We start from the raw sequence: 57,671 nt of genomic DNA, 5'->3' as shown, positions 1-57,671 counted from the left end.
GCAATAGCAGCTAGAATTGCTGTAAAAAATACAGTGGCGCCTATACCTGCGTATTTGTTTTTCTCTCCGCGAGAACAGGTGTCTAGCACATCTCTGTCTGCTCCAGAACAGAGAATGAAAAATTGCTGTATCATAAAAGTATGTTTTGTATTCGCTAGTAACGAACTGGTTGATTGATGATGCTGTGCCTATAAGAACGCAAAAATGTATAGAATGTTACATTTTTTTAGAAGAAGTGTGATGTATTGTTTGAATTATGGTATATATGCTTTTACGTAAATGAAGTTTATATCTAGCTTAATCGAAGTACAAAAGTATATAAAATACGATTGCTTATAGACCATGCGTATAAGTTGTATCTTTATCGGGTTAAATTTAATTGTTTTGAAACGTTCCATTCATTGGTATTTATGTTTTTTCCTAATTTTTCTAGGAGGGGTTGTTGTATATCTATTACATCAAAGTAATTTAGAAAAAGTCGAGATTTCTAATAGACAACAATTAGAGTACATACACAATCGTGCGGTAAATCAATTTTCCAGTAGTGTACATAATCTGGCAGGACTTGTAGCTGGAATGAAGTCATATATAAATATGTCTGAAGAGATGCCAAGTCAAGATCAGTTTCAGAAGTTTGTACAAAGTCAATTAAATGATATAGATAGTAAAGATTCTATAGCCGTTTCTGTAATAGATACATCACATATATTCAGACAGGCATTTACGCGATATGAAAATGATCCTGCTCAACTCATAGGTCGTTCTGTAAGAGATTTTCGAAGTGAAGAAAAAATAAAAGCATTAGATGATCTGATGAAAACAGATGATCTTAAGATGTTTCCTCCTATTAATCTAAGAGAAGGTTGGTTAGGAATACCTATAGATTTTAGAATAAAGCGCAATGGTATTGTAGAAGGGTATGGGGCTCCTATTTTGAATTTTGCAACCATTATGTCTAGTGTTTATGACGATGAGGTAACGAAAGGTTTTGCATTTAAGTTTTCTACAGAACGTGGAAATGAGTTTGATCGTACACGTTCTTATAATGGAACAGAAGTGCATACTAAAGAGGTAGATAAAGAGTTCTATAAAAATTTCACTATCCCAGAAGATGCTTTTATCTCTACAACAAAACAATATTTTGGTTTTGAGATAACCATAGCAACGGCTTATAAAGAAGTGCCAAATCAAGGAAAGCGTTTTAGAAATATTTTACTCTTGTATTATGGACTTTTAATTTTAGTGCTATTGATTATTACGTGGCAATTGGATAGATATCGAAAATTAAACAATAGGTTGGAAATTGCTAATACAGAGATTGCAAGTCAAAATGAAGAATTACAACATTTAAATCAAACAAAGAATAGGTTTTTTACTATGATAAGTCATGATGTAAAACAGCCTTTACAATCTATAGAAGGGTTATTGGGTTTATTACAGGATGAAAAAACAGACGACTCTTCTATAAATTCTCTTTTTAAAGAAGTTAGAAAGTCTACAAGAAATACAGTGGATTTATTGAATAATTTGTTGCGTTGGGCACTCTCACAAACAGGAGAGCTTGCTTATGAACCTATTCACTTTAATATTGCAGTAACTATTCGCAAAACAATTGCATTATTAGATCAACAGGCACTTGCAAAAAAGATTACGATTGTTCAAAATTTAGATGATACTATTCATTTTTATGGAGATGTAGATATGATCCGAACGGTTGTACGTAATTTAACTTCTAATGCTATAAAGTATACAGATATACGTGGAGAGATTGTTATTAACTCATACCTTGATGATGATAAAATCCATATTTCTATCAAAGATAATGGGATTGGAATGAAGCCAGAACTAGCTTCTTCGTTATTCCAATTAGGAGAGATGGTAAGTAGGGAAGGAACTAGTGGAGAAACAGGTACAGGTCTTGGTTTAATACTCTGTAAAGAGTTTATAGAAAAGCATCATGGGGATATACAAATATCTAGCATGCCAGATGAAGGCACTACATTTACTATTATATTACCTGTGAGTACATAATTTTACACTTTCACGTAAGTACAATTTATATTGCGTTTAATCAAAGTGCGAAAGCGTATAAAGAAACCATTACTCTAATTTTCTAGTGAAATTTTTAGTTTTTACCTCCATCCTAAAAGAAGAACTAACAATTTCGTCGATATTCCCTTTAGGGTTTGAGTAAAATCGATGAAATTACTCAAAATGTACAACAGGTTGTATTTATGATTTTATAACTGTTAGATAAGTTTCCCAAGGACCTACATCATTTTTTAAATCTTTTGCCATTACTCTCGTGATCTGATTGATATGACTAAGATCATGAATCGTCCAAGCTGCCAGTAGGTTTTTTAACGTGACGGTTCCTAATTCAGGATGTCTTCCCTTTTTAGTAAGGCCTTCTTGGGTGAGCGCAAGGCTTTTTAAGATGTCGATGTTTTCAGCTCTTAATACCATAAATTCCTCTAACAACATTTCTAAGGTTTTTCCTTTGCTATTTTCAAATTGAGCAAAACGATCAAAGGGTTCAAATGCATCTGTATATGTGCTATCTAAAATTTGCTTTGTACGCGGAATCCAATCTGTTTTCTCTCCATGAATGAGGTGCCCAATAATATCATATGGACTCCAAGTGTTTTCTCCTTCATGTTGATGCATCCAGTCAGGATCTAAATTTTCTAAAAATGTTTTTAGAATACTAGGAGTACGTTCTAAAATGGGAATAATTTTTTCTAATTGAAATGCCATGGTTATTTAGTTTAAGCCTACTTTCCCTTTTACAGATTCGAAGAGTTTTTGAGAGTCAAAACCAATACCGTCTTTAAAAACAGTTTCTAGTTTTCTGATGTTTTTAATGGTTGTTCTAAGGTCTCCATCTATGAGTAATACATCTGCCTTTTTACCTACAGCAATACTTCCTACTTCTTTGTCTTCTTCTAAAAATGTAGCACCATCAAGTGTGCATATTTTGATAGCATCTACCAATGTAAATCCAGCCTCTACGAGAATCTCTACCGTACGCTGATTGGCATAACCTGCAACGGTACGCCCAGCTCCTGTAGGGTCTGTTCCTGCAACAAGAAACCCACCTTTATCGTAGAATTTTTTGATCCAAGCTAAATTTTTATGATACAGTTTTGCAGAAATATCATCCCTGCCTTGCGCTCTGTCATACCCTGATTGTAAGCGTTCTTGTATTTGTGGTATTAATGCTTCTAAACCACCTCCGGGCACTACTTCGTGATTGGTGTAGGGCTCAAAAACATTAGGTGTTGTTGTGATTACTGTTTTGTTTTTAATCAATAAATCAATGAGTTTTTCGATGTTTTCTCCATCTTCTGGCTCGCGTATCAAAGCACTTCTAGATCCAAAAGGGTCACATTTGTTTTCTTCTTTTCCATCTAGAAAATCACTAGAAGCCATAAAACCATGTTCCAGATTATCAATACCTATTTCTGAAGCTTCTTCATAAGTAATAGAACATAAATGTCCCGTGACTTTAAGGCCACGTTTATGTGCTTCGGCGACACAAATTCTAAGATCTTCTTTTGTAATATTATTATAAACTTTGAAAGAGGTAACCCCTTTATCTGCCCAATAATTTACAATTTTAGAAACCTCTTCAGTATTTCCTATAAAACCTAATTCAGGAACACGTGGGCCTTCACGTTCTATAAAAGGTCCTGTAATATGCATTTTAGGGCCTGTCATTTTTCCTTCCTCAATCCATTTTTTGACATTTAAATCAGTTTGTGGTTGGATGCTTCCGCCTGTTCGCATAGAAGTGACACCTCCAGCTAAATAGAGCCTAGGAAATGTGAAAGTCATTTGCCCTACACTAAACCACTCTTCAAAAGGCTTGGTATAAAACATATGCTCGTGTAACATTACAAGCCCTGGAATTACTGTTTTTCCTGTGCCATCAATCTGTTTAAGGTCACTAGGAAGTGTCATAGAAGTCGTATCTCCTAACGCTTCAATACGTTGATCTTTTATGACAATGGTTTGATTTTCTTTAATGGCATTTCCTGTGCCGTCAATTACGGTGACATTAGTGATCGCAAAATGAGTGTCATCTACCGTAATAAAACGTTGTACGGTAGCAGAAAACTGTTGTGCGTGTATATTTAAAGTGCTCAGGAATATGAAGAAATAGATATAGTTTAGTTTCATATTTATAGTTTAGTTAGACGTGTTGATATATAATTCACTCGTAGGCGTTTGATTTCCATCGATGCTATATCCTGTTAGTAAAAAATCCATATCGCCATCGTTATCTATATCACAACCTGTTAAGGAGTGACTTTCTAGACCTGGTAATATGTTTTTAGTATGTAATGTAAAGGTTCCATGACTATCATTAAGATACAAATCTGTTGCTTTTACGTTTTCATCAGTATCGCCAAATCTCCTTTCACCACTTATCATAAGATCGAGATCTTGATCTTTGTCAATATCAAAGAGAACAATACGCCCTTCATTATAAGCAACAACATCTGTGTTTTTTAGAGTGAAATTTCCTTTTCCGTCACTAGTGTATATTTTTAACCTATTAGAATAAGGTACACCGTCTCCAAAAACATAACCTGTCATTAAGATGTCAGGATTCCCATCGTTATTTATATCTGCTTGATAGATATCTCCTTGTGCTAAAGGAATTATTTTATGGCTAACTTCCGTATAGGATTTTGTATTATTTTGATATACTGAGACGGATACTTTATATTCATTGGGATCTTGACCTTGTAGGATGATGTCTTTATCTTGATCATTATCAATGTCAAAAACGGCTATAGAACATTGTTCTAATTCTTTGAAAGGCATGTTCTCAATAGGTGAAAATATTCCTTTAGAATCATTAAGGTAAATTTTTGATATGCCATCCCCAAATAGTAATAAATCTTTACTAAAATCATTATTAATATCTATAAATTTCACTTTCCCCCATAAAATGCCAGGGAATTTTTGAGTTGTATCTTCTTTAAAAATACCATCAGTGTTTTTGTATATTTTTGTAATTATTTCAGTGTCTACGCCTAATTTATAATTTCCTTTGGCAGAACCTGCAATAACAATATCTAAGTCATTGTCATTATCGATATCAGCTATATCTACAGCACCATATTCTACACCTCTAAATTTATTTTGATGATCTTCTTTAAAATTCCCTTTTCCATCGTTTAAATATATTTTTGTCGTTACTTCAAAATCTTCTAGTAGGTTTGTCCATCCAGTAATTAATAAATCTAGATCACAATCATTGTCCACATCAAAAAACACATTTGCAGAATCACCCACAGGAATAATTTCGGTTAATTTTTCTGTAAATGAAAAGGGTCGATTATTAAGATTCTCTTGTGAAAAAGAAGTTAAAGGAATCAACAATAGGATATTATAAATGATATATTTCATAAGGGTAATTGGATGATGTTTTTTAAAGAAAATGAATTTTACATGTCATATATAACTAAGCCACCAAATTCCTTTGTGTGTTGCTTTGTATTTCATAAACCATTTACAAATGGGATACAATACTATGATTATAGTGATCCACACAAGATACACAATCCCTAGGGAGTATCCATATCCAGAAAGTGCTCCAGAACTCATGGTTTCATTGTTTAGAATCATAATTCGCCAGTCTTTACCTGTTATGAGAAGACCTACTACCGCACCTACGTGTACAACAAAAACATGTATGACATAAAAGAAGAAAGGGACTCTTCCAAAGACTATTAAGAAGTTAGTCACGCTATTTTTGATGTTTTCTATTATATATAGAAATAGTAATGAAGGACCCAATGTGACTAGTAAAAATAATAGAGATGGTGGATATTTTGAGAGGATAAAATAAGAGATTATCGTCTTTGAAAATGATTCCTGTTCAGACCATAACATACTATCCCCGTAAAGATTGAAAGTTCGTAAAATAAAAAAGAGTGTAATAGATGAAATACCTAAAATAAGCAACCATTTTTTTCTGGTATCTATAGAAGTACCCTTCTTGTAGAAATATCCAAAAGAATACCCTAAAATAATGACACCTATCCATGGAAGAACAGGATATGAAAAACATAATAAGCGTGCTTCCCCTATAGAAACACAACTCAATTCATGAAGTATTTTCCATATGATAGATAGCAGGCTTTCTCCTGGAATATGAATACTATCTAGCATATTATGACCTAGTACAATCAGAAAACCAAGTGTAAGTAGTATTTTTTTAGGAAGATGAATGAGTAGTCCTAAAATAATCATACAGAAACCAATCGCCCAAATGACTTGAAGATTAATCATCCCATAGCTAATGTCAAACCACCATAAGAAGTTATTGATTATAATCTCAACTATAATAAGCCAAATACCTCGAGTAATTAGAAATTTTGAAAGTGCTTTTGTGCCGTTCTTTTGCCCATATAAGTATGCCGAAGTCCCAGCTAGAAATACAAACACTGGTGCGCAGTAATGCGTTATAAAACGGGTAAAATATAATACAAGATGTGTTGATTCTAAATTTTCAGGGTAGTTTCCAGCAAATGCATTGATATGAAAATAATCACGTACATGATCTAGTACCATAATAATCATCACTAAACCTCTCAAAATATCTATAGATTCGATGCGTTTTGAAGATACTTGGGTCATGAATGGTTTATTTAATTATAAAAAGATATGTATTATATAGTCACTTATTTTTTTACAAAACGCAAGTTCTGAACGCGTCCAGCAGAGGTCCTAAATGCTTGTTGGTCTTCTGTGAAATCAAATATTATAAATCCAAATACACTAAATACGTTTTTTTTGATTGGTACTACTGAGGAAAAGTTTTCTCCATTTACATATAAAGTTAATTGGTTATTTTCATTTTTGAAGGTGTAGGTAACATCAAGTTCTTTACTGTAATAATCACCTTCATAGCGTTGTATTTGTTCTGAAGTAAGTTGTGTTATAGGTGTATACTTTTGATAATTAAAAATGCCCTGTCCTGGAATCTCTAATGTAAAACCTGAAGGCGTATTTGGATTATCTATGGTGAGTTTTATAGGAATATTAGGACCTATCCATCTAAACGTATTTTTTGAGATAGGTTCCATTTTTGTGATTCTTCCATTTCCACGATCATAACTCAATGTATCATTAAGTAAGGTAAGCTTTCTGCTTGTTTTTGAGTCCGCGTTCCAATAAGATCCTTCTAGTTTTTTAAGATCGGTTGTTGGGATTTTTATAGGTTTTGCTTTCGCGAAAGCAGAAGTAAGCGTAGCAGTATCTATACGTTCATTACTGGCGGATGTTTCAATAGGATCTAAAAATAGGTCTGTTACTTTAGAAGCAAGATCATTAGGGTTTGCATCACCTCGATTTGCAAGGACAACAACAGTAAAATGTTTATCAGGAAATTGAAATTTCTGTGCACGGAACCCTACAAAGGCTCCGCCATGACTTATGATTTTATGACCATCATATATACCTACCTCAAGACCTGACGCATACTCATTAGTTGTTCCGTCATTGAGTATTGTTGTGGTTGTCATTGTTTTCCAGAAATCTTGAGTAAGAACGGTAGATCTGTAATATGCATCATCCCATTTCTTTAAATCTTCTATAGTTGTAAAGATTCCTCCATCACCTATCATATTAAGTGTGGTCATACTAATTTGGAAATCCCCGTCTTGTGTAGGAGAATATCCTGAAGCACGGTTTTTTACAATAGCCGTATAATCATTATGAAAATGGGTGTTATTCATTCCTAAAGGTTTGAAGATCTCTTTCTGAGCATAATCTGCCATAGATGTTCCTGTCACTTTCTGAACAATTTGTCCAAGTAACCAGTATCCAGAATTACTATATAAATGCTCATCACCAGGTTTAAAATTAAGCTCTTCTTGATGTATAAGCCATTTCATAACATCTTGATCTGTATAAAAATCTTCGTCACCTAAACCACTCAAAGATGCAAGTGTCAAATAATCACGTATACCACTAGTGTGATTAAGGAGGTGTCTTACCGTAATTGTTTTTGCATAGTTAGGAAATGCAGGAAAGAAGGTGTCTAATGTTGTGTCTAAAGACAGTTTTTGTTGTTGAGCAAGTAACACAATACAGGCTGCTGTAAATTGTTTTGAGGTAGAGGCAATCCTAAATACAGAGGTTGATGAGATAGGAATGTCATATTCTAAATTTGCATATCCATATCCTTTTGCATAGATGATCTCTCCATCTTTAAAGATACCTAGCGCTGCTCCAGGATGATCAGGCTTATCAGTGTCTGCAAATATAGCATCCACTTGTGCAGCAAGTTCTGGAGTGATTTTATTGTGTGTAGGAAATGTTTTTATTTGTCCTGAGACCGCTTTCGCGAAAGCGAATACAAAAAAAACAGAAAGAAAGATGGACTTGATTTTCATGATGAATAATTTGATGTTTTAGATGATAGCTATTAAGCTCAATAAGATGATTAGTCTTAGTGATAGAGCCATTCTATGTAAATATATAAAAACGTAAGTGAATGCATTCTTGTAAGTTAATATTAATAGGTTATAAAAAAAGCACGACCTATTTGATAGGTCATGCTTAATTTGATAAATTGATTTTATCTAAAAGGGTTAAGCTTTAGATATTTTAGTTTGGTATTTGTCTTCTTTGTTTATTGTTGTGATTACTTGTAATGAACGATTTTTTCTAACAAGTTTAAGTGCTTCTTGATAGGTGATTTTTTCATTTTCGAAGTAAAATTGTGATTGATGTCTATTGGATACTTTAATATGATCAACTATGTTTACACTTGTTGGTCTAGGAGTAGGTTCAAAGAGATCTGTTGTGTACAAGAAAACAAGAGGCTTGTCAAATGTTTTAGAAGGCTTTGTTCTTTGCTTGATAGAAGGATTCGTATTTATAAGTTTTTGTGCTTCAGCAACAGAAATGTGTTTGTGATTGTAATAGTAACGAGCATTTGCAATAACATTATTTTGAGATGCATCTATTATAGAAGTGTCAAAAGAATTTTTGTCATCTAAAGAAAGACCTTTTACTCCTACTAATGGTTGTCTCTTTTCTTTTTGATGTTGCGAAGATATTATTGGATAAGGCTCGGCAATAGCACGCTGTTCTTGAGTCATATTAACATATACGTAATATAGTTTCCGAACTTCGTTTTTTTTTATTTTAGTAGTAGGGTTTTCTCGATACTTTTTTGCAAGTTCATTATATGCTTGAATATCCTTTTGAGTCATAGTTGTATATGCCATGTCTTTAGGGATATTGTTTACATACATAACAGGTGGATTTGCTTTCTTATCTATACGAATGCGAGAAGGTTGCGTTGTTACAGATGTATAAAAATCGACAACTTCTTTTTTGGAGGCTGTTTTGCCGTTGAGGATAAAAATACCTCCTTTATTTAAATGTGCAGTTGTTTGTTCTTGAACAGTTTGCATTCCTAATATTTTCTGTGTGGAAACAAGTTGATTTCCCTTATTAGGAGTAGGTGCTCCCTCTTTTTTTGTTTTAACTGGAGCTGGAGCTGGGACTGGAGCCGGTGGCGGTGGCGGCGGAAGCGCAGGATACGGTTCAGCATTTTTCTTTTGTGTTTTTGTCATTCTGCTATAAATCTCATACATAAAAGCCACTTCAGAATTTAGTATTTCCCCTTCAGGGTTTTTGCCATACTTCTTTGCAAGTTTATTGTAAACACTAATGTCTTTTTTAGTGACGGGTTTTTTGCTTTGCTCCTGAGTTTCTACTACGATAGGTTTTGCAGAAATATAGGTTTTAGGAGCATTTGTGTAAGGATGTCTTGTTTGTACGTTGAGGTTTTTATTTTCTTTTACAAGACGTATTGCTTTCTCAAAAGTAACTTGCTTGTCTTCATAATAAAATACCCCTCCTATATCATTCATGCCTTTAAGATGATCTTCTACACTTGGCGGTGGAGGCGGTGGTGGTAATTGTACTTTTGGAGCTCCTGGTGCTAGTGGTGGTGGCGGAGGTGGTGGTACTAAATCCATGCCTCCATTTGCTTTTGAAAAATTGGTTTTTAAGAATTCTTCATTTAGTTTTTTAACAAAACCCTTCTCTGGATTTTTAACGAGTGTAGAAGGGAATGCTTCTGTATAGTCTGTTGCTGACCAATCTCTAGTAATGGCATCAATATCTCTACGTAGTGTTGCTACCGATGAAGGCTTTCCATTTACACGAACGGTGTTCTTTTTTATTTCAATAACCAGCCCTTTTTCTCCATTTCTTTCGGCGCCTTCTACAAATTCTTTAGCGTAGTTTTGCTTTGTTTGGTTATACATAGCTTCAAATGCCTCTTTTTCAATATGCTGTTTTTGTGAGGTTTGTTGTTGATTTACAGGTTTTAAAACCACACCCTCTGTTGTATTTAAATTTACACTATATGCAGAAGGAAATCCTACACCACGTTTTTCTTGCCAATATGGATTGGTCCATAAAACGACTATCATCTTATTTCCTTGAAGAGGTTTTTCTTTGAAGTACATAAGGTCATTAGGATGATACTCAAGAATTTTATTATTATTCAACACTTTATTGTCAAGTAATAGGGTATATAAATCTGTATTTTGCCATTTTACCAAATGTTCATAGGTAGGATGTGTAGGCTCTAAAGATGCTTTTGAAGTACTATTAGGAACAATAAGTCCTCCAGGAATTTGAATCTGGTGTACACCATAAGTTAAAAGTTTGTTTCTAAGTTTTTTAATTTGATCTACATTAACTTTTTCAGGAGCTGTAATAGTTACTGTTACTTGATTTTGGCGTTCTTCTTTGGTAAGGTTTGTATTAAACGTATGTAATACTTCAGAAAAATTTTCTTCTGTGGCAGCTATTCCATTGATAAGATATGTGCCATCTTCTACTATTTCTAATGTGATATTTTTAGCATTGTAACTATTTTTTTCTTCTTGATTTTTTTCCAAAAACTTTTTTAGATATTCTTTATGCCCTTCTGGATATCCTCCCTTTTCTCTCCAATAGGTGTTTGTCATTAGATTTACTTGTATATCATACTCTCCATAGTTTATAGCATTTTTCTCTAGAGTGCTTTCTGTAAAATATGGTATATCATTTGGTTGATATGCAGTTAACACTTCATTGCTAACTTTTACTCCGTTTATCCATATGCCATATTGATTTGTGTCTAACCATCTTTTAAGATCTTGCTTTGTTGGATGTTTTTCTTTTAAAGAGTTTTCAAGGGTAGTGTTTGGAAAAATGTTACCCATATACACTTGTACTTCTTTAACACCGTATTCATAAAGAACTTTATGTAGTAAGTCTACTTGATCTTGTTGCTCTGGTTTTGGTTCTGAAATTGTTGCATTAATAAGCTGTTGTCTTTCTTCTTTTGTATTATTTGTATTAAAGCTTTCCAGTACTGTCATTAACGTAGCATTTGTTGCTGGAATGTCATTGATTGTATAATTATCATTATCTATAATTTTAATACTTAGATAATTTACATCCTCATTTGTTGTATGAGTTTTATACACAGAATGGTTTTCAATACGTTTAAGTTCAATACCATCTTGCATCGTAAGTTTACCGTTATCAAATGTAAATGTATACCAATCATACCCCATTGTAAACGTCATTCCGTTATCAATAAGTTTTGGGTAATAACGTGTGCTTTTGTTTGTAGTTGTATTAATAACATCACAGGTTGGACCTCCATTTTTGGTGATAAAATGATACTTAGTTTCACCATCTGGTGTTGACCAAATACCATCAATACGATAACTTACGGTGTCTTCTGGCGGTGTAAAATAAGTGCTGTCACCTAACTTTAAAAATCCATTATCTGCTATAGATAACTCCCATAATTCGCTATCAGGTAAATTGCCAGATGGTAAAAAATAATTTCCATCTTTAACTGTGATAGGGGCTTTTACAACTTTCTGATCCCACCAAAGTGTTCCATCCTCTTCATAGATAAATACGTCTTGATTTTCATTAGCATGGTCTATCCAATGTCCTTCAATAGCAAGATCGTTATTTGGTTGTGCAATAATTCCTTGATTAAAGACCAGTACACAGCCTGCAATAATGGGAATGAGTAGTAGCGCACTTATTGCGAGTCGCTTTCGATTAAATGATTGTGATAACATAAGAATTCGTTTTTTTGTTGATGAATAATTAAATGGACTCTCAAGGGTAGTGTGATGAGCACTACTGGCATAGTTTAAGAGTATATGTTGGTATTGATAAATGTCGTGTTCTTCTTGAATTGCCCCTTGGTCTGCTAGGAATTCATGATTTAGTGTAATGGATTTTTTAGTCATCCAAAACAACGGATTAAACCAAAATACCACTTGTAAAAATTCTATAAATAAGATATCTAAAGAATGCTTTTGACGTACATGTGTAGCTTCATGCGCAATTACTTCTGTTGGTATTTCTTTATTCTCATACCGCTTTCGCGAAAGAAAAATATATTTCAAAAAAGAGTGTGGAACAATAGACTGCTGTAAGAGTGCTAACGTAAACTCTCTATGATTATGGGTTTCTGCATTTGTTATTTTTCGCTTTAAGCGAATTAAATTTAAGAGAAAACGCCCTCCAAAAATGAGTGTTCCTAATCCATATATGGCCCATAGTATATAAGGAAGATAACTTGTTTTTTCTTCTACAGGTAAAGATTGTGCAGGTAAAGCGGTTTGATCCCAAGCTTGAGCAAATTCACCTATCCAAATCTCTTGCGGTGCCTCTGTAGTAGTATATGTAAATTTTATTAATGGTATCGTTAATGAAAAAATAAGACTGGCTAGTAAATAATACCGTTTAAAATGATGGAGCGCTTTTGCTTCTAATACGATTTTATAAAACCCAAATAAAACCGCAAGACACAAGGTGCTTTTTATAAGATATGTCAGAATCATTGCTTTTTCTTTTTAAGTTGATGGTCTATAATACCTCTTAACTCTTCCAATTCTTGCTCACTTAGATCAGTTTCTTGTGTAAAGAAAGAAGCAAATTGAGAAGCAGAGTCATTAAAGAAATTTTTAATAAGTCCGTTTACGTGTTTAGAAAAGTAGTCTGTCTTCTTTACCAATGGAAAATATTCCCTAGAACGTCCATACTGTTTGTAGTCTACAAAATTCTTATCCTGCATTCTTTTTAGTAAGGTAGCTATAGTCGTGGTAGCAGGCTTTGGATCAGGGTATGCATCTATGAGGTCTTTCATAAATGCACGTTCTTGTTTCCAAAGGAGTTGCATGAGTTGTTCTTCTGAAGCAGATAATGCCATTTCTTTCTACATTTTTAGAATTAACTCTACAAATGTAGAATAAATTTTTAATTCTACATTTGTAGAGCAATAATTTAACAAAAAATAGCGTGTTTTTTGTTGTAAAGTTTTGAGATAAAAAAAATTAATTAAAAAAAGAATTATGAAATTAAGTAAATTGAAAAAGTATCAGTTAGAGTATAGTAATACTGTTTTCGGGGGGAGTACTATTGATAGAATAGCAGAATCAAATCAGGTAAATGCACCATTCACTTTTGGAGGATTATTATATCCGAATGTTAAAAATATTTCTAATGAATTTTATGTAGGTGATGGTGAATTTAATCAAAATGGATTAGGAGGATAATTAGTAAAAGTAAGAAAAGGTCTTCTAATTAGAAGACCTTTAAAATAAGTACTAATAGAGTGAAAATTAAGTACGTCTTGCACATACACCACCATTAATATCTTAAATAGCAACTGATTACCCATAAAGTTTCATTATACACACGAGTGTATTGGTTATAATGAAGTTTTTGATAAAATGGGGTAATGTTTAAATACGTATGGCAATGCATTATCATTTACATTTTGATATGTAAACGGTATTAATTGTTCATTAAGTGCGTACCATGAACTACTGCAGCTCCTGCTCGTAATACAGCTGCTACAAAAGTAACTTCAGAAAGTTCTTCTTGTGTTGCTCCAGCATCGATTGCGTGTTTTTTGTGAATTTCCAAACAGTATGGACATTGTGTGGTGAGTGCAACAGCAATGGCTATTAACTCCTTATATTTTTTTGGAATAGCGCCATCAGCAAGTGCAGCTTGATCTAATTGTTGAAAAGCTTTCATAGCTTGTTCGGCATTTTTTCCTAATGTACCTAACTTCTTTAGGTGATTCATATCATACATAAAAATCTATTTTTAAATTAAAGTATGGGCAATACTGAAAATCTGTATTGCCCTTAATAGAGTGAAAATTAATTACGTCCTGCGCGTACACCACCATCAATGTCCCAAATAGCACCCGTTACCCAAGAAGCTTTGTCAGAAAGTAGGAATGTAATACTATCGGCTACGTCTTGAGGCGTACCATTACGTCCTATAGGATGGAAACCGTGAAAACCTTCTAATGCTTTTTCTGCTTCTTCTTTTCCTCCAAAAACACCATGATATACTGGAGTAGATACAACAGCTGGAGATACTGCATTTACTCTAATATTATCATCAGCAAGTTCCATGGCTAAGTGTTGTGTTAGTGAGTGTAATCCTGCTTTTTGCATAGAATATGCTGAAGAAGGTGTTGCTTTTACAGCTTGCTTTGCCCACATAGATCCTACATTTACAATAGCACCTCCTTGTGTATCTTTCATTTTTTTAGCAGCAGCTTGTGTGATAAAAAAGAAACCTCTATTTAAGTCTTGGTATGAATCATAATCTTCTTGTGTATGATCTAAAAACGCTTTTGGTCCAAAAATACCTGATGCATTTACTAGATAGTCTAGGTTATCCCAATTTGAAAGTTCATTGGTAAAGTTTTGTACTGCAGCAGTATCTGTAATATCTAATTGATGCTTTACAAGATTAGGCGCATCTGCTACTTTGCTAGGTGTGCGACCTGCAATATGTACTGTTACACCTTCATTTAGTAAATTTTCTACTGTTGCGAGACCGATACCACTGGTACCTCCGATGACTAATGCTGTTTTGTTGTTTTCCATTGTTTATTTATTTTAAAGTTTAAATTATAGACAGACAAGTCTGTCTTTTTATTGATAAATTTTTTTTATGCTATTAGTTTTTCACAAAGCCCACGAGCTGTTTCAATAGGCCATATTTCTTGATGCAAATGACTTTCTGAAAGCCCTCCTTCATAAAGCACATATATTTGCTTTGCATATACTTTTTGATCTGCTTCTGTAAGTTCAGGAATGCCAGCTAAGAGTCCTTCTATATAGTTGATAAGTGTTTCTTTTCCATTCTGAATTACAACTCGGATTTCTTTATTTTCTTTAGGAATTTCAGAAATTGTATTTAAACACCAACATCCATTAAAATCATTTTGATTATAAAATGCTGCTAGAAAATCAAATAAAGCAACAAGCTGATTTTTTCCAGGTGTATAGGTTGCAATAAATGGTTTTAACTGCTCAAAGAATAATTGATCTTTGTATTGTAGATAGGCAATACAAATCTCTTCTTTAGATCTAAAGTGATTATAAAGCGTGGCTTTAGCAATACCTGCTTCTTTGATAATTTCATTGATACCTGTCAGATTATAACCCTTCTCGTAAAATAAGCGAGAAGCTGTTTCTATAATAGTTTGTCTGACAAGATTATGTTTCATCTATTTTAATTTGATACTGCAAATATATACTAATTTTTTAAAAACAGACAAGTCTGTTCACTTTTAATAGTCAGTTCCTTTTTTTAATCCTTACAAAATGGATGATTTTATTTCATACTGTGTAGCAAGTTCTTTCATTTTTTTTGCAAAAGCAGCTTTGTAATAAGCGGGCATTTCCGAGCCATATTGAAAATATTTCTGATATTTTGGTGAAAGTTCTGGGTAATGTTTTTGTATAGCTTGAAGCATTAATGTTTTGCTAGCTGCTTTTCCTTCTCCAAATACGGTAAGTGTAGCAGGTAACATATAATGTGCATTAGCTTCTTTAAAAGTAGAAAATAATAGATCAAGATGCGCGGTAGTATCTGAGATAAAAGGTAGTAGTGGCATCAAACTTACTCCAGATAAAAAGCCTTCTTGTATTGTGTTTTTTAAACTTTGTAATCGTAGGGATGGTGGTGTAGCACCTGGCTCAAAAATACGAGCTACTTGATCATCCAATGTAGAAAAAGAATAGGATATAATGGTACCACGGCCTAAATCATTTTTTAAATCATTTGGAAGTATTGCATTTTTATCAATGTGATGTAATAAGTCATAATCTCTAGCTATCATATCCGATTTTGTAATCACATGAACAGGGAATTTATACTTTGCAATGATTTCTAAAGCTTGTCTAGTGAGTTCGTATTTTTTTTCGATTTGTAAATAAGGATCTGTGGCAGAAGACAGCACAATGATTCCGTATTGTTCTTTTTTTGCTCTATTAAAAAGTTGTCTATCTAAGACCTCAATCGCATTTGTTTTTATAGAGAGGCTTGTCTCTAAATTGGTTCCGTATTTACTTCCTCGGATATAACAATACAAACAATTAAAAGAACAACTGCTATATAAATTTACGGTGTAATCATCCAGAAACCACGTGTCACGACGTTTAGTCTTATTAAGTACTGATTTGATTTCAATTTCCCTTGGCATACTGATGTCTTTCTAATCCAATAGCTACTTTTTTCCGAAACCAGTTGGCTACGTTTTGAGTATTGTTGAGTTCGCTTTCGCGAAAGCGTATAAAGAAAAATATTATTTTTTAATCATAAAATAAAAATCTCTTTCTAATTCATACTTCATACGCTTTACAGATCGTCGCATTATAAAATAAGGGATTCCTAACATAAATAGTCCATGTAGTAGTAAAAATGGAATAGCAATCATAGATGCTTCAAAGCTATCCTGTAATGCCATAACAATAAAGAAAATATAGAATAGTGGTACCATTATGAAAAAGGGAGCCATTTGATTTGAAAAACCATTGATTTCTACATTAATTTTTAAAGTGTCGCCTTGTTGACTAAAACGTCCTTCTGCTTTAGCAAAATTCATATTGTAATCAAAAAACTTTCGTTTTTTCTTTAATTTAAAACCATAAGAATTGATATGACCTTTATACTCAGCTTTACTTGAAGAAAAAACATCTCCCATATCAGAAAAATAGCCTAAATCACTTTGATCAATATTGGAATTTACGATAGAAATGAAATTATACTTTTCTGTAAGAAGTTCAATAGTAGTTGTTTTAAGAAGGTTGAGTCTGGTCAATAGTTTATTCATATAAAAGTTTTGTGTTTTAAAATATCTGTATACTAATGATCAGGAATGTTACAGGCTTTAATTTTTGAACACACTACAATTTATCTATTATAGGGGACTTCATTAACCCAATGAAAACCGCGATTTATCAATTCAAATTCACTTAAATCTTTTGCTTTTAAATGAATTTTTAAAGAATCTCCGTAAAGCTTTCCACTTAAATGTAATTCATCGTTAATATGCGTATAGTTGAAATTGTCACTTAATTCCCGTTCTCTTTCATATAAGGAAAGCTTGTCTTTTATGATGTCTACGTCAAGTGCTATGTATTTTTTTTGATCATCCATAAATTGTATCGTAGCACGTCCTTTACGATCGATAATTAGATATCTCCAGCGAGTAGGGTCTGTTGTTAAAGGAAGCATAGTATCCTTGTTTTTTATAAAAGTAGTTGTCTCCCAAATACCATATAGAACAGGTTTTTCTCTTTTATCTCCATAAGTGCGTTCTCCTTGATATCCTCGCCATGACAAACTACCAATTAAGAATAACGCTAAAATGATCTTACTCCAAAAGATGATTTTTCTATAATGAGAGTCATCAGAAACCTCATAATAATTGATAGCTTGGACTGTTTCATTTTTGATAAATACTTGTTTAAATCGTTTCCAATCTGCCGCAAAAATCACAAATGCCATTGCCATCAGATGTGCAGAAAATAACTTCACAGGAATATCATAAAACAGATTCATCATAAGTACTTGTAACATCACTCCTGTCGTAACGATAGCTCCTAGTGTAATTGTTTTGCGAGAGATTAATAAGAGGCCTCCTAATACTTCCATACCTCCTACAAACATATTGAACCCTTCACTATGTCCCATGTAGGTCCATGCTAGTCCCATGGGAGACATCTCTCCAATAGGTTGTAATAAACGGGTTAAAGAAGGTCCTGGGAATTGCCCCTTAAATACTTTTACAAACCCATAGATAAAGAGTTGTAAAACTAAGTACATGCGTAGTATAACTATAAACCAATAAAAGAGCTGGTTATAGGAAGCTCGTTTACGATCAAAAAGAGACCATAATAATACACCCATAATAGTGAGGCTACCTTGCACAAACCAACTGATATATGCCATGGTTGTATCTCCGCTCCCTGTAGAGAAATATTCTAGACGACCTTCGGTATGTAAGATGTTTTTCCCAACCCATACAAAAAGAGATTCAAAAAAAAGCGCTCCAGAGTAGGCAAAAGTGATGTAACTTAAGAAATAAAAGCAAACAAATCTGAATACAAGTTTACTGATAGGAGACCAATACCCTCTTGACTCATGTGATAGTATCATAAAGATGCAATTAGTTAGCATCTAAAATAGGGAAAGTCCTTTAGGTTTACAGCAACCTAAAGGACTTTCCCTATTATATAAAGTGATTTTTATGCGTTTTTTAATGCTGTAAAATACTCATAAAAGTAAGGTATGGTTTCAATACCTTTTAAATAATTCCAAATACCAAAGTGCTCATTGGGAGAGTGTATCGCATCACTATCTAAACCGAATCCCATTAAAATCGTTTTGCTTTTTAATTCTTTTTCAAAAAGAGCAACAATAGGAATACTTCCGCCACTACGTTGTGGGATAGGGGTTTTTCCAAATGTTTTTTCATACGCTTTTTCGGCGGCTTGATATCCTATACTGTCAATAGGTGTGACATAGCCTTGACCTCCATGATGTGGGGTTACTTTTACAGTAACGCCTTCGGGAGCAATGCTTTCAAAATGCGTTTTAAATAACTCAGTAATTTCTTCCCAATCTTGATGAGGTACTAATCGCATTGATATTTTTGCATAAGCTTTACTTGCAATGACTGTTTTTGCACCCTCACCTGTATAGCCTCCCCAAATCCCATTTACATCTAGAGTAGGGCGTATCGAGTTACGTTCATTGGTAGTATATCCTTTTTCTCCATACACCGCATTAATGTCTAGTGCTTTTTTATAGTTATCTAAGCTAAAAGGAGCTTCCCCCATTTTTGCACGCTCTGCTGCAGTAAGCTCTTCTACTTTATCATAAAAACCTTTTACGGTGATATGATTGTTTTCATCATGAAGAGATGCAATCATTTTAGCGAGTATATTAATTGGATTGGCAACAGCACCTCCGTATAATCCACTATGTAAATCACGATTTGGACCAGTTACTTCTACTTCTACATAACTTAGGCCACGAAGTCCTGTGGTGATACTAGGAATATCATTGGCGATCATTCCTGTATCAGAAATGAGGATCACATCATTGGCTAGTTTTTCTTGATTACGTTCTACATACCAAGCAAGATTGACACTTCCTACTTCTTCTTCGCCTTCAATCATAAATTTGACATTGCACGGTAGTTTATCATTGGCAGTCATGTATTCCATGGCTTTGACATGCATATACATTTGCCCTTTATCATCACAAGCCCCGCGAGCAAAAATAGCGCCGTCAGGATGTTTATCTGTCGTTTTTACAACTGGCTCAAAAGGCGGAGCATCCCAAAGATCTAATGGATCAGGTGGTTGTACATCATAATGCCCATATACCAATACTGTTGGAAGGTTAGGATCTATGATTTTATCTGCATATACAATAGGGTATCCTGGTGTTTCACATATTTCTACGGTATCACATCCAGCGGCTTTTAAACTATCGGCTACCGCAGTGGCGGTTTGTGTGGTCGCTTTCGCGAAAGCGGAATCAGCACTAATACTAGGGATTTTTAGGAGTTCGATAAGCTCGTCGATAAAGCGCTGTTTGTGTTCTTGGATATAAGATGTTATAGATTCCATGTAGATTATTAATTTTTGTTTAAAAGTACTAAAATTGAACTACATTTAGGGTATTAAATGAATCACTTATGAGCCTTACTAGTGCACGTTTTCCGTTTAATTTTACTGAGGATAAACTTCTTAAAGATTATAAAACATGTGAAGCTTTTGCCTTTTCCGAACATTATAATGCTGCCGATTATGATGGTAGCTGGAAAATAATTGCACTTCGATCTATGGATGGTGCTACAGATAATATAAGAGCATTCTCACTGACTGGGGAGTTTTTTGATACGCCTTTGCTAGAGAAGTGTACTTATTTTAAAGAAATTATAGACACGTTTGAATGTGATAAAGAAGCCATACGTTTACTGAATCTAAGACCTGGAAGTCGTATCCATGAGCATACAGATCTTGATCTAGGATATGAAGATGGATTGTTTAGGGTACACGTGCCTATTATGACTAATAAAGATGTTCGGTTTTATATTAATAAGGAATTAGTGACTATGGAGGTAGGGAGTTGTTGGTATGGGAATTTTAATTTACCGCATGCTGTTGAGAATAATGGAACTTCAGATAGAATTCATTTAGTCATGGATTGTAAACGAAACGCATGGAGTGATGCCTTATTTTCAACATTAGGGTATGATTTTGAGCAAGAAAATAAACAAGCATCCTATTCTGAAGAGGAGAAACAACGCATTATAGAAGAGCTACAACGACAAGGAACAGCAATTTCTCAGGAGTTAATTCAAAACATATTAAATTCTTGATTAAAATTTGCTAAAAAATTATTTTGCAATTAAAAACTATTCTTATATTTGCACCCCGTTACAAAGAGATGCGTAACGATGTATTGAAATGCGGGCGTGGTGGAATTGGTAGACACGCTAGACTTAGGATCTAGTGCCTCACGGTGTGCGAGTTCGAGTCTCGCCGCCCGTACAACGAAAACCTCATCAGAAATGATGAGGTTTTTTTGTTTGCTCGATTTGTCTAGTCCTAAATAATCCATACAGATTATTTAGGACTAGACAATTTTTATAATTTACTTCATCTTCTTCAAGCGCAAAGTGACCCGGATTATAAATATGATAATCTATTTTTTTCACATCTTTCTTATAAGCAGTACACTTTCTGAGAAAGTGAGCTGTTTTTGTACGATATTATTTCTGAAAAGGCAACCCTAAAGGACAATCTATAAAATATTGCCAAGAGCCATCTACTCTCTGTTTTAAAACTTCTGTAGATGAGCCATCTCCTAGTTTATTTCCTTGTCCATCTATAATACTCCAATTTGCTTGTAGTACAGCAATATCACCATTAATCAATTCTCCAGTAACCTTACTTAAGAGTTTGGCGTTTACATCTATAAATGGCTGGAAACTTTGTCTTATTGTTTCTAAACCAGATTTAGTGGGTTCTGTTGGTGGAAAAGACATTACATAATTTGGATGGAAAAAATCCAATATGTTATCTATATCGCCTTCAGTAATACATTCGCTAATCTTATTTGCGACATCTCTTGGTCGCATTGCTTTTTTTAGTGTCATAATACTTGTATTAGATTGTTACGTCTGGTGGTCGATTGTCCATGTCAAATATTAATTTCCATTGTCCAACTTTATTTTTTCTAAAAATAACAATAACACGTCCAGATTCTTCTATGTTACTGCCGTCTTCGGGATTGGTTCCCATTAATCTAAACTGGCCTGCTATATATCCTAGACCTTCCACAGCAATGGCTTGTTCTTCTTTAAAGAATACCTTCGGTTTAATGGCGAAACTGTTGAGGAAACCCTCTTTGATAACGGGTATTCCTATTTCAATGGGTTTGTTACTATTTGCATAAACAACTTCTGGATCATAGATATTCATTAAGGCTTCTATATCATTATTGTTAAATGCCTCGAGCCATTGATCCAAAGCGTTTTGTACTTCTTTTACTAAATTGTTATTCATTATTTATAATAAATTTTTTCCTTTCTAATAGGAATATGTTTTTATACTAAGTTTATAACGTAATCTTACCGTAGATTTGATTTAGAAGTTGTTGATTAATAATCAAATCTATTTTTCTTTATGAAATATATTCTATGTTATGACAAACTCCAATTTATAGAATGAGCCCAATCGTTAAGCGATTGTGGCTGAATCTCTAAAAGCTGATTAGTTTTGTCAAAATCTTTATCAACAAATTCGTTGTGGTTTTGTTCTACGAACCTATAAAGATTAGAGATTTCTTTAGCAGCCAGTTGTCCGAAGCCTGGAGTCAATTGCTGTTCAAATTCATCTACAGGAACAAGTGCAAAGTTTAAATCTAGCCCTATTTCAGCAGCTATAGCAGCTGTAATTTCATTTCCAGATAAAAGATTTCCTCCTATAGGGAGTGTCTGTCCTGCCAATTCTGGTTTTGAGATTGCTTTAACTACATATTTTGCTAAATCTGAATGACTAATCCATGGTAGTTTTTTATTCGGTGCAATCGGATAGGCTATGATTTTATGCTCTAAAATAACAGGTATAGACCATGGAGCTGCAATATTATCAATATAAATATTTGGAGCTAATGTGATAACTTTTAAACCAGATGTATCCAATAATTTTTTAATAGCAACTTTCATATCTAATGCTAAAAAACCAGTCTCTTCTTTAGATAGATGAAAAGTAGTATTAAAAATTATTAATTCTACGTTTTCTTGTTTTGCTGCGGCTATAAAGTTTTTTGTATACGATTGTGCGAGTCCCATATCAAAAATAAGAGGAAAAGAGTAAACTGCAGCTTGAGCTCCTTTCATAGCTTTTGCTAAAGACTCTTGATGTTCTAATCCTCCTTTTATAACTTCAATTCCTTTCATTGCTGGTATTCCAATGTTCGGATCTCTTTTTAATGTTGTTACTTGATGATTTTCTTTTAATAAAGCTGCTGCGATATTACCGCCTTGAAACCCTGTGGCTCCTGTTACAAATACTTTCATTTTAATAATTTTTAATTGTTAAATATGATTTATTTTGAAGTGAATTTTTTTATTAGTTGTGCGACTTCTGAACTGTATTCTTCTAGCATAAAGTGACCTCCGTCAAAAAAATGTAATTCAACATCATTTAAATCTTTTGCATATGCTTCTCCTCCCGGTTTGCTGAAAAATTTGTCATTAGTCCCCCAAACTACAAGGGTAGGAGGTTGATGTGTTCTTAGATAATTTTGCCACTCTTTATATTTTTCAAAGTTGGTTCCATAATTATCGAAGAGTGTTAGAAATAATTCTTTTACACCAGGTCGTTGTAAAAAAGCATAATCTAAATAGTATGAAGAAGGATCAATTAAACTAACATCTTTAGCTCCTGTTATATATTGTTCTTTAAGCCCTTCTAAACTCACCAAATGCTTTTTGTAGGCATTCATTTTTTCTACATCATTATTTTGAATATACCCACCAATTTCCATAGCCCATTCTCCAAAACCTTCTGCATAAACATTTGCATTTTGAATGATCAATCCTTTGATTAATTCAGGTCGTTTTGTGGCGATACGAAATCCTATTGGACCACCATAATCTTGTACGAATAGATAAAAATTGGTAAGCTTGAGTTTGTCGATGAATTGATTCATCGTATCACTAATAGAATCAAAAGAATATTCGTATTCAGAAATAGAGGGTCTAGAACTAAATCCAAATCCAGGATAGTCTGGGGCAATCACATGGTATTTATCCTTTAATAAATTCATTAATTCCTTATACATATGTGATGATGTAGGGTTTCCATGTAAAAACAAAATGGTCTCTTTATTTTGTATACCTGCTTCTCTATAGAAGATAGAGAGTCCGTCAATTTCAATAGTTTTATTCATGTTTATAATTTTACTGTTATTTTTTTTGTTACAGTTTTAGATAAAAAAAACTAAAACTGATTTTTAAAGGCTTCTAGTGTTTGTAATTTTAAAATATCTACAATAGCTTTATCTATATCATCAAACATTGATAATAATTTTTCATTAATTTGCCCCCCTATTTTGCAATGTACATCTGGTACGTTATTAGAAAGGTTTAGTACATGACTACTTCCTTTTATTGCTTCAAAAATATCTGCTAACAAAATATTTTCAGCAGATTTCCCTAATTTCACACCTCCATTTTTTCCTTCTTTGCTCTCAATTAGATTGCCGTTTTTGAGAGCTTTTAATTCTTTTCGTACTAATACAGGATTTATATTAAGACTCTCTGCAATTCTAGCTGACGAATGCCATTCCCCTGGATAATAAGCTAGGAGTGTCATTATATGAAGAGATATAGAAAATTTACTTTTGACCATGTATTTTAATGTAATTTTTTTTATTACAGTATAAATATATGCAATTTAATTTATTTGTAACAAAAATTTTATAGATTTTTTTATTGGAATATATAAATGATATTTAAAAAGGATCACTTTTTTTGATTAAATGATTTAAAAGTTGCTGAAAAAAGTAATCCCTTTTTAAAGTATCTATAATGAGTGAGATAGATCTAAATAGTTTGCATAAAAGAGCGAATCTTAGCAATAATAGCATCTCCTTCTTCTTCTAATACAAAGTGCCCCGTATCATAGATATTATAATCTATGTTTTTGACATCCCTTTTAAAAGCTTCAGCACCAATTTCTGGAAAAAATAAATCATTCTTACCCCAGACAATTAACATAGGTGGCTGGTTATCTCTTAAGTATTGCTGCCATTTCGGGTATAATTTTATGTTATTCTGATAATCATCAAATAGATCAATGTTTACTTTATGAGCATTAGGTCTTGAAAGACGTAAATAGTCCAAATGCCAAGTATCTGGATTTACAGCTTCAGGATTACGTGTGCCATGTGTATATTGCCACTTTAACCCTTCTAAAGAAAAAGCAGGTAATAATGCCTTTTCGGTTTCGGCATTTCTGTTTTTCCATAACGCTTGAATACCTGCCCAAGCAGGACCTAATCCTTCTTCATATGCATTTCCATTTTGATTAATGATGGCGGTTACTCGTTCTGGATGTGCTGTTGCAATTCTAAATCCTACAGGAGCTCCATAATCTTGTATCATCAGTGCATAGGAATTAAGACCTAATTTTTCTAATAAACCATCTATAGAGGTAGCCAGATTATCAAATGTATAGGTATATACATCTTGAGAAGGAAAATCACTATTCCCAAACCCTGGATAATCAGGAGCAATCAAATGGTATTCATCAGAAAGTTGATCTAAAATTTTACGATATTGATGTGATGAAGAAGGAAAACCGTGCAATAATACAATCGTTGGATCTTTCGGATTTCCAGCTTCTCTGTAAGCTATGTTTACGCCATTTACTTCTAAAGAGCGATACATGATTGGATACTTTGAGATTGTATCTTCAGTTAATGAATGGCTAGTATCTTTTACAGTATAAGAAGAAAATGTAAAGAAAGTGATAATAGCTAAAAAGGTAATGAGCGAAATTTTAATAATTGGTTTCATTGATGTTGTTTTTAATTAATATTTTACCGATCGTTCGGTAAATAAGTCGAAACACTTTTCACTCCTTACACTATAGAATTATATTTTTTTAAAAATGATGGATTTGTACTGTATACGCTTTTGCGAAAGCGTATACTAAAAATGTAATATTTTACTATAAAATGCTATGTAATATCTAGATCTGAACCTCCTCGTAATACACTTTCTATAAGCTCCCATGACTTATCGGTCCATGACCAAACGATAGAGCCGTGCCATCCATGATGTTTTAATGTATTGACAAGATTTTCTGAAGGAATTTCAAAAATGGGGTCGGGATAATATTCGGCAATAATGGCTCTTTTGTCTAATTTTTTAGCATCATAACGAGTATGAAAAGGAGATCCTTCTTTTTTTGCCCATGTATAATAATGAATATTATAAAAGTCTAAGTAGCCTGTAATTTCTCCACCAATATCTTCTAATGCCTGATCTGAATATCGGTTTTGAAATCCATGCTTAGGATCATCTACACTAGACAAAAACCCTAATGCACCGCTAGTAATTTTAACGTCTGGTTGTGCGTTACGTATATAAGCAGCAGTTCTATTAATAAAACGTTGTATATCCTCCATGGTCACACGTTCTGCAAAACCTTCCCAATGGCTTGCATATTCATTGGTCATACCTTCAGGCTCATTAAAAATTTCCCATGCAAAAAGCCCAGGATGTGCGCCTATATAATTCACAAGCGGGAGTAATGCATTTTCAATATAAGAGGTATAATGAGCGACTTCAGTGAGTAATTTTTTATTAGCCTGCGCATCTACGCCTTCTTTTGTTTTGAGCATATCAAATGACCATAAGCAGATTTGGATTTTCAGGCCTTTAGAAGCTGCTATGTCTAATAGTTGCATCACATCTTGATGAAAAAAATCAGGATTTGGTAGTGCTTTTTTAGTGTCATCAAACTTTGGATTTGTAGATCCGTCGGTATGATACCACCATCGTATTACATTCCCTCCATTGGCAACTGTGAGTTCCATGATTTCATCTAGTGTATCCCAGTCAGGATGGTATTCTTCTTGTGTGATTGGATGAATGCCAATATCTTTTCCAAAGTCCATCCAAGCAATATTAATTCCGTGTACAAAATCAATATCATGTGGTGGTTGTAGATGTTTTGGATACTTCATAATCATTTATTTTAAACTATTCTATTATACGCTTTCGCGAAAGCGTATACAGCAACATAAGCACTAGAATAAGCTTTTAGGAGTTAAGATACTTTGCTAATAAACTATGAAAATGGTGAACGCCTTTTTCACGTGTAGGAGAGAACCTTCCTGCTTTATAGAACCTAGATTGTAGTCCTTTATGAACGCCTTCTACCACAAACTCATCCTCGCGTTCTACTTTGTCTAGTAAAGCACCGGCACCCGTATGTAGTTTTGTCTCGTCATATACATATGTGATAAAGGACACTTTTGTTTTATTGAGGCTAAAAGGTTTTACGATATTAACGGATAATCCCCAAGGGTAAAAGTTAAACATCATATTAGGGAATATCCAATAATAATAAGCGGCTACATGTTTTCCTTGATCGAGATGGCCTTCTGGGAATTCAAAAACTTCATCACCTCCATCGGAATATCCAATTTGTAGGTTTACATGCTCATAAATCTCTGTTTTATACTGCCCATAATCCAAAGTGTCATTTAAATCTGCATGTACAAACGGAATATGAAATCCTTCCAGATAATTATCACAATACAATGCCCAATGACAATTAATGATATAATCTTTGTTAAGCCTTGCGTCCAGTTTGAATTCGTTAAGAGGTAAAAAACCAACGCGTTCTTTCATCACATTGATCACCTCAGAAAAATCAAATACAGGGTTGAGTCCAACAAATAAATGAGAACCCCATTCCCGTAATTCAAATTTATGCAAGCTGTCACAGGGTCTTGGAAAATCTTTTGCGTCTTCAAATTCAGGCATCGATTTAAAAGTGCCTTGCAAATCAAAACGCCTTCCGTGATACATACAGGTGAAATTCTTTATTTTTCCGGGATGATGCACCACAATATTTCCACGATGTGTACATACATTACTGAGACACGTAATCTTATTTTCTTTATCTCTTACCACCATCATAGGCTCTGTGAGATAGTTGTCTAACAAGACAAAGGGAAATACACTTTCTGTTAATGGAATGCAGGAGTTTGCATCACCAATCCATTGCCATGTCGTTTCAAAAACGCGTTCTTTTATCGCATCAAAAACATCTTGACTACGATAAAAAGAGGCAGGTAAGGTTTCGGCTTGTGTAATATCTGGATGAATGTAGAATGGTTCCATATCCCTAAATTTAAGAACTTTTTTTGGTTAGATATAGATAAAACGGAATTCCAAGGACTAATAAGGCAAATCCCCACAGTACAGTTTCGGCGCCACAACCTATAATCACCCAGATACAAAATAGCATACTTACGCCTGATAAGATCGTCTTGCTTAGTGGGATTTTCTTTTCTTTTCTATAGATCAATATCAATAAACTTATAGCCGATAATACATAAGGTGTTAATACAGATAATGTGGAAAGCTTCATCATAAATGTAAAAGCATCTACAAGACTTTTTGTATAATTTAACCCCATTAATAGGGATGCTAGAATACTTGAGATAATAATACCCGTAATAGGTGATGTATGATGATTTGTTTTACCAAATATTTTAGGAAAAAGCTGATCCTGAGCCGCAGCCATTGGAATTTGCCCTTGTATTAAAATCCACCCATTTAATGCTCCTAATGTCGCTATAACAGCACCAGCAGCTACAATATACTTAGCAGATTCTCCCCAAAATAGAGCCGCCGCATCTGCAAATGGGGCATTGGAAGTAACAAGTACATCTGGCGGAACAATTCCCATAATAGCTATAGAGCTAAGAATGTATACGATGATGGTAATGAAGGTGCCAAAAACAGTTGCTTTTTTTATAGTACTTGCTGCATTTTTAATAGAGGAACTAGGAATTGTTGCAGTTTCCATTCCTAAAAAAGCAAAAAGCGTAAGTGTAGTCGTAGCTGTAATTGCAGAAAGACTAGAAGTTCCACTAAGATTAAATGGCGTAAAATGATCCATTTTTATATAAGCAATCCCAATAAAACCTATGAGCATAATAGGAACTACTTTAAGAATGGTGGTGATTAATTGTACAAAGGCAACTGTTTTTATAGGTTTAGAATTCACCCATGTAAATAACCAAATAAACCCTAATCCTGTGAACACTGAGAGTAGTTGATTATGACCGAGAATGGGAAAGAATACTTCGAGATATCCAACCAGCGCTACTGCAATGGCTGCATTTGTGCACCAGATCGAAATCCAATAGCCCCAAGCAACTAAATAAGCTGGAAATCTACCTAATCCTAATCGCGTATATGCATAAGGACCTCCTGTGGTATCGGGAGCTAGTTTGCCTAAATACCCAAAAATTAACGCCAATAGAATAGCTCCTATAGAAGCACAAATCCATCCGATAATGCTAATAGCACCATAAGCTGCTAATGAAGCTGGTAATAAGAACACACCAGATCCAATCATGTTTCCTACCACAAGAGAGGTGCTAGACCAAAACCCGATTTTATTTGTACGCAATATCGTTTAATTTTCTACTGTTCTGTAATGTACGTATAAACTATTAAAGTTGGTTACAATAGAAAAAGACTGTCTAAAAGATAGGGTAAACGTCATGCTGAATTTATTTCAACATCTCATCGCACTTAGTTGTTACGCTATGGAGAAACTGAAACACGTTCAGTTTGACGAAAACTATATCTTTTAGACAGTCTCTTTGTCTTATGGTTTTAAAATCTCTTTATACGCTCCTGCCTGCCGGCAGGCAGGTTCACGAAAGCATATACAGAAACATCATATTATAATTCTAAAATCTGACGTATCATTTGATTTGTGAATCCCCACTCATTATCATACCACGTCATCACTTTTAATAAGTCACCATCTACCACACGTGTCATACTTAAATCTACCGTAGATGCATATGGGCTCTTTACAATATCTGAAGAAACAATAGGCTCATGTGTAGTGGCTAATACATTTGTATAACGTGCCGTTTGTGCTTCTTCCTCGAGTATTGCATTTACTTCTTCTACTGTTACTGGTTTTTCTGTGACAAATGTCATATCAGAAATAGAGCCAACAGGAATTGGAACTCGTAAAGCTACTCCATCAAATTTTCCTTTGTATTGCGGTAATGCTTTGGTGGTTGCAATAGCTGCACCCGTTGAGGTAGGGACAATATTTGCCGCACCTGCACGTCCCATACGGTAGTTCTTTTGAGAAACAGAGTCTACCATGTTTTGCGAAGCCGTATAGGCGTGTACAGTAGTCATAATAGCTTTCTTTATTCCAATACGTCTTCCTAGTACTTCTACTACAGGACTTATGTTATTGGTAGTACAACTCGCACAGGAGAAGATAGAAGTTTTTCCCTCTTCAGAATTTACACCGTGTACAACTGTAGGCGTATCTTCACTTTTAGTAGGCGCCGAAATAACAACTGTTTTTGCACCTGCCGTAATGTGTTTTGCAGCATCTTCGCTATTGGTGAAAAAACCTGTGCTTTCTATCACAATCTCGATATTATCTTCTTTCCAAGGAAGTTCTTCTGGATTACGATTTGAATAATAGTTGATTTTCTTGCCATCTATAATTAGGTGATTCTCATCATGAGTAACTTCTTTTTCATAAATACCGTATACAGAATCATATTTAAGTAAGTATGCAATGTTATCTACTGGTACAAGATCATTTACAGCAACTACCTCGAGTTCTGGAGTGTCTAAGATTACTTTGAGAGCAGCACGTCCTATACGTCCCATTCCGTTGATTGCTATTCTTTTCATTTGTTTATGATTTTAATTGGGTTGAGTTGGATTTATAATTTTCGGTCTTCTTCTTTAATGGCTTCATCATTAATACTAGCATATCGTTTTTTCATGAATCCATTTTCATCAAACTCCCAGTTTTCATTTCCATATGCTCTATACCATTGTCCTTCTGGAGTATGGTATTCATATTCAAAACGAACAGCAATACGATTATCACCGTGCGCCCAGTATTCTTTTTTAAGTTTATAGTCGAGTTCCTGATCCCATTTTCCTGTGAGGAATTGACGTATTTCTTCACGTCCGTTTATAAATTGAGATCTATTGCGCCATTCGCTATCTATTGAGTATGCCATTGCCACTTTTTCTGGATTTTGGCTATTCCATGCATCTTCTGCAAATTGTATTTTTTGTTTTGCAGTTTCTAATGTAAATGGGGGTAAAGGATGTTTCTGTTCCATGCTATTATATGGTTGGGTAATATAAATTTTGAATTGTTTCTAATGTATTTTTAAAAATAGTCGTGTCGTTAAGGCCTTTTGTAATGATTAAAGAACCTTGAATATTAATTAATGTTTGTAACGCTTTTTGATGCGCTATTTCTGATGAAAACCCTATTTCTTGCGCAAAGGTTTTAAAGGCTTGAATCCAATTATTCATCGTCACTTGAATAAGGCTATCCAGAGAAGTAATGCCTGTATCCATAGACAGTGCTCGTAAAATACAAGTCTTTGTTCCTTGTGCGTATAAGACATCTATATGGTCTATTACTTTTTCTAAGCGTTGTCGGGCTGGAATCGCTTGATTTGCTAGCGTGTCTTCTACATGTGTTTTACCCCATGTCGTTGTATATTCAAGCACAGTAGTGACAATCTCTTCTTTTCCTCCTGGAAATCTGTGGTACAGGCTTGCTTTTTTTAGTCCTGCCGATGCTGCAAGATCATTGAGACTTGAGCCTTCATATCCTTTAGATCTGAATACATCAATAAGTCTCCCTAATAGTGCGATATCATCAATTTTTTGAGGTCTCATAATACTAATTAACTAACGTTCGGTATAATAGTCTTAAAAATAAGAATTCCTTACATAGTGAAAGTTATCTATACAGTGTATTATGAATTAATAAATTAGCTAAGAAATGAGGTTAGATGTATACGCTTTCACGAAAGTGAAATTTATACTGAGCTTGACGAGTACGAAAGCGAGTATGATTCTTTAAAATCACATACCTTTTCTAAAGAAGTGCAAAAAATGATCTTTGCCTATGATGTCGTAATTTTAGTGAAAGAAATAAAACCCCTTACATCATATTAAATTATGGCATTTTAATTGTTGCAATGATATGAGAAACAATGACTTTGTATATGAATATCTACATCACTAAAATTCTCACACTACTTTTACTTTTGTTTTTTTGTACATATGGCTACGCACAAAATAATGAAGTGAAATTAGAATATATTCAAGAAAATGATTCTATTTTCTTTCAAGTCAAGAGTGTTGCTATCATTCCTATAGATGTGGTGAGCAAACAAGTAGATACGCTGTTTCCTAAAGTCGTCTATAAAGAATTAGTCACCGTACAACCCAATGATAGTGTCCGCGGATTTATTAAAGTACATATAGATGATTTTGAAAACTTAAAACAAGCGCGAAAAGAGCGAAAAATTTATACCGTCGAAGCCCATTATGGTGATTGTAGAAATGCAAAACACGATAGTACATATTTGTACACCTTACCCTATCAAAAAGGAAGAAAAATAGAAATAGAGCAAACCTTTTTTGGGAAATCTTCCCATAAAAATATTGCCTCTCGATATGCCATTGATTTTGGGATGCGAACAGGAGATAAAGTATATGCCGCTAGAGAAGGCATTGTCGTTTTTGCGGTAGATCGTTTTACAGAAGGAGGAAAGCGCAAAGAACTTACCCACAAATCCAATAAAATTGTTATTGTTCACTCGGATGGGACCTTAGCATCCTATGCCCACTTAATGCATAAAGGTACACTTGTCAAAAAAGGAGATCACGTCATTAAAGGGCAACATATAGGCTATTCTGGAAATACAGGCTATAGCGGAGGACCCCATTTGCATTTTGTAGTTCGCGAGCCTGGAGATATTGCCGTACCTATCTATTTTGAAGACTATGAAGGACAGGTGTTGAAACGTGGGAAACGTTATAAACGGAAGCATTGAATTCCTTTATTTCCCCTCATTGCTAAAAACGAGTTCAGCACAGGCTCTAACCTTCTCCCCCAAGGGAGAAGAAACTGCTTTTCGTTTAAAAGATGGTTTGTTTTAAAATAGAGTATTGCTCTATTTTAGAATAGTACTCTATTTTTCTTTTTACGCTTTCGCGAAAAGGAATACAACTCCCTAGCCCTCAATTCGACAAGCTCAGCGTGACACGTGTCGAAGTACGATTGAAATAACAATACCAGTCATTTCGAAAGAGCAAAGTATGAGCGACGATAAATCACATAACAGTGAGCCAGATGTGTGATCTCTCCTATAGTTTATCCTGAGCTTGTCGAAGGGTCGAGATGACTTTTGGTGTATTTTATAACAGTTTCCCCTCTAGTAAGAGGGGAGTAAGGGGTGTGTCTTTTCGCGAAAGCGAAAAGAAATATAGGTTGTAGTCAACATTTTACACGTAATGCAAGGTGGTTGAGTGGTTTTCGCTACAAGCGAAAACTGTATCGAAACCACCGACTAATAATCACCTTCCAGCAAATCATCAATCTCATCATTAGTTACTATGGGATTAGCGCCTGCTTTTCCAGCAACGAGACTTCCGATAGCGGCTGCGACTTCGAGGGAATCTTCGGGAGTTTGTTTAGAAACTAATCCGAAGATAAGGGCAGCTAGGAACGAATCACCAGCACCTACAGTATCAACTACCTTGGTAGGGAAACCTACCTGAGTATAGATCGTTTTGTTATGATACAACATCGCACCATCAGGACCTAGCGTAACACAAATCGTATCGGTATTAGTAGCTTTGGCAACCGCTTTCAACTCTTCTTCTAAGCTCTCTTTCTCAAGATCGAGTAAGGTAACTATGAGCTCTAACTCCTCATCATTGAGTTTGATGCAATTGGCAATTTCCATCAGAGATAAAACTATATCCAAATCATAATGCGGATCTCTTAGGTTGAGGTCAAATACGGTATAGGTTGCTTCGGTCACTAACGCCTCAAATTGCGCTTGATTATAGGTGTCGCGCAAGGCTAAACTTCCAAAAACAAACGCATCGGCTTTTTTGACTTCTTTGATAGCTTCTGGAGTTGCCGTTATATGATCCCAAGCGGCATCCTTCTGTATATCATAACGAGCACTTCCCGAGTTATCTAGTGTTACCCCTACTTTTCCTGTAGGACGTTTCGATTGCTGAATGTGTGTGGTCGAAAAGTCTTTCTCTTTTAACGTTTCTAAGGTAGTTTTTCCAAGTGCGTCTTTTCCAAGCGCACTAATAATACTCGCGTTAGCACCAAACGAATGTAATCGTAAGGCTACATTGAGAGGCGCACCCCCTAATTTTTTGCCATCAGGAAATACATCCCAAAGGATCTCGCCATAACAAACAATATGCGGTGTTTTACTCATCTTCAGGAATTAATTTTTTCTCAAGCGCTTCCAAGGAAACACCTTTGGTTTCTGGCATTTTAAAAATAGCCCATAACAATTGTAATACCATCATTGCTGCAAAGAAATAATAGATAATTTCTAATTGATTCGCAAAAATTCCTTCTGGAACACCATCTACTAATTTGTCACTTATAAATATAGGGGTGATTTGGGTAATAATAGCCGCAAATACCCAATGTGTACTAACACCCCACGATTGCCCATACGCACGCACACGATTCGGGAAAATTTCAGAAATAAATACCCAAATTACGGCACCTTGTCCTATGGCGTGGGATGCTACAAAAAGGCAAATAAAAGTAAGCAGTAGTGTCGGGCTTAAATCCATTTGAAAGCAAACACCTACCATGATCAAACTAAATATATAGCCTATCGATCCTATAATGATGAGTTGTCTACGTCCTAATTTATCTAATAACCGCACGCCTATAATCGTAAATACTAAGTTGACAATCCCAATGGCGATGGAATTAAATAATGATTCTTTACCACCAAGTCCTGCTTGTTCTAATATTTGAGGAGCATAATACAATACAAAATTGATTCCTGAGAGTTGATTGAAAAAGGCAATTAAAAAGCCTAACCACAATACACGATTATATTTTTTCTGAAAGAGTTTTTCACTGCGTTTGGTTTGTCTAAGATCTGTTTTTATTTCTTGAAGTTGTGTGCTAGCTTCTTCAGGAGTGTATATTTTATTTAGCACTTCTAGTGCACCTTGATCATCTTTTTTCTGTAAAGCTAGCCATCTAGGACTATTCGGTACTTTTAATACCATAAGCGTATATAATAAAGCAGGAATGGCTTCTACTCCTAACATCCATCGCCAGTCATTAGCGCCATCAAAACCTTTGAGTAGCCAATTAGAGATAAAAGCAATCATAATACCAAATACTAACCAAAATTGATATAAACCTCCAAGCTTTCCTCTATTAGAGCTTGTGGTAATTTCTGAAATATAAATAGGGGCTGCTACCGATGATATACCGACACCTATACCTCCTATAAAACGGAAGAAGGAAAAGGAATACGGATCTGGTGCAATCGCACTTCCTATTGCTGAAACGAAAAATAAAATACCAATCCAAAATAAAGTCTTTTTGCGACCTAGCTTTTTTGTTGGAACTCCACCAAATAAAGACCCTAATACAGTTCCCCATAGCGCCATACTCATAATAAATGTCCCATGAAATAGCGGAGATAGATTCCATAACTCTTGAGTAGGCTGATTGGCACCACTGATGACGACCGTGTCAAATCCAAATAAGAATCCGGCGAGGGCAACGGTGATACTCCATTTTGTAATTTCTTTCATGAGTGTGTAGTTTTAATATGATGGGTTAGATATGTATAATGTAAGCTCAACATTGTAATTTAATGTACAAGATACAGCGAATGCAATGATATAGGGTACACAATTATAATTCACCACGGTCTTTTAGGAAATTAAAAATTAGTTTATCTACGGCAGATACTTTTTTAATATCTTGATACGTAAGCCATACAATTTCTTCTATTTCGCTATTTGCAGTAAGTGTTCCAGTATATGTGGCTGTATAACATGTCATTTGTACTTGAACTCCTTGAGGCGCTCCATCAGAAGGTGCGGTAAATGTACCAAAATAGCTAATAGATACGGGATCAATAGAAACAGAAAGTTCCTCTTTAATTTCTCTAATCAGTGTTTCAGTATCAGTTTCCTGACCTTCTCTTTTGCCACCAGGAATATAGTATTTCTCCTTTCCTTTAGAGCGTGTACTTAAGATGGAGCGGTCTTTTGTTTCTATGAGCGCTATTTTATCAATAAGAGCAGTTGTTACTCCCATATACGTTTCATTTTAGAGACGCTTGCTTGTGTCATTTTATGCTCCTTACTCGTAAATGTCATCACCGTATATGGCTGTGTTGGAAATAGCTGCTCTGTCATCACCGTCGCTCCTTGATCTACAAAAAATTCAAGAGAAGAAGTATCTAGAAAAAGGCTAAATGAAGTCTTGTTTTCTCCGTTAGTCATTGCAGGTGCTATATGTACTTTTTCAGCAAATTTTGGTTCAAAATTAGTTTTTCCAGATCTTCTACGGTCTACATAAAAAGAATGATCTTCTTTATGATATCCTAAAAATAATTGATCATTAGCTACGTTTGAAAACTTTAATTCAAAATCTTTCAAGGCGCCTTCAATTTCAAAATCAATGCGCATTTCATTAAAATTTTCAGAAGTAAGAGAATAGTTATTTGTAATACTGTCGTAGGTATGCGAACTGTAGGTGTATTCTTCTATTGCTGGTACTGGGTAACTCTTTAGATAGTAGGTGTCGTTTTTATGTAGGGTAAGCTTTCGCGAAAGCGTCATAGCACTCCTCCAATTTTCAGTAGGGGTTTTTTGTGCATAGTTCCAGTTGCTCATCCATCCTATGAAGGTGCGGTCATTGTCTGGTAAACCGTTGTAAGTAACACCTGCATAATTATCGGCGCCATAATCTAGCCATTTGATATCTTTTTGAGTGGTAGTAAAAGATGTACCATCAAAATCACCTATAAAATATTGTGTACCTGATCCACCATTGGGAGCACCAGGATTCATGCTTATGAGTAAGGCCCATTTTGTTTCATCACTTCCTGCAACGGTAAGAGGAAATAAATCAGGACACTCCCAAACGCCTCCATGAGCGCCTTTGTCTTTTCCGAAATCACTGAGATACGTCCATGATTTTAAATCAGGGCTACTATAAAATTTTGCGTGATCGCCAGCAACAAGTGTGAGAATCCATTTTTGAGAGGCTTCATGCCACATGACTTTGGGATCTCTAAAATCACGAATACTCGTTGGATTACCAATCACAGGATTGCCGTCGTATTTGGTCCATGTGGTACCCTCGTCTAAGCTATATGCGATACTTTGATATTGAAAATCATTGCGTCCTTCTTTTTCTCCTTTGGGGTCATGATGTGTGAAAATAGCCACCATTGGCGGATTTTCTTTGGTGCCTAACCCAGAGGTGTTCTCAAGATCCATGACAGCACTTCCAGAAAATATATAGCCTAATTCGTCCGGATATAACGCAATAGGTTGGTGCTTCCAAGAAACTAAATCTGTACTAGTGGCATGTCCCCAATGCATCGGTCCCCAAACAATATCTTCGGGATAATATTGGTAAAATAAATGATAGGTGTCGTTGTAAAATAGCAATCCGTTAGGATCATTCATCCATTTTTCTGGAGGTGTAAAGTGGTATTGCGGTCTATAGCTTTCGCGAAAGCGTACCACGTCATTTTTTTCTGTAGGTTCTTCTTTTATATCTGAAGGGGCTTCTTTTTTACAACCTGTCAAGACTAAAAAAAGAAACAAAAAAGGAAGAATTCGCATGGTTTTTAGTTTGCTTAAATATACTAATACCATTTAAATTTTAAAATAACACGTGTAGAAATGGGATTATTGTAAAGTTTACATAGAATAACAAAATTAGTTATTAAGAATACAACGTTTTCGTAGGAAAAAGGATTTGCCTAAATTGTAAGTCAATAGCGAACCCCTTATTTTTACATGATATAGTAGTATGAAACGAAAACTCACCCTTAAACTAATCGCCAAAGAACTTGATGTGTCTATCTCGACAGTATCAAAAGCATTACGTGATAGTGCCGAAATAAGTGAAGACACACGCCAAAAGATTAAAGCTTTTGCAAAGCTATATAACTACAAGCCTAATAATATAGCACTAAGTCTTAAAAATCGTAAAACACGTACGATTGGAATTATCATTCCTCAAATTGTGCATCACTTTTTTACAACAGTAATACGAGGGATTGAACAAATGGCAAGGGAGCATAATTACAATGTGATCATTACGCTTTCTAATAATGATTTTGACAAAGAAGTCTTGAATATGGAATTGTTGGCAAATGGAAGTACGGATGGCTTTATCGTGTCGTTAGCAAAAGAAACGTTGCATAAAGATGATTTTAGACATCTTACCGAAGCGATAGATCAGGGAATGCCTGTGGTGATGTTTGACCGTATTGTAGATGAAATCCCATGTGATAAGGTACTTATAGATGACCGTGAAGGTGCAAAAATGGGCGTGAGACACCTTTTAAAAACAGGGTGTCGCAAAATAGCGATCATCACAACAGAAGATTATGTAACGATAGGAAGGTTACGTACCAAAGGATATATTGAGGCATTAGAATCGTACGGAATTAAAATAGAAAAAGATCATATTTTAAAACTAGATAATATAGATCATTGCGAAGGAGAGTGTAATAAAAAGATCAAAAATTTCCTAAAAGGAAAAGACATTGATGGCTTATTTACAGTGAATGAATTATTTGCGGTGACGGCAGCTAAATACCTCAATGAGTTTGGAAAAAATATGCCAAATGATGTCTCAATTGTGAGTTTTAGTGACGGTGAATTATCAAAGCATTTTATTCCTAGTTTAACGACTGTAAGTCAACATGGAGAATTAATGGGACGTAAAGCTGCCGAATTATTGATTAATAAATTAGAACGTCCTGAAGATGAGGTAGAGGAGTATACAACAGCATACATTGATACCACACTTATAGAACGAGAGAGTACAAAAAAGATAAAAAACTAGCCTTAACGCTACTAAAAGCGTGAGGCATATTACTAAAATATGATTTGCGATGAGAGGGATAAGATTTCCACTCCTGTCTGCCGATAGGCAGGTTCGCGGAAATGACATTAATATTCTATGAAGAAAGCATTTATATTTGATTTGGACGGTGTGATTGTAGACACTGCAAAATTTCATTATCTCGCCTGGAGAAACCTTGCCAAAGGAATCAACTTTGATTTTACAGAAGAGCAGAACGAACAATTTAAAGGGGTAAGTCGTGTGCGATCTTTAGAGATCTTACTAGACATGGCAAAGTATACCGCAACGCAAGAGCAAAAAGAGGTGTGGTTGGTTCAGAAAAATGAAGAATATCTGAAGTATATTCAAAAAATGGATGAGAGCGAAATCTTACCAGATGTCCCTCGTGTACTGGATTACCTAATCGAAAATCAACAAGGGATTGCTTTAGGAAGTGCTAGTAAAAATGCGCGTCCTATTTTAGAACGTGTGGCACTTCTAGATAAATTTCAAGCCATTGTAGATGGGAATGATGTCACTACAGCCAAACCAGATCCAGAGGTATTTGTCAAAGGTGCACAAGCTCTAAATGCTGAAGCAAAAGACTGTATTGTATTTGAAGATTCAATTGCGGGCATTCAAGCTGCAAACGCCGCAGGGATGATCAGTATTGGAATAGGTGATGCCGCTGTATTGCATGAAGCTAAGCATGTATTTAAAGACTTTACTGAAATATCGAATGACTTTCTACAAGGGTTAATAGCATCATAGATTGAGAAATGAGAATCATTCTGTATTTCATGTTGTTTTTAGTTTCTAATGTTACAATAGCTCAATTAGAATTGCCTTTTTATGAACAAATCGCATTTGATTTTTATAAAGATTCAATTAAGCCTAATTTTCCTGTAAAAAAGAGATTGAAAATTTCAAAAGATGTACAAGATCTTCATCCAGCTTATACCCATTTTTGGGTTTCTAGGTGTCTTACAGGAAGCTACTTGAAGGAAGGTGAAGAACTCGAGGTTTTTGAGAACTATGTGTTTGATCAAATGAATTTTGAATCTCCTATTAGAGTTATGAATTATGAAGGTTTAAGTAAGAAAGAATTTAGAATTAAAAAAAGAAGACCAAACTCATATCCATTTTTAAATATATCACCACCATATCATAAAAAGAATAGTTTAAAAGAGTTTTATGTAACAATAAGCGAACATTACTATGATGAAATAGTTTATTGTTATCTGCTTTTAGATGAAAAAGGTCATGTTAAGAACTGGTGTAGAGAAGTAAATATAATAACTCATACCCATTAATTATTTAAACAATCTATCAAGAATCAATATACATTAAAAGATCTTACAAAGTCTTGTTTTTAACAGTGAGCAAAGCGAGTAATCCTGATTCTTGATTTCAAAATATAAAACATGCATATAGAATATATTATTCCCGACGCTTGGTCTATTATAGAAGAAAATTGGAATCCAGACCATGTGAAGTCATCAGAAAGTTTGATGAGTCTCGGAAATGGGACCATGGGGCAACGAGCCAATTTTGAAGAAAAATATAGTGGCGCTACGTTTCAAGGTAGTTATATAGGTGGGGTGTATTACCCAGATAAAACTCGTGTAGGATGGTGGAAGAATGGTTATCCAGAGTATTTTGCAAAGGTACTCAACGCGCCAAGTTGGATAGGAATTAAAGTAACTGTAAATGGAGAAAAACTCGATTTACATACCTGTACTACTGTTCAAAATTTCAAGAGAACACTTAACATGAAAGAAGGGGTGTTGTATCGTAGTTTTGAAGCAACATTAAAAAATGGGATGAAAGTAGCAGTAAATGTTACTCGTTTCTTAAGTCTTGCAATAGATGAGATAGGTGCCATCAAATATGAAGTAACACCACTCAATCAAGATGCTACGATAAGCTATGAACCCTATTTGGATAGTGGGATTACTAATGAAGACTCCAATTGGGATGATCAGTTTTGGAATACGTTGTCTATTGCAGATGAAGATCAACATGCCTTTATCGTGGCAAATACTATGAAAACGGAGTTTCACGTATGCACAATGATGAGTAACCAATTATTTGTGGAAGGTAGACCGCTTCAGCTTTCGCGAAAGCGTACTGAAAAATCATCTTATCAAGGTACGGTAGGTAATAAACAAGAAACCATTACCTACATAGGGCATTATTATGAAACCGATGTCAAACAAGGAGAGACGTTAGAGATTCATAAGTTTGGAGGGTATGTAAGTGATTTAAATCACGATAGAGAGACTTTAATGACTGCGGCAAAAACAGTGCTTTCAAAAGCAGAAACCACAGGTTTTGATGCCTTATTACAACAACAAAAAGAAGATTGGGCAGCCGTTTGGGCGATGGCAGATATTACGATAGAAGGTGATGTCAAAGCACAACAAGGTATTCGTTTTAATATTTTTCAACTCAATCAGACATATTCTGGAAAAGATGCCCGTCTCAATATTGGCCCTAAAGGATTTACAGGAGAGAAATATGGAGGGTCTACGTATTGGGATACCGAAGCCTATTGTATTCCGTTTTATATGGCAACCAAAGATCAAGGGGTGGCTCGTAATCTGTTGACCTATCGCTATAAACAACTAGATAAAGCTATCGAAAATGCTGAGAAATTAGGCTTTACAAAAGGAGCTGCTTTATACCCTATGGTTACCATGAATGGAGAAGAGTGTCATAACGAATGGGAGATCACCTTTGAAGAAATACACCGTAATGGTTCTATGGTTTTTGCTATTCATAACTATGAGCGTTTTACAGGCGATACCTCCTATATTCCAGAAATGGGATTGGAAGTGATTATTGGGGTAGCACGTTTTTGGAAACAGCGATTTAATTGGTCTGCTGCCAAAGAAAAATATGTGATGTTAGGCGTTACAGGACCTAATGAGTATGAGAATAATGTCAATAACAATTGGTTTACAAATTATTTAGCAACCTGGTGTTTGGAGTACGCTTTCGCGAAAGCGCACCAAGTAAAACAAGAACATGCCACCGACTATGATCGTATCATCGCAAAAACGGGACTCACTGACGCCGAAATCACCGAATGGCAAAGTGTGGCGAGTCAGGTGTATTTTCCGTATTCAGAAAAGTACGATGTGTTCTTACAGCAAGATGGATTCTTAGATAAGGAACTCATTTCTGTAGCCGATTTACCTATGTCTGAACGTCCGATCAATCAGAAATGGTCATGGGATCGTATTTTACGCTCGCCGTACATCAAGCAGGCAGATACCTTACAAGGGTTTTACTTTTTTGAAGATCATTTTACACAAGAACAACTAGAGAAACACTTTGACTTTTATGAGCCATTTACGGTACATGAGAGTTCGTTGTCTCCTTGCGTACATGCCATACAAGCAGCAAAACTAGGGCGTATGGAACAAGCGTATACCTTCTATTTGCGTACCTCACGTTTGGATCTAGATGACTATAATAAAGAAGTAGAAGAAGGATTACATATCACCAGTATGGCAGGAACCTGGATGAGTGTGGTAGAAGGATTTGGCGGGATGCGTATACAGGAAGGAAAACTGTCTTTTGAACCTCAAATTCCTGATGCATGGGAACGCTATTCGTTTAAAATTAACTTTAGAGGACAAACCCTTACCGTTGAAGTTGCGAAAGAGAATACCCAATTTAGTATCGATCAAGGGAATGACTTAAAAATTCTAGTACATGGAACTCCAGTGATACTTAGCGAACATAGAACGGTAGTGGTGTAACGAACACACTACTTAAAAATGAATAGAAAAGCCATACGTGATTTACGTATGGCTTTTTGTGTTTATGTAATGTTCACTAAGCTTTAGTATGCTTAAAATAAATCTATGTGATTGACGAGGTACTAATCGTTAGAAACGCGATAAATATGTTCCAAAGATGGAACACAACTGAAATATAATAAGTTAGAGTTAAGACAGTTTTTTAAAGACTGTCTTACTCTTTTTAAAAGTTCATTGATATATTGAAAATTGATTTTACATCAAGTTAATTTGAAAATTACATTTTAAATACTTGGATTGAATAGTTATGCTCTATTACATCCGATTTTAGCAACACATTCATTGAAATTTCTATTAACCTCTAGCCTATTGGCTTTGGCGTTTGTGAGTATTTCAGAAAATAGTGTTTTGTCGATGCTTTCTCCATTGATAATTTCCATAGGCGTTTTACCGTATAGTCGACATGGATATCTATGATGATTGTAATAATCCATAAAGGCGTCAAGACTTATTAAGTGTGATGCTTGGTCTTCGGAGTGTTTACCGCCCATAAATTCAGATTTGTAGATACTATGGGTAATTTCAGACATGGCATTGGAGAAAGGAAATTCATCTGTCATGGCTTTTATTTTCTTAACAATCGGAGGTGCATTAATGTGTTTTACCCAAGAGAGTACTTCGCCTTTGTTTTCAGAACCGCCATCAGAAAGGATATGAATATCTTTTGTTTGATTATGGAGATTGTATTTTTCAAACGCATCTTCGAGAAGCTCTTTGATAAATAAACTTCCTGCTTTTTCAGAAGTGGATTTGTAATGCAATAATGCCGAAGAGAAATTATCTTTTACAAAAGCTACTTTTTGGATTCCATCTTTGATAGTGTGTGCATGCGTTACATCAATATGTAACCACTCAAAAACATAAGATGCTTTAAAACCTTCTTTTGCTTTTGCTCGAATAGGTTTTGATTTTACATATCCTAATGCTTTAGTGTATTTTCTAAAAGTAGTAAGTCCACAAGCGATAAGATTCTTACGAATAGCATTATAGTAAATGGTAGTTATTGGTTTTTTAGAGTTTTCGGAATCTTTAACCAGAAACTCGATATCTGTAACTTCTTTTAAAGTAAGTTGATTAGGGTATTGGCGATAACATTGTTTGAACAGACTTACAGAACAACTAACTTTTCTTTTCTGAGCATAATACCAATCTTTAGAGATGCCATAGAATTTACATGCTTTGGAAATAGTGACATTAGAAAATCTTGCCATATCTTCTACAGAAGTGATAATACTATCAGCATGTTGTTTGAGTAGATTTTTATGATGCACTAATTCGCCAAGCATATTATAAAATCCAAGTCTTGTTTTTAGAATAGTTTTGATAGCACGAGCGGTAAACTTACTTTGAAAGACATCTTTGATATCATCAAATTGTTTAATATATGATGAAACCCATTCGTGTCCGTAATAATTATTATGTTGGAAATGCTTCCAGTTATGCTTTGTGGTTCTAGGGAGTTTACTTAATTCATCAACTGATAGCATTCCACTTGTAAAAAGAATAATGATAAGAGGGTGGTAATTTCTTTTGGATTGATGGTTGTTATTATAATTCAAAATAATTCACTGTATTATTACTGAACAACTTAAAAGAAGCTTCTAATTATATTAGTATATTACTTGTTGTGGTTTTATCAAAACTAAGTAAAAGAGAATCTTAGAAAGCTTATAACAGAATATTAATAATTAACATATCGTAAATTAAAGAAAACAGTATGAAAAAAAAGAAAAATGTTACATCTAGTAATGAATTGAATCCACAAAAAATGATACAAATTATAGGCGGTAATGATAGCAGTATAACTATTGTAGGAGATTATTTTCGAAGGGTATCCTCAGACTTGCTTAACACTAAGCCTAAAGGCTAGAAAAGTGTTTCAAAGTCAAGTAATATTCTAAAATAGGTCATCGTTAAGAATGATAAATTACTTAAAAACAGTAGTTAGTTTAAAAGACTGATTACTGTTTTCTTCATTAAATTAATTAGAAAGGATAGTAATTATGAATTAAGAATTCATAATAAAATCACATGTTTTTTAATAATAAAACATTAAATATTAATTAATTACATTATATCTTGCATTATCTTAAAAATGTAAAAGCGAGACTATTATCCATTTGGATTGCAACAAAAAGGATACAATGACGTGGTTACCAGTAATTCTAACTCGATGGCGGAACGTTTTGCCTTCAACGGAAAAGAAAATAATCCTGAACTTGGACTGGAATGGTACGACTTCGGAGCAAGAAATTATGATGCTTCTTTAGGTAGATGGATGAATATTGATCCTATGGCTGATTTATATGTTGATATGTCTCCTTATCATAATGTTGCAAATAATCCGATTATTTTTATTGATCCAGAAGGAGAATCGTACTACTATGCACAAGATGGAACATTTCTTTTTGAAACTGATGATGATAAAGATGATGTGTATGCATGGCAAGAAGGAGAAGGTAAAAAAAGAACTCATAATCCTGATGGTAGTTATCAGGATGAATGGGTTGAAGGAAGTTTTGGTCAACTAAAGCATGATGGGGAAGCAGTTAGTCATGATGTGTTTCTTGGATTTGCAGCAGTGACGGGTGCCGTCAAGAGTAAGAAGTCATATAATAGAACAAAAAGCCATACATGATATACGTATGGCTTTTTTGTATTTTTAAAATGATGAGTAGGAAATACAAGTTTTATAACACGAGTGGTACGTATTTTGTGAGTTTTGCAAGAGTGAAACATATCCCTTATTATGACAGATAGGTAATCATTATTTAATGATTAGTAGTTTTGTTGAGGTTGTATATTGATTTAGTATCTTAACAAAATACTGTCCAGATGATATGTTTGACACATCTATCTTTATAAGGTTTTTATTGCTTTGCTCTCCTTTATATACTTTTTTTCCTGTTATATCATATAGTACGACTGTTGAGTTAACAAGAAGTTTCGAACTGATATAAACCACATCTGTTACGGGATTAGGATATATAGAAAAATCATCTATTGAGAATTTATCATTTGCTAATGTTGAATCTGATATATCAATCTCTTTAAAGCTTAGCATTCCTATACTATTTTGATTGATTATAAATGGGCTGTCATTTGGATTATGTCCTAAATATGAAAGTTTAGGTTCTAACGCTGTAATACTCCCTGATAAATTAAGAGTCACGGTATTACCTGTTATACTGCCATTAGAAACGATAATATCATTATTATCTTCTATCCAAAAATCATTTTCTACACCATTTTGCCAAAAATAGGTGTCGGATTCAGGTATTAGATCAAACTTAATTTGATTTTTAATAGAATTAGTAAAGCGAATATTCTCAACATTAGGAGAGTAAATACCGCTATTATTGTTAGAATCATAAAAATCATATGCTACTATATCATATAAACGGTTTGCTAAATTTGCATAAGCGTTTGTTCCATAGTAATGACAATCATCAAAACCTTTGGTTGTTGCATTAGTAGAAATAATTCTAGTATTAGCGAATAAACCAAGTCTTCTATGTGCTTCTGGGGTTTGGAAATGTTTTCTATACTCAGAAGTTTCTGGGATATCGCAACCATATCTAACCTGGAAGATGTAATAATAGTCAGGAGCATAATCTTCATTCCAGGCTTCGTATAGATTGTTATAGGCTGAGACATAATTATCTATACTTGTAAAAGCATTTGCTTCTCCTTGAAACCAAATTATTCCTCTGACATCTCCACTAGTAAAATGGGCTTCATTATATCGACTTAATAGTCTTCCATAGTTAGTTTCTAAGTCAGAAGCATGTTCTTCATTTCTTTGAAAATGAGAAATAGATTTTCCGCCTTCTCCTCCATTTAATAATAAGACTGGAATATTTTGATTGTCTACTATTGACTGTGCAAACCAGTATCCAATTCCTCCAAAAATAAAGGGATTGGGATCAGAACTCCATTCTTGAGCATCTAACAAAAAAGTTCTAATAAAATTGTTTTGATAAGGAAAAGGAGAGTTTGCATAAGAATTTCTGATAGCATTAGATTGTCCATTCATTATGTAAATATCACCAGCAACTACGTTAGAAGCTTCTCTTATAATGACCCCTGTATTACTTTTTAGTATAAATTGGTATGAAATCAATCCAGCGGTAATATTTTCAGAGAATTCAAAATCAGCAACATTATCATTAAAATATAAAAGATGATGTAAACTATTTAATAAGACATTGTTTTCATATGTTTCCAATACCAGAGAAGAAAAACCAGAAGCAGCTTCAACTTGCCCTGAAATAGTAACTGTAGCTGTATTACTAATGGTATCTCTTTTAAAAAGCTGAAGATCTTTTGGGAATTGAGATACACTAACTTGTGAGACAACTAAATAAGGGAATAGTATAAATAAACAAAGTATTTTTTTAATATCACGCAAAAAAATGATTGGTATTAATGATATATTTCTCTTTTGAAAATGTGTACTTTTTTGTAAACACTTACTTTTCAATATCCCAAATGTAAAATTAATCTATGAAGAAGTTCGTTAATTCACAGCTTATTTCGAAAACTTAGAAGAGATATCAAGCAATTTAAATAAGATAGCTATAGTATAGAAAGAATTCAATCATATTTTTCTTTATACGTATGTTGCCTACAGAATACTTGCAAATAGATCCTATAGGCTTTTTGAATTAAAAATAGTTTTGCTTAATATTTGTTATAAACGAGTACCATGCGTTTTTAAGATGATAAAATAAATTCAAGTAGTTATAAATTAAATTAATCTCATTGCTCATAGAAGATTAAAATTTTTTAAAAACAAAAAGAGTAGTAATTAGTTTTGCTTCCCTCGCAAGCACTCTTCTACGACAAATACCACCAAGAGTAAAACATATAACAGAAAATAATTGTGCGTGAGTAGTGTATGGCTATTTGTGTTTTGAGGGGTGGCTGCATGGTTTTTCGCGAAAGCGTACAATTCCTAATTCTAAAGGTATATAACGAATAAATGGTGTGCCCAAAAAGTATTTTATTTTGTTATCCTGAGCTTGACGAGGTTTTTAATCATTTGGTTATCAAATGTTTTTCGGCATGCTCAGGATGACAATCAGCTAATCTTATTACTTTCTTAACACTCTTTTGGTAATTAACACTTACAAAAACAGCTGCTAAAATACATTAGCAGCTATTGATACCATTCAAATTAGCCATTTGTAGTTGGAGAGCAAACGCCGCCTGAGCAGAAGCCTGTTGGGCAATGAGGAAAACCTGTTAAGCAGGCTAAACCATCTGATGCTGGACCGCAACTACTTGTATATGGTGTTAGTCCTCCTTGAATTGATTTTTGTTCTGTTGTGTTTAGGGCTACACCTAAACTTGAAATGTTCTTTATCATAGTATTGTTTTAAATTAATAATACTCTAATTTACTAAAAATATCTGATTTTCAGATAGTTATGATTTTGTGGTAAATTATAATAAAATGCTATACAGATAGTAATAAGTTAGCATAATCTTTTTTGAAATGAAGTTAATTTATTAATTTTTAACAAGTTATGTAAAGAGTGTAGCTTTAAAAATTAGGTTTTTGTGGCTTTGTTGGTATTAAAAACACTCCATGTACAGGTTTATTAAGACTTAAATCTGAAGTTTTCTGTTCAAATGCATATCCAAACATTTTTTTACTTCCAGGACTTCCTATAAGATGCACTGTATTAACCATTAGTTGAGATACAACAATTTTTAAATCTTCAACACCAGGATAATTAGGATCATAGATATCCATTTCGATTAAATCGCCATTGTTTTTTGTTCGATACCCAGTAGCAATTACCTGATGATTATCTGAAATCTCTCCTCCATCTTTTCTCAGCGCATAGTTCAATCCTATTTGAGCAAATCCATAGGTGTCTATCACTGCTTTTATTTTAGGCCATTCTCGATAACTTACAATTTTACGCCATTCTTTATGACCATACTGTCGCTCATCAAAAGCCCAGAACGCATAAAAGTTAGCTCCTGTAGGATATGTAGACTTTAAAATACGCCAGAAAGTTTGATCTGGAGTTGCTTTAAATACGAACGATCCAATTAAGTCATTTGCACCTTGAAAAGCAGTTCCTAAATTCCAAAAGAAACCATTTTTCTTAACTCCAGCTTTAAAAGAATCTACTTGTCGTTTTATAATATACTCCATCAAATCAGATCCTGTATTTGGTGCATTTACAATATCACTAATATGCATTTTATGATAATAGAAATCTCCAGCAGCTTGTGCCATACCACCACATAGACTCCATGTACCTGAAAAGCCTGCTCTAATTGCTTCAGCGCCATGAGAGGTATTAAATAATTCCATAAATACACCTGGGAAGTTTGCATTACTAAATTTAAAACCATGAAGGGCTGGAGAAAAATCTGGCGTTACATTATTATTCCATGATCCCCCTAATGTTCTTTGAGCTGTCGTTGCAATGATAGATTGATTTACAAAGCGCGTTAACGAAGTGTTGGGCGTAAGATCAAAAGGTTCATATGCAATGGAAATAGCATCTGTAAAGTTTTCATTTTGAACAATATTGATAGAACCGTTACCCTCTGTGATGATTAGTTCTTTATGCGCAAGTGGTGTTTTTGGTCCAATTACTGACTGCTCTTCGATACGACCTTGAAGATTAAATGTAACACTGTTAATAACGCTTCCAATAGCATAATTTAACGTGCCTTTGTTGATGGTAAATGAAAAGAATACAGGTGCCTGATTATGATTATTATGCGCAGGCTTATCAATAAGTATTTTTGTAAATGTGGTATCTATTACACCATTATCAGAGAGACGCCAGATAGCTATTTTTTTACTTTCTGCATCTTGAGCTACGTATATTCTTTGAAAAAGATCTTTTCCAAGACATATTGTTTTTTTACTGAATGTGGGGTTACTTTCAGTAATTTGTACCCCATCAAAATTGGTGCTTATAGGTCGTTCACTAAGGATTTTTCTGGAACTAGTTTCTGGAAAGAAATGAATGAAATCTTCAAATTTTTTAAATAACCCTTTTGATACTATTCCTGTACAATAGACCGTATTTGAAGCATCTATTTTGATATCGTGTAGCATCTCTAACTTTTCTGCTTGTATAGGCCATTGGACTCCTCCTAAAGCTCTTCCGTCATTATTGATTTTTTGGAATGCATATGAGGTGAGGTTTTTGTCTTTAACAATTTGTATGTTATGTACCACGTTCATACCCGCTACAATAGTACCATCTATAGAAACATCTATTCCTATAGGCTGTAACTTTCTAATTTCTTTTTCTTTAGTAAAAGAAAAGGTAAAAATACCGTCATCAGCAAAAGAGCGGTCTCTTTCTCCAACCTCATTTATCTTTATGATCTGAAATTGTTTTTTATGATCATTATTTACTAAACAATATAGATTTTGGTCAGGATGTAAACACATATCTACAATGGTTCCTGTTATATAAGGTAATATAATTTTACCGCTTACTTTTAAATGTTCAGTACTTCTATTTAGTTTTTCTTGAGCTCCAAATTGTCTGTTAACATGCGTATTGTTTAATTTAGTGAGCATAGGGTGTGTCATCACTCTTTTTACCTCTTTTCGTTCAATCAATCCTTTAAAATTAAGATGAATAGGTTTGGGGTAACCGCTATCTACACGTCGACGATTTGTATCATAACGATAGTATTCTTGATTCTTAAAAAAATATACTTTGTTACTGCGGGATCCCATACCTCTAAATGCAGCATCTGGATGTGAAGGAACTCCTTTCCAATGATCTTTTATTTTTTTCGGGTATCCCGAATCTTTCTTGTTTGTAGAAAAATCAAATCGTGTATACGATTCTCCATGAAAAAGATATGCTTTGTTGCCACTAGTGTTGAGCGAACAAGAAACCTCATGAGCATCAACTCCCCAAACAGATTTTATCGATTTAGGATATCCAGGGTCTATTTTAGTTTTGAATTGATCATAACGATAGTATTCCTTATTATTAAAAAAATAAAGTTTCCCCTTTCTATTTAATCGCCCTTCTAGAACAGCGTCAAAATGTACTGGAATTTGAGAGAAAAATTTAGATTTAGGAAATTTCTCTATTACTTTTCCTTTCTGGAAATCATATCTATACCAGTGGTTGTTTCTAAAAAAAATGACCATATCTCTTTCGGAAGATGGCGATGCGTATGCTGCTTGTATCATGTTATAAAGTTTTAGTTTTCAGTGTTTAATGACGGTAGGGGAAGAAAGGTTAACACATCATCAAGATTTTAATAAAAAAAGCTGTGTATACACTATACACAGCTTATATATGTACTTGATGGTACAGATATCTGTACACAGTAAAAATTAGGTAGGTTTAGCAACCCCACCAAGTCCAACAGCAATTAGTATGTCGGAATGATACAATGTCACAGAAACGGCAAGAATCTGTTTGCTCTTGTGGTTGCGGATCGGCATCGCCTCCAATAATAGTGCTCTTCTCCAAACTAGAGATGGTTACTTTGTTAAGTGATAACGTACGAAGTTTATCTTTTTTCATAATATAATGGTTTGATTTACATAAAGTTACTAAATTTAAACCATTTGTTTTCACAAGTGTTTTATGATGTGTGTATCAGGTATACGCTTTCGCGAAAGCGTATAAAAGCATATTAGGAGATTTTTATACCGTATTTAGTGAGTAGTCCCTGTATATTTTCTTTAGAAAACTGAGCACCTTTTACCGTATTCTGGTCTAGGTCTATGGTATAATTTAATGCCGATTTAAAATCTGTTTTTTGAAGATTGGTATGATCAAAAATAGCATCTTTAAGGTTGCAATTTGCAAATATTACTTCAGATAGGTTGCTTTCTGTAAAATCTACTTCTTTTAAAGAGCACTCTTTAAAAGAAGTTTTTGAAAGATTGAGTTGATAACAATTTGCCAGATCGAGTACAGAGTCTTCGGCTTTTATGGAAAGCATAAAATCATTACATACACTTAAATCTATCCCTATCATTTTACAGCCTTTAAAAAAGACGTCATTAAGTGTTGTTCCTCCAAACTTGGTATTGGTAAAATTACAATCTATAAATGTGCATTCTAAGAAGGTGGTATTAGAAATATGTAGCTCTGGAAATAAGCAGTTTGTAAATGTACAATTGTCATACTCTCCTATAGAAAACCCTTGGCTAGTATAATCAATGCCTTGGTAGTTTTGATCTAGGAATAGCTTGGACATATGTTTTACTCTTTGATAGGCATAAAGATCTCTGCCTTCCACTTAAGCTCATCACCGCCCATATTTGGATTGTTATAAAATACTTCTACTGGTGTGAGATCTACTGGAATGTTGTGACTATTGGCATAAGTGTGTAGCGCATACCAAGCACGATCTGAAGTAATATAGTTGCCATTATAGGTTGCTTTGAGGGCTTTTCGGCTATGATATTGTTTGTATTTAATTTCAGGATGTGTAGGTAAGCTATCGCTTTTTTTGATGGGAAAACAGAAATTATACGAGATACTATCTGTTTTGGTATCCCAATGTGTAACTTCTACAAAAGGAGGACCATTAAGCGCAACATTCCCTTTAAGCATGATTTGGGTTAATAAAGAATAATTATACATCATTCCTTTTGCTTTTTCAACCTGTAAGCCTTTAAGGGGTGTATAAGCAACATAGGTTTCCTTTGTTGCATCTTCCCCGTTAATAGTCACCTTAGTTTTTTTGAGGTGAGAATTAAGAACATCATAAAATTCCTTTACAGTTGCTTCCGAACGTTTTTCTATAGCTGTTTTTGAAAACGGAATCGCAAGCTTATTTGCAAAACTATGCTCACGATCTTTTACATATACTTTTACACGAGAGGTCGAGTCTGTTAAGGCTTCTATTTTCCACGTGTAAAGATGTGTAGAATCGCCAAATTTAAATTGCTGCTTGAGTTCATCAAATTTAGAGTCATCAATAATCTCTGTACCTTCTATAGCGGCATACCATGATTTTATAGATTGATTAATCGTTCCTACCGTTGTTTTTGCAGGAAAACGTACTACATAATCATAAGGTTTTATAAATAGATACCAGGCCGCTACGATAAGAACAACGAACAGTAGTAGACGTACTATCTTTTTCATAATTAATTTGAAGCTTGTGCGTTATTAATTTTCATTTTTAGAGAAGCATTAATAAATCTTCCTATATTTTTTCCTTGTACCAGTCCGTTATCTACGGCGGCACGGTAATGAATACCTCCATAGAGTCTACTTACAGCTGCTTCACTAGCTGCAGCTCTAAAAGAAGAAAAACTACGTACAGGAAGTCCATAAGGCAATTCTGTGTCATCTATAAATGAAAAGCCATCTCCAAAAATACTGGTTAATGCTTCAGATGCAGCTCCAGACACTACTGAGTGACCACTTACATATTCTGGAAATGGAGGTGTTTGTAAAATAGGTTGCCAACTATCATTAAAATGCTCATTGATGAGTGTTTCTGGACGTACTAAATTACTGCGGTATTTTTCATCCCAACAGCTTATAAAAGCATCGGCAATGGCAATAGATGTCTTAGTGTACGTGTACATGGTTTGCATGATGTCGTGTCCTGCATTTCTAGAAGCAATTTTAGCAATACCAATCCAGTGTGCTCCAGGCGTGATTTTTTTAGTAGCAAACATAAGGTGCCCTCTCGTTACAGAGACATATGGATTACAATCCCAGAATTGTGCGATAGCAATTTCTTCTGCGTCATCTCCTTGTTTTGTAATACGTTCGCTAATATCATATACTTCTTTAAGCTCTTTGTAAAAATCTGACGACTCATCCATAGAAAAAGCAGGAGGAGGCACAGGTTTAAATTGTGCTGCAGAGTCAATCACAAACGGACGTATTTTATTCCAGTGGGGCTCGATACCATCTGCATAGGCAGGTGGCGTAGGTTGCCATCTAGAAGGATCGTCTGTAATTACAGAGAATTTAGGCATGGTACGTGTTTCTTTGTACATGTCCTTATCCATCCATGCAGCTACATGTTCTGCTACAGCGAGACCATAGGTTTTTGAAGTTGTATATTCTTTAGGGTTTTTAGTGTTCCATAATTGATATAAACTATCTCTGTAGGGTGTGATCATGTCTTCAGAAAATACCAAGCGTCTGCTTAAATCCATATGCGCCACAAGAGCAGCAAGTTCATAGTTTACATATTTTGTAGAATCAGGATTAGGTTCAGGAATTGCTGTAAAACCGGCAAGTTGCGTAGCCAATGAGTTGTAGTCTGATGCTTTACTTGATAAGATTTCATAAGCAGCCACATTAGGGTACGCATATATTCTACTGGCTTGTGGTGGTGAAAATATATCATGTATCATCACTTCTGTAACATTGTTTACAGAGGTGTGAAAATTTTCGGCGGTAATCACAATAGGTTCAGCAGGTTTTTCTTCACAAGCTGTAAAGAAAAGAATCAGGAGTAGGACTCCAAAATAACGGGATATCATGCTAGTCATGTTGTGTTTATTTTTGTAATTGATATACGTGTGCTTTTTCATTATTAAAAGTAACCAAAAGGTATGTTTTTGTATCTACAGATAAAATAGAAAGATGTCTTACTGATTTCTGAGCAAGGTCTAAGCCTAGATGATGACCTAAGGTACTACTTCCATCACTTTTAAGCAATGCTCCAGAGAAAGAATCAAGCCGACCATGAAAAGGTTTTACACCAAAATAATTTCCAGCAGCAAGTACTTCTTTTTGTCCATCTCCATCAAAATCATACGTTTCAAATGCCATGATAGGCGCTATTTGTAAGCTTTCGCCGAAAGGCACAAACCTAAAACGTCCATTTTCATTTTTTAAGTATCCAGATTGTAAGGTTTCTACGCGTAATTGAGTGCTTTGAGATAAAGCTTTCTTACCAAAAATAGCGTCTACTGTCTGCCCTCCAAAATCCTTATAACTTGTGTACTTTTTAAAGAGGTTGGTCATCTGACTACCTAATTCATTTAATCCTAATAATGGGTAATAGGCTCCATTTTTTTGAGTGGCAATAATCGTTTCTGATTGACCATTGGAATCAAAGTCATCTAAATAAGCATACATAGGTGCTTCTGGAGAAGCAGAAAACTTACTGTTTTCTCCCCAATTTCCTAAGATGTAATCTATGTCGCCATCGGCATCCATATCAAAGGGTTCTATAGCTTGCCATAACCCATGCATAGATGCATCAGTTACAAGTACTTTTTGTAAACTGCCATTTGTGTTTGCATAAAACTGAGGTGCCATCCATTCTCCAATAAGGATAAGGTCTTTTGTTCCGTCGGCATTAAAATCACTCCAAACAGCATCTGTTAACATTCCTATATCATTAAAAGAGGTCGTATCGTCTATACTGAAAGTACCTTTATCATTGCGAAGTAATAGCGATTCAGATGGGCGCCCAAAATCATTTGTAACAGCCTGGTTACCTACAAATACATCTAGATCACCATCATTATCATAATCGTGTACAGCGAGTACAGAAGCGTTCTGAAAGCTTTCTGGAAGTTGTTGTTGTACAAACGTCGTGTCTTTGGCTGTGTAATAAAGATCTTTGAGTGGTTTTGCCTTATTATCAAAGTCGGTGCCACCAGTTCCTATAAGAAGATCTGCACGACCATCCTGATCAAAATCCTGAAGGGTTGCCACTACATCTTCTGTAACAGTCTCTTTGGTGATAATAGGAAATGAAGCTGCTGTAAACCCAATGCTATCAGCCAGATAAATTTTGGATTCTTGAAACTTAGAACTCCCAAAATAAATATCATCTCTTTGATCTCCATTGATATCACCGATAGCGACTGCTGGACCACGATCTGATACTTGGTATGGAATAAGTTTTTGTCTGTTAAAATCAATGTATCGATCTTCTGTATGGGTAAAATCAATGCCTAAATTATCGACTACTTTTTTGAAAAGAGATTGGCTCTTAGGTTGTAGTGTATTATAATTAAAAGGTGTATTGCCTTTCGGCGAAATAGTAAGTGTTTGATTTGTCGTCACATTAGTAAGTATTTGTGACGTACGATCTGGCCAGATCACTTTTAGCGAATCGATACTAGGTGCATTACCAACTCCAAAGTGCAGTATTGGTTCGGAAGATGCTTGGAAACCCCGTACGGTATATAATTCCTTATACTGTAATTGCCCTTTATGATAGGCAAATACTTTGGTGCCTATTCCCAGAGTATTTCCTTTTTTATACTCAAAACGAATCTTTAGATAATTTGCCGAAGCATCGGTGGTATTTTGATATACTTGTGGAGTCGTGTTAATATTATTAGTGACGATATCTAAATCACCATCATTATCTAGATCGGCTAGGGCAGTGGCTCCAGAAACCAAGGTGTCTTTTTGAGTCCATGTGCCAGATAAGTCTTCAAATGCGAGCTGTCCTTTTCCTTTAAAGATATAATTATGCGTATTCCCCTTAGGCATTAAGTCTAATGCTTTCTGATCAATGAGTTTGGTATTGCTTATTTTATTTTGAATTTGCTTACTAGAGATAAAACGAACATAATCCAGATCATTTGGACGTTTCGGAATCCCGTTTGAGATAAAAAGATCTTGCGTACTATCTTGATCAAAGTCGGCAAATAAAGCACTCCAACTCCAGTCGGTAGCAGCAATACCACTTAAAAGTGCAGTTTCTTGATAATCATATCCTTTTTGATTTACATATAGCATATTACGTGTAAACTGATAGTGATATCCAAAACGGTCAATACGTAATTTCTGCGTTTGAATGTTATCATCCCCTTCAGATGATTTTAATACTTTTTCATCTTCAGGCAGCATATCTAGTGAGATCATATCAGGCCAACCATCGGCATTAATATCAGCCACATCATTTCCCATAGAAAAACGTGAGGTGTGTCCAAAGTAGTCTTTTAAGCTTTCGCGAAAGCTGCCTTCTCCTGTATTTAAATAGTAATAATCATCTTCGTGAAAATCATTCCCTACATAAATATCTGGCCATCCATCTTGATTAAAATCGGCAATGGCAATTCCTAATCCGTAGCTGTTGATGCCTCCTAAAATGCCGGCTTCTTCACTTACATCTGTAAATTTGCCTCCGTCATTACGCATCAATCGATCTCCCGTCTCATAATTTCGCTTAAAGCGTAAAGAGGCTTTTCCATACGATTCTTGGGTATGTACTGCATGATTCAGAATATAAATATCTAAATCGCCATCTAAGTCATAATCTAAAAAAGCGGCATTAGAGCTGTAAGTATCTAGATCTAAACCGTACTTTGCTGCACTTTCTGTAAATGTTGCATCTCCATTATTGATGTATAATTCGTTATACCCATCAAAACCATTAATGCCTACTACGGCACATACATAAATGTCTAGTAAACCATCGCCATTTACATCGCCCATTACCGCACCTGTATTCCACGTGCTATTACCTGTTATCCCTGCTTTATCACTAATGTCTTCAAACTGAAGATTCCCTTTGTTGAGGTAAAGTTTGTTTTTTACTTGATTACCTGAAATAAAAATATCAGGAAGCGTGTCTCCATTTATATCACCTATGGCAAGTCCGCCACCATTGTAAAAATAGAGGTAATCTATAATATTGAAATCGTCACTTTCTGTCAAGGTATTTACAAACGTAAGCCCTGTATCTTCTGCTGATGGATTTTTAAATAAAGTATCTTTCTCTTTACAGCCAAAAAGCATAAAGAGTAGACTAAGAAATATGATATTTCTAATTGCCTGCATTGTATACTCTTGGTTTTTCATTATTAATAGCAGCAATCAAAAAGGTCTTTCCAGCACTATCTTTGAATGTTGCTAAGTGTTTAACCTCTTCGCGTATCTCAAAACCACTTGTAGTATAGTCTTGCCATTCAAAACCAAGATTACCATCTCCTAATAGTACATTACCACTACTAGCATCTAATTGTGAGTATTGTGGTTTGAATTCAAAATTATTACCACCCATGACGAGATCTAAATTCCCATCATTATTTACATCTGTACAGGCAATTCCGCACACACATGATAGCTGAACACGTACAGGTAGCTCTTGAATTCTAAAAGTGCCATTCCCTTCATTGATAGCAATGACAGAAGCAGCAGTTTGTACTTGCTTTACGATAGATACATCAATCACTTCTTTTGGAAATAACTCATCTATAGACCGTTTTGCATAATCAGATGCCTTGATATTCTGTTTTTTAAGAGACACTAATT

The 57,671-nt window shown here is 34.5% G+C and carries 48 protein-coding genes, 1 tRNA gene and 1 pseudogene (2 of these 50 cut by a window edge); 10 read left to right on the top strand and 40 right to left on the bottom strand.

Features of this window, described 5'->3' with window-relative positions:
- Nucleotides 1–134 carry the beginning of a DUF4407 domain-containing protein gene (locus Q1A01_RS13900; RefSeq protein WP_299681941.1) on the bottom strand. It extends 970 nt beyond the left edge of the window, so the window shows 134 of its 1,104 coding nt (coding positions 1–134); it begins with the start codon at nt 132–134; the stop codon falls past the left edge of the window.
- Nucleotides 135–384: 250 nt separating this feature from the next.
- On the opposite strand from Q1A01_RS13900, the gene Q1A01_RS13895 reads away from it, so the two are divergent.
- Complete coding sequence (locus Q1A01_RS13895) at nt 385–2,031, top strand: HAMP domain-containing sensor histidine kinase (RefSeq protein WP_299681938.1); 1,647 nt, start codon at nt 385–387, stop codon at nt 2,029–2,031.
- Between the two features lie 201 nt (nt 2,032–2,232).
- Here the strand turns inward: Q1A01_RS13895 and Q1A01_RS13890 are convergent, their stop codons facing one another.
- From Q1A01_RS13890 to Q1A01_RS13860, 7 genes are all read right to left on the bottom strand, one after another.
- A complete protein-coding gene (locus Q1A01_RS13890) occupies nt 2,233–2,757 on the bottom strand; it encodes a DinB family protein (protein ID WP_299681936.1) in 525 nt (174 codons plus the stop codon).
- A gap of 6 nt (nt 2,758–2,763) precedes the next feature.
- Nucleotides 2,764–4,182, bottom strand: coding sequence for an amidohydrolase family protein (locus Q1A01_RS13885; RefSeq protein ID WP_299681934.1), 1,419 nt, complete (start codon nt 4,180–4,182; stop codon nt 2,764–2,766).
- A 9-nt stretch (nt 4,183–4,191) separates the two neighbouring features.
- Nucleotides 4,192–5,421 (bottom strand): VCBS repeat-containing protein, encoded by a 1,230-nt coding sequence (locus Q1A01_RS13880; protein WP_299681932.1) that lies wholly within the window; start codon nt 5,419–5,421, stop codon nt 4,192–4,194.
- A gap of 45 nt (nt 5,422–5,466) precedes the next feature.
- Complete coding sequence (locus Q1A01_RS13875) at nt 5,467–6,654, bottom strand: heparan-alpha-glucosaminide N-acetyltransferase domain-containing protein (RefSeq protein ID WP_299681929.1); 1,188 nt, start codon at nt 6,652–6,654, stop codon at nt 5,467–5,469.
- 44 nt (nt 6,655–6,698) lie between these two features.
- The gene (locus Q1A01_RS13870; protein ID WP_299681926.1) at nt 6,699–8,414 is read right to left on the bottom strand and encodes a serine hydrolase domain-containing protein; all 1,716 of its coding nucleotides are present in this window, start codon (nt 8,412–8,414) and stop codon (nt 6,699–6,701) included.
- 198 nt (nt 8,415–8,612) lie between these two features.
- Complete coding sequence (locus Q1A01_RS13865) at nt 8,613–12,905, bottom strand: M56 family metallopeptidase (protein ID WP_299681923.1); 4,293 nt, start codon at nt 12,903–12,905, stop codon at nt 8,613–8,615.
- Nucleotides 12,902–13,273 (bottom strand): BlaI/MecI/CopY family transcriptional regulator, encoded by a 372-nt coding sequence (locus Q1A01_RS13860; RefSeq protein ID WP_299681921.1) that lies wholly within the window; start codon nt 13,271–13,273, stop codon nt 12,902–12,904. Before Q1A01_RS13860 ends, Q1A01_RS13865 begins: the two co-directional genes overlap by 4 nt.
- A 142-nt stretch (nt 13,274–13,415) precedes the next feature.
- Between Q1A01_RS13860 and Q1A01_RS13855 the strand changes: the two genes are divergently transcribed.
- A complete protein-coding gene (locus Q1A01_RS13855) occupies nt 13,416–13,619 on the top strand; it encodes a hypothetical protein (RefSeq protein ID WP_299681918.1) in 204 nt (67 codons plus the stop codon).
- Between the two features lie 241 nt (nt 13,620–13,860).
- On the opposite strand, the gene Q1A01_RS13850 is transcribed toward Q1A01_RS13855, so the two are convergent.
- The 7 genes from Q1A01_RS13850 to Q1A01_RS13820 all read right to left on the bottom strand — a co-directional run bounded on the left by Q1A01_RS13850 (nt 13,861) and on the right by Q1A01_RS13820 (nt 20,018).
- A complete protein-coding gene (locus Q1A01_RS13850; RefSeq protein WP_299681915.1) occupies nt 13,861–14,166 on the bottom strand; it encodes a carboxymuconolactone decarboxylase family protein in 306 nt (101 codons plus the stop codon).
- A 68-nt stretch (nt 14,167–14,234) separates the two neighbouring features.
- Nucleotides 14,235–14,975 carry an SDR family oxidoreductase gene (locus Q1A01_RS13845; protein ID WP_299681912.1) on the bottom strand — a complete coding sequence of 247 codons (741 nt, stop codon included), beginning with the start codon at nt 14,973–14,975 and terminating at the stop codon, nt 14,235–14,237.
- Between the two features lie 65 nt (nt 14,976–15,040).
- The gene (locus tag Q1A01_RS13840) at nt 15,041–15,601 is read right to left on the bottom strand and encodes a TetR/AcrR family transcriptional regulator (protein ID WP_299681909.1); all 561 of its coding nucleotides are present in this window, start codon (nt 15,599–15,601) and stop codon (nt 15,041–15,043) included.
- 90 nt (nt 15,602–15,691) lie between these two features.
- Nucleotides 15,692–16,579: a radical SAM protein gene (locus Q1A01_RS13835; RefSeq protein ID WP_299681906.1), complete on the bottom strand. Its 888-nt coding sequence runs from the start codon at nt 16,577–16,579 to the stop codon at nt 15,692–15,694.
- A 102-nt stretch (nt 16,580–16,681) separates the two neighbouring features.
- Nucleotides 16,682–17,209, bottom strand: a complete 528-nt coding sequence (locus Q1A01_RS13830) for a hypothetical protein (protein ID WP_299681904.1) — start codon at nt 17,207–17,209, stop codon at nt 16,682–16,684.
- An 80-nt stretch (nt 17,210–17,289) separates the two neighbouring features.
- Nucleotides 17,290–18,537 carry a DoxX family protein gene (locus tag Q1A01_RS13825; protein WP_299681901.1) on the bottom strand — a complete coding sequence of 416 codons (1,248 nt, stop codon included), beginning with the start codon at nt 18,535–18,537 and terminating at the stop codon, nt 17,290–17,292.
- 89 nt (nt 18,538–18,626) lie between these two features.
- Complete coding sequence (locus Q1A01_RS13820) at nt 18,627–20,018, bottom strand: dipeptidase (RefSeq protein ID WP_299681898.1); 1,392 nt, start codon at nt 20,016–20,018, stop codon at nt 18,627–18,629.
- Between the two features lie 68 nt (nt 20,019–20,086).
- On the opposite strand from Q1A01_RS13820, the gene Q1A01_RS13815 reads away from it, so the two are divergent.
- Both Q1A01_RS13815 and Q1A01_RS13810 read left to right on the top strand, forming a co-directional pair.
- Nucleotides 20,087–20,773, top strand: coding sequence for an aspartyl/asparaginyl beta-hydroxylase domain-containing protein (locus Q1A01_RS13815; protein ID WP_299681895.1), 687 nt, complete (start codon nt 20,087–20,089; stop codon nt 20,771–20,773).
- Between the two features lie 90 nt (nt 20,774–20,863).
- A tRNA-Leu gene (locus tag Q1A01_RS13810) sits at nt 20,864–20,945 on the top strand.
- 221 nt (nt 20,946–21,166) lie between these two features.
- Here the strand turns inward: Q1A01_RS13810 and Q1A01_RS13805 are convergent.
- The 12 genes from Q1A01_RS13805 to Q1A01_RS13750 form a co-directional block, all read right to left on the bottom strand.
- Nucleotides 21,167–21,553 (bottom strand): nuclear transport factor 2 family protein, encoded by a 387-nt coding sequence (locus tag Q1A01_RS13805; protein ID WP_299681892.1) that lies wholly within the window; start codon nt 21,551–21,553, stop codon nt 21,167–21,169.
- A gap of 10 nt (nt 21,554–21,563) precedes the next feature.
- Nucleotides 21,564–21,926 carry a DUF4440 domain-containing protein gene (locus Q1A01_RS13800; protein ID WP_299681889.1) on the bottom strand — a complete coding sequence of 121 codons (363 nt, stop codon included), beginning with the start codon at nt 21,924–21,926 and terminating at the stop codon, nt 21,564–21,566.
- Between the two features lie 173 nt (nt 21,927–22,099).
- On the bottom strand, nt 22,100–22,978 hold the full coding sequence (locus tag Q1A01_RS13795) for an NmrA family NAD(P)-binding protein (RefSeq protein ID WP_299681850.1): 879 nt from the start codon (nt 22,976–22,978) through the stop codon (nt 22,100–22,102).
- 29 nt (nt 22,979–23,007) lie between these two features.
- Entirely contained in the window at nt 23,008–23,853 is an 846-nt protein-coding gene (locus Q1A01_RS13790) for an alpha/beta hydrolase (RefSeq protein ID WP_299681847.1), read from the bottom strand.
- Nucleotides 23,854–23,903: 50 nt separating this feature from the next.
- Nucleotides 23,904–24,314 carry an Rrf2 family transcriptional regulator gene (locus tag Q1A01_RS13785; RefSeq protein ID WP_299681845.1) on the bottom strand — a complete coding sequence of 137 codons (411 nt, stop codon included), beginning with the start codon at nt 24,312–24,314 and terminating at the stop codon, nt 23,904–23,906.
- Nucleotides 24,315–24,508: 194 nt separating this feature from the next.
- Nucleotides 24,509–25,483: an alpha/beta hydrolase gene (locus tag Q1A01_RS13780; RefSeq protein WP_299681842.1), complete on the bottom strand. Its 975-nt coding sequence runs from the start codon at nt 25,481–25,483 to the stop codon at nt 24,509–24,511.
- A 164-nt stretch (nt 25,484–25,647) separates the two neighbouring features.
- On the bottom strand, nt 25,648–26,658 hold the full coding sequence (locus tag Q1A01_RS13775; RefSeq protein ID WP_299681839.1) for a hypothetical protein: 1,011 nt from the start codon (nt 26,656–26,658) through the stop codon (nt 25,648–25,650).
- Nucleotides 26,659–26,734: 76 nt separating this feature from the next.
- Nucleotides 26,735–27,823: an aromatic ring-hydroxylating dioxygenase subunit alpha gene (locus Q1A01_RS13770; protein ID WP_299681836.1), complete on the bottom strand. Its 1,089-nt coding sequence runs from the start codon at nt 27,821–27,823 to the stop codon at nt 26,735–26,737.
- A gap of 10 nt (nt 27,824–27,833) precedes the next feature.
- Nucleotides 27,834–29,123 carry an amino acid permease gene (locus Q1A01_RS13765; protein WP_299681833.1) on the bottom strand — a complete coding sequence of 430 codons (1,290 nt, stop codon included), beginning with the start codon at nt 29,121–29,123 and terminating at the stop codon, nt 27,834–27,836.
- A gap of 278 nt (nt 29,124–29,401) precedes the next feature.
- Nucleotides 29,402–30,391, bottom strand: a complete 990-nt coding sequence (gap, locus tag Q1A01_RS13760; protein WP_299681830.1) for a type I glyceraldehyde-3-phosphate dehydrogenase — start codon at nt 30,389–30,391, stop codon at nt 29,402–29,404.
- 32 nt (nt 30,392–30,423) lie between these two features.
- On the bottom strand, nt 30,424–30,834 hold the full coding sequence (locus tag Q1A01_RS13755; protein ID WP_299681827.1) for a nuclear transport factor 2 family protein: 411 nt from the start codon (nt 30,832–30,834) through the stop codon (nt 30,424–30,426).
- A 4-nt stretch (nt 30,835–30,838) separates the two neighbouring features.
- Nucleotides 30,839–31,405, bottom strand: coding sequence for a TetR/AcrR family transcriptional regulator (locus Q1A01_RS13750; protein ID WP_299681824.1), 567 nt, complete (start codon nt 31,403–31,405; stop codon nt 30,839–30,841).
- Nucleotides 31,406–31,818: 413 nt separating this feature from the next.
- Here Q1A01_RS13750 and Q1A01_RS13745 point away from each other — a divergent pair, with 413 nt between their 5' ends.
- Nucleotides 31,819–32,571: a M23 family metallopeptidase gene (locus Q1A01_RS13745; RefSeq protein WP_299681821.1), complete on the top strand. Its 753-nt coding sequence runs from the start codon at nt 31,819–31,821 to the stop codon at nt 32,569–32,571.
- A 516-nt stretch (nt 32,572–33,087) separates the two neighbouring features.
- Here Q1A01_RS13745 and Q1A01_RS13740 read toward each other — a convergent pair.
- The 4 genes from Q1A01_RS13740 to Q1A01_RS13725 all read right to left on the bottom strand — a co-directional run bounded on the left by Q1A01_RS13740 (nt 33,088) and on the right by Q1A01_RS13725 (nt 37,390).
- On the bottom strand, nt 33,088–33,981 hold the full coding sequence (locus Q1A01_RS13740) for a carbohydrate kinase (RefSeq protein WP_299681818.1): 894 nt from the start codon (nt 33,979–33,981) through the stop codon (nt 33,088–33,090).
- Nucleotides 33,974–35,338 (bottom strand): sugar porter family MFS transporter, encoded by a 1,365-nt coding sequence (locus tag Q1A01_RS13735; protein ID WP_299681815.1) that lies wholly within the window; start codon nt 35,336–35,338, stop codon nt 33,974–33,976. Before Q1A01_RS13735 ends, Q1A01_RS13740 begins: the two co-directional genes overlap by 8 nt.
- Before the next feature lie 103 nt (nt 35,339–35,441).
- Nucleotides 35,442–35,849 (bottom strand): NUDIX domain-containing protein, encoded by a 408-nt coding sequence (locus Q1A01_RS13730; protein WP_299681812.1) that lies wholly within the window; start codon nt 35,847–35,849, stop codon nt 35,442–35,444.
- Nucleotides 35,840–37,390 carry a glycoside hydrolase family 32 protein gene (locus Q1A01_RS13725; RefSeq protein WP_299681810.1) on the bottom strand — a complete coding sequence of 517 codons (1,551 nt, stop codon included), beginning with the start codon at nt 37,388–37,390 and terminating at the stop codon, nt 35,840–35,842. The genes Q1A01_RS13730 and Q1A01_RS13725 overlap by 10 nt, the downstream gene beginning before the upstream one ends.
- Nucleotides 37,391–37,580: 190 nt before the next feature.
- On the opposite strand from Q1A01_RS13725, the gene Q1A01_RS13720 reads away from it, so the two are divergent.
- The 4 genes from Q1A01_RS13720 (at nt 37,581) to Q1A01_RS13705 (ending at nt 42,394) form a co-directional block, all read left to right on the top strand.
- Nucleotides 37,581–38,624, top strand: coding sequence for a LacI family DNA-binding transcriptional regulator (locus tag Q1A01_RS13720; RefSeq protein WP_299681808.1), 1,044 nt, complete (start codon nt 37,581–37,583; stop codon nt 38,622–38,624).
- A gap of 117 nt (nt 38,625–38,741) precedes the next feature.
- Complete coding sequence (gene pgmB, locus Q1A01_RS13715) at nt 38,742–39,395, top strand: beta-phosphoglucomutase (RefSeq protein ID WP_299681805.1); 654 nt, start codon at nt 38,742–38,744, stop codon at nt 39,393–39,395.
- 29 nt (nt 39,396–39,424) lie between these two features.
- Nucleotides 39,425–39,937 carry a hypothetical protein gene (locus Q1A01_RS13710; RefSeq protein WP_299681802.1) on the top strand — a complete coding sequence of 171 codons (513 nt, stop codon included), beginning with the start codon at nt 39,425–39,427 and terminating at the stop codon, nt 39,935–39,937.
- A gap of 111 nt (nt 39,938–40,048) precedes the next feature.
- Nucleotides 40,049–42,394: a glycoside hydrolase family 65 protein gene (locus Q1A01_RS13705; protein ID WP_299681799.1), complete on the top strand. Its 2,346-nt coding sequence runs from the start codon at nt 40,049–40,051 to the stop codon at nt 42,392–42,394.
- A gap of 305 nt (nt 42,395–42,699) precedes the next feature.
- On the opposite strand, the gene Q1A01_RS13700 is transcribed toward Q1A01_RS13705, so the two are convergent.
- Complete coding sequence (locus Q1A01_RS13700) at nt 42,700–44,013, bottom strand: hypothetical protein (protein ID WP_299681796.1); 1,314 nt, start codon at nt 44,011–44,013, stop codon at nt 42,700–42,702.
- 563 nt (nt 44,014–44,576) lie between these two features.
- Here Q1A01_RS13700 and Q1A01_RS13695 point away from each other — a divergent pair.
- A pseudogene (locus Q1A01_RS13695) lies at nt 44,577–45,092 on the top strand (RHS repeat-associated core domain-containing protein); the annotation flags it as partial.
- Nucleotides 45,093–45,221: 129 nt separating this feature from the next.
- Here Q1A01_RS13695 and Q1A01_RS13690 read toward each other — a convergent pair.
- From Q1A01_RS13690 to Q1A01_RS13655, 8 genes are all read right to left on the bottom strand, one after another.
- Nucleotides 45,222–46,865: a sialate O-acetylesterase gene (locus Q1A01_RS13690; RefSeq protein WP_299681794.1), complete on the bottom strand. Its 1,644-nt coding sequence runs from the start codon at nt 46,863–46,865 to the stop codon at nt 45,222–45,224.
- Between the two features lie 768 nt (nt 46,866–47,633).
- A complete protein-coding gene (locus Q1A01_RS13685) occupies nt 47,634–47,825 on the bottom strand; it encodes a hypothetical protein (protein WP_299681792.1) in 192 nt (63 codons plus the stop codon).
- A 176-nt stretch (nt 47,826–48,001) separates the two neighbouring features.
- Nucleotides 48,002–50,650 carry a hemopexin repeat-containing protein gene (locus Q1A01_RS13680; protein ID WP_299681789.1) on the bottom strand — a complete coding sequence of 883 codons (2,649 nt, stop codon included), beginning with the start codon at nt 50,648–50,650 and terminating at the stop codon, nt 48,002–48,004.
- 452 nt (nt 50,651–51,102) lie between these two features.
- On the bottom strand, nt 51,103–51,672 hold the full coding sequence (locus Q1A01_RS13675; RefSeq protein ID WP_299681787.1) for a pentapeptide repeat-containing protein: 570 nt from the start codon (nt 51,670–51,672) through the stop codon (nt 51,103–51,105).
- A 5-nt stretch (nt 51,673–51,677) separates the two neighbouring features.
- Complete coding sequence (locus Q1A01_RS13670; RefSeq protein ID WP_299681784.1) at nt 51,678–52,568, bottom strand: GyrI-like domain-containing protein; 891 nt, start codon at nt 52,566–52,568, stop codon at nt 51,678–51,680.
- A 2-nt stretch (nt 52,569–52,570) separates the two neighbouring features.
- A complete protein-coding gene (locus Q1A01_RS13665) occupies nt 52,571–53,929 on the bottom strand; it encodes a vanadium-dependent haloperoxidase (protein WP_299681966.1) in 1,359 nt (452 codons plus the stop codon).
- Nucleotides 53,930–53,945: 16 nt separating this feature from the next.
- The gene (locus Q1A01_RS13660) at nt 53,946–57,197 is read right to left on the bottom strand and encodes a VCBS repeat-containing protein (protein WP_299681781.1); all 3,252 of its coding nucleotides are present in this window, start codon (nt 57,195–57,197) and stop codon (nt 53,946–53,948) included.
- Nucleotides 57,184–57,671, bottom strand: the 3' end of a protein-coding gene (locus Q1A01_RS13655; RefSeq protein ID WP_299681778.1) for a VCBS repeat-containing protein. It continues 2,884 nt past the right edge of the window; the window shows 488 of its 3,372 coding nt (coding positions 2,885–3,372); its start codon lies beyond the right edge, outside the window; it ends in the stop codon at nt 57,184–57,186. Before Q1A01_RS13655 ends, Q1A01_RS13660 begins: the two co-directional genes overlap by 14 nt.

This window comes from uncultured Dokdonia sp. (genome assembly GCF_947492815.1).
Taxonomy (GTDB): Bacteria; Bacteroidota; Bacteroidia; order Flavobacteriales; family Flavobacteriaceae; genus Dokdonia.
This window is presented reverse-complemented; position numbering and strand designations above follow the sequence as displayed.

Bases quoted from the DNA above. Each gene is read 5' to 3' on its own strand.
- Q1A01_RS13890 (WP_299681936.1), bottom strand. From the start codon at position 2,757: ATGGCATTTCAATTAGAAAAAATTATTCCCATTTTAGAACGTACTCCT.
- Q1A01_RS13885 (WP_299681934.1), bottom strand. From the start codon at position 4,182: ATGAAACTAAACTATATCTATTTCTTCATATTCCTGAGCACTTTAAAT.
- Q1A01_RS13880 (WP_299681932.1), bottom strand. From the start codon at position 5,421: ATGAAATATATCATTTATAATATCCTATTGTTGATTCCTTTAACTTCT.
- Q1A01_RS13875 (WP_299681929.1), bottom strand. From the start codon at position 6,654: ATGACCCAAGTATCTTCAAAACGCATCGAATCTATAGATATTTTGAGA.
- Q1A01_RS13870 (WP_299681926.1), bottom strand. From the start codon at position 8,414: ATGAAAATCAAGTCCATCTTTCTTTCTGTTTTTTTTGTATTCGCTTTC.
- Q1A01_RS13865 (WP_299681923.1), bottom strand. From the start codon at position 12,905: ATGATTCTGACATATCTTATAAAAAGCACCTTGTGTCTTGCGGTTTTA.
- Q1A01_RS13860 (WP_299681921.1), bottom strand. From the start codon at position 13,273: ATGGCATTATCTGCTTCAGAAGAACAACTCATGCAACTCCTTTGGAAA.
- Q1A01_RS13855 (WP_299681918.1), top strand. From the start codon at position 13,416: ATGAAATTAAGTAAATTGAAAAAGTATCAGTTAGAGTATAGTAATACT.
- Q1A01_RS13850 (WP_299681915.1), bottom strand. From the start codon at position 14,166: ATGTATGATATGAATCACCTAAAGAAGTTAGGTACATTAGGAAAAAAT.
- Q1A01_RS13845 (WP_299681912.1), bottom strand. From the start codon at position 14,975: ATGGAAAACAACAAAACAGCATTAGTCATCGGAGGTACCAGTGGTATC.
- Q1A01_RS13840 (WP_299681909.1), bottom strand. From the start codon at position 15,601: ATGAAACATAATCTTGTCAGACAAACTATTATAGAAACAGCTTCTCGC.
- Q1A01_RS13835 (WP_299681906.1), bottom strand. From the start codon at position 16,579: ATGCCAAGGGAAATTGAAATCAAATCAGTACTTAATAAGACTAAACGT.
- Q1A01_RS13830 (WP_299681904.1), bottom strand. From the start codon at position 17,209: ATGAATAAACTATTGACCAGACTCAACCTTCTTAAAACAACTACTATT.
- Q1A01_RS13825 (WP_299681901.1), bottom strand. From the start codon at position 18,537: ATGATACTATCACATGAGTCAAGAGGGTATTGGTCTCCTATCAGTAAA.
- Q1A01_RS13820 (WP_299681898.1), bottom strand. From the start codon at position 20,018: ATGGAATCTATAACATCTTATATCCAAGAACACAAACAGCGCTTTATC.
- Q1A01_RS13815 (WP_299681895.1), top strand. From the start codon at position 20,087: ATGAGCCTTACTAGTGCACGTTTTCCGTTTAATTTTACTGAGGATAAA.
- Q1A01_RS13805 (WP_299681892.1), bottom strand. From the start codon at position 21,553: ATGACACTAAAAAAAGCAATGCGACCAAGAGATGTCGCAAATAAGATT.
- Q1A01_RS13795 (WP_299681850.1), bottom strand. From the start codon at position 22,978: ATGAAAGTATTTGTAACAGGAGCCACAGGGTTTCAAGGCGGTAATATC.
- Q1A01_RS13790 (WP_299681847.1), bottom strand. From the start codon at position 23,853: ATGAATAAAACTATTGAAATTGACGGACTCTCTATCTTCTATAGAGAA.
- Q1A01_RS13785 (WP_299681845.1), bottom strand. From the start codon at position 24,314: ATGGTCAAAAGTAAATTTTCTATATCTCTTCATATAATGACACTCCTA.
- Q1A01_RS13780 (WP_299681842.1), bottom strand. From the start codon at position 25,483: ATGAAACCAATTATTAAAATTTCGCTCATTACCTTTTTAGCTATTATC.
- Q1A01_RS13775 (WP_299681839.1), bottom strand. From the start codon at position 26,658: ATGAAGTATCCAAAACATCTACAACCACCACATGATATTGATTTTGTA.
- Q1A01_RS13770 (WP_299681836.1), bottom strand. From the start codon at position 27,823: ATGGAACCATTCTACATTCATCCAGATATTACACAAGCCGAAACCTTA.
- gap (WP_299681830.1), bottom strand. From the start codon at position 30,391: ATGAAAAGAATAGCAATCAACGGAATGGGACGTATAGGACGTGCTGCT.
- Q1A01_RS13755 (WP_299681827.1), bottom strand. From the start codon at position 30,834: ATGGAACAGAAACATCCTTTACCCCCATTTACATTAGAAACTGCAAAA.
- Q1A01_RS13750 (WP_299681824.1), bottom strand. From the start codon at position 31,405: ATGAGACCTCAAAAAATTGATGATATCGCACTATTAGGGAGACTTATT.
- Q1A01_RS13740 (WP_299681818.1), bottom strand. From the start codon at position 33,981: ATGAGTAAAACACCGCATATTGTTTGTTATGGCGAGATCCTTTGGGAT.
- Q1A01_RS13735 (WP_299681815.1), bottom strand. From the start codon at position 35,338: ATGAAAGAAATTACAAAATGGAGTATCACCGTTGCCCTCGCCGGATTC.
- Q1A01_RS13730 (WP_299681812.1), bottom strand. From the start codon at position 35,849: ATGGGAGTAACAACTGCTCTTATTGATAAAATAGCGCTCATAGAAACA.
- Q1A01_RS13725 (WP_299681810.1), bottom strand. From the start codon at position 37,390: ATGCGAATTCTTCCTTTTTTGTTTCTTTTTTTAGTCTTGACAGGTTGT.
- Q1A01_RS13720 (WP_299681808.1), top strand. From the start codon at position 37,581: ATGAAACGAAAACTCACCCTTAAACTAATCGCCAAAGAACTTGATGTG.
- pgmB (WP_299681805.1), top strand. From the start codon at position 38,742: ATGAAGAAAGCATTTATATTTGATTTGGACGGTGTGATTGTAGACACT.
- Q1A01_RS13710 (WP_299681802.1), top strand. From the start codon at position 39,425: ATGTTGTTTTTAGTTTCTAATGTTACAATAGCTCAATTAGAATTGCCT.
- Q1A01_RS13705 (WP_299681799.1), top strand. From the start codon at position 40,049: ATGCATATAGAATATATTATTCCCGACGCTTGGTCTATTATAGAAGAA.
- Q1A01_RS13685 (WP_299681792.1), bottom strand. From the start codon at position 47,825: ATGATAAAGAACATTTCAAGTTTAGGTGTAGCCCTAAACACAACAGAA.
- Q1A01_RS13680 (WP_299681789.1), bottom strand. From the start codon at position 50,650: ATGATACAAGCAGCATACGCATCGCCATCTTCCGAAAGAGATATGGTC.
- Q1A01_RS13675 (WP_299681787.1), bottom strand. From the start codon at position 51,672: ATGTCCAAGCTATTCCTAGATCAAAACTACCAAGGCATTGATTATACT.
- Q1A01_RS13670 (WP_299681784.1), bottom strand. From the start codon at position 52,568: ATGAAAAAGATAGTACGTCTACTACTGTTCGTTGTTCTTATCGTAGCG.
- Q1A01_RS13665 (WP_299681966.1), bottom strand. From the start codon at position 53,929: ATGATATCCCGTTATTTTGGAGTCCTACTCCTGATTCTTTTCTTTACA.
- Q1A01_RS13660 (WP_299681781.1), bottom strand. From the start codon at position 57,197: ATGCAGGCAATTAGAAATATCATATTTCTTAGTCTACTCTTTATGCTT.